The sequence below is a fragment of the Paragemmobacter kunshanensis genome, from assembly GCF_011059185.1.
Classification (GTDB): Bacteria; Pseudomonadota; Alphaproteobacteria; order Rhodobacterales; family Rhodobacteraceae; genus Paragemmobacter; species Paragemmobacter kunshanensis.
The window spans coordinates 53,588-109,847 of record NZ_JAALFE010000004.1 but is presented as its reverse complement, the minus strand read 5'-3'; the positions used below and the strand labels follow the sequence as shown (position 1 = coordinate 109,847).

Below are 56,260 nucleotides of genomic sequence, written 5' to 3'. Positions count from 1 at the left end.
TGAGGCCGGTCACAGGGATGCCGCCACCATGCGGGTGATGTCGGCCAGTCGGCAGGCATAGCCCCATTCATTGTCATACCAGGCGTAGACCTTCACCTGGGTGCCGTTCACCACCATCGTCGATTGCGCGTCGATGATGGCGGAGCGGGGATCGTTGGTGAAATCGGAGGACACCAAGGCGCGCGTCTCATGGCCGAGGATGCCCCTGAGCGGGCCTTCGGCGGCGGTTTGGAACAGGGCGTTCACCTCTTCGGCGGTGGTGGGACGCTCTACCTCGAACACGCAATCGGTGAGGGAGGCGTTCAGAAGCGGCACGCGGATGGCGTGGCCGTTCAGGCGGCCCTTGAGTTCGGGGTAGATGAGCGTGATGGCGGTGGCCGATCCGGTGGTGGTGGGGATCAGGTTCATCAGGGCCGAGCGCGCGCGGCGCATGTCCTTGGCCGGGCGGTCGACGATGGTCTGGGTGTTGGTGACATCGTGGATCGTGGTGATGGAGCCGTGGCGGATGCCGAGGGATTCGTGGATGACCTTGACCACGGGGGCAAGGCAGTTGGTGGTGCAGGAGGCGGCGGTGATGAGGGACTGGCTGCCGTCGTAGAGGTGGTGGTTGACGCCATAGACGAGGTTGAGCGCGCCGTCCTCCTTGACCGGGGCGGAAATGACGAGTTTTTTCACCCCGGCGGCGAAATAGGGCGCGATCCTGGCGGCGGTCTTGAAGACGCCTGTCGCATCCACCACCAGATCCACGCCCATGGTGGCGAGGGGGAGGGCGTCGAGGGTTCTTTCCTGCGTCAGGCGGATGGGGTGGCCGTCGAGGACCAGCGTGCCGGGGGCATGGGTGACGGGGGTTTGCCAGCGGCCATGGACGCTGTCGAATTCCATCAGGAGCGCGTGCTGTTCGGCATCGCCTGCGGGATCGTTGAGCAGAACGATCTCGCCGCCTGCGCCCTGGTCGATCAGGTTGCGCAGGACGAGCTTGCCGATCCGGCCAAGGCCGTTGAGGGCGATGCGGGGCATGGGGATCAGCCTTTCGCTTCGGTGTTGGGGGTGGCGCTGATGTCATCCACGCGGGATTGCAGCGACAGGCGGCTGAGCGTGCCGAAGGGGAGGGCCACGAAGGCCGCGACGCGGCGGCGCAGGGCGGCATAGGTCTGGGCGAAGACGAGGGCGCGTTCGGCATCGGTTCCGGTGGCGCGGACGGGGTCAGGCAGGCCCCAATGGCCGGTGATGGGCTGGCCGGGCCAGGGCGGGCATTCCTCGGCTGCCGCCGTGTCGCAGACGGTGAAGACGAAATCCATCGTGGGCGAGGCGGGCTGCTGGAATTCCGAGATGTGCTTGGAGCGCAGACCGGAGATGTCATGCCCGTTGCGGGCAAGGACATCGAGCGCGAAGGGGTTCAGCGCGCTGTTCGGGCGGGTGCCGGCGGAGAAGGCGCGAAAGCGCCCTTCGCCCAGATCGCGCAAGAGCGCCTCGGCAAAGATGGAGCGGGCGGAATTGCCCGAGCAGATGAACAGCACGTCGAAACCGGTGTCGCGCATGGAGGGTTCCTTGGGCGGGGCGAGAAGGGGCGAAAGCAGGTCTGGCCGCGCGCGGCCGATGTCGAGCGCGAGGTAGCCGATCAGGGCTTCGGTCACGTCGAGGTTGACGGCGTAGTAGAGCGAGCGGCCGTCGCGGGTGACGGTGACAAGGCGCGAGGCGGTCAGGTCGGCCAGATGGTGCGACAGGGTGTTGGGCTTCAGGTTCAGTGCGGCGGCGATTTCCGTGGGCCGCGCGCCGCGCGGGGCAAAACGGTTGAGCAGGCGGAACACGGCGAGGCGGTCCGGGTGGCCGAGGGTGGCGAAGGCGTGGGTGGCGTGATTCATTTCCATAATTCGAGAATAATGGAAATGTCAGCCCGTGCCAGTGAAGGTTTTGTAACGGTGCGGCAACTGGACATGGGCGCAGCTTCGGTGCAGCACTGGCGGGCCGGGTCTTGTGGTGGGATCAGGCCGGGCGGAAGTGGCTGGGGCGGGGTTCGGGATGATCGTCAGGGACAGGCCGGATATCTGGGATCTGCTGACCGCGCTGCGCGGGTCCATCGTGCCGCGGATCGCGCTGCCGGTGCTGTTGCTGGCGGGATTTGCTGCAGGGGTGGTCGGGCTGGACCGCGTGGTTGGCGGCGTGCCGCGACTGGACGGGTCGGCATTCGCCGTGTTCGGGATCGGGCTGTCGCTGTTTCTGGGGTTTCGCAACAACGCCGCCTATGACCGCTGGTGGGAGGCGCGGAGGCTTTGGGGTGGGTTGCTGGCCGATCTGCGATCGCTGGCGCGCGAGGTGGAGGTTTTCGTGGCCGATCCCGCGCTGCGGCGGGCGATGCTGGAGGCGGGCCTCGATTTCATCCATGCCCATCGGATCCATTTGCGCGGCCTGCCGGTGGACAAGGCGGAACGGGGGAGCGTGCGCGATCTGGCCGGGGCGCCGCATGCGCCCTGCGCGGCGCTGGACGGGCTGGCGGGGATGGTGGCCGGGGCCTATCGGGATGGCGGGATCGACGGGTTCGGCGCGCGCAGCCTGACGGCGCGGGTGGGGGCGATTGCCCAGCAACAGGCCGGGTGCGAGCGGATCGCCAACAGCCCGCTGCCCTTTGTCTATTCGCTGCTGATCTATCGGACGAGTTACCTCTATTGCCTGCTTCTGCCTTTTGCCCTGACGGGGGCGACGGGATGGGCCACGCCTTTGTTCGTGGCGGTGGTGGGATACATGTTCCTTGGGCTGGCGGAAGTGACCGAGGAGTTGAGCCATCCCTTTGCCCCCAGCCCGAACGGGATTGCCATGGATGCGATCTGCCGCGCGGCGGAGATCAGCCTTGCGCCGCATCTGGGGCGCGAGGCCCCGCCGCCCTTGGCGCCGGTGAACCACTATCTGAGCTGAGGGGGCGCGATGCAGCCTGACATTCTGATCATCGGGTCCGGCATGGGCGGGGCCACGCTGGCGGCGGGGCTTGCCCCCAGCGGGCGGCGGATCGTGATCCTGGAGCGGGGCGAGCGCCTGGCCGACAGCGCCGAGGCGCGCGATCCGGTGGCGATCTTCCAGCGCGGGCATTTCAAGCCGAAGGAAACATGGCGCGATGCCGAGGGGCGGGCCTTCAACCCGGGCAACTATGCCTTTGTGGGCGGGAACACCAAGTTCTATGGAGCGGTGCTGCTGCGCTATCGCGCGGCGGATTTCGCGCCGATGCGGCATATGGGGGGTGTGACGCCCGGATGGCCCTTTGGCTATGAGGTGATGGAGCCCTTCTATTCCCGCGCCGAGCAGCTTTATCGGGTACGGGGGGATGCGGCGGGCGATCCGACCGAACCGCCGCGATCCGCGCCCTATCCCTTTCCGCCCGTGCCGGATGAGCCGGATATCGCGGCGCTGCGGGCGGCCTTTGCGGCGCAGGGGCTGCATGTTTCCGCACTGCCTCTGGGCGTGGATATCGACGCCTGGCTGAAGCGCGCGCCGACGACATGGGATGCCTTCCCTGATACGACGGGGGCCAAGTCGGATGCGGAAAGCTGCGGGCTGGCCGAGGCGCTGCGGTATCCGAATGTGGATCTGGTGACGGGCGCGCGGGTGGTGCGGCTGCTGGCCGAGGGGCGGCGGGTGACGGGCGTGGAGGTGGAGCGGGGCGGGCGGCGCGAGGTGATCTCTGCGCCCGTCGTCTGCCTGTGCGCCGGGGCGGTGATGTCGGCGGCGCTGCTGCTGGCGTCAGTGAGTGCGGAGAACCCGCGCGGGCTGGCGAACGGGTCCGATCAGGTGGGCCGGAATTTCATGAACCACAACCTGACGGGGATGGTGGCCTGGAACCCGCTGCGGCGGAACCGGTCGGTCTATGAGAAGACCATCCAGATCAATGACTGGTATCTGACCGGCGGGCCGGGGGGCGAGCCCCTGGGGAATATCCAGATGCTGGGGCGGATCACCGGGCCGATCCTGGCGGGCGAGGCGGGGCTGCCCCTGTGGCTGGCGCGGCATGTGGCGGATCATTCGATCCATATCATGGCGATGTCGGAGGACCTGCCGGACCCGGACTCACGCGTGATGTGGCGCGATGGCGGGGTGGTGCTGGATTGGCGGCGCACCAATACAGAGGCGCATGACCTGCTGGTGGGGCGGTTGAAGCGGGCGATGCGGCGGGCGGGCTGGCCCATCGTGCTGTCGCGGGGGTTTCCGAAATCGAAGCCCAGTCACCAATGCGGGACGGCGCGGATGGGGGAGGATCCGGCGGCTTCGGTGGTGGATACCGATCTGCGGGCGCATGATCTGGACAATCTGTTCATCGTCGATGCCTCGGTCCTGCCGACCTCGGCCGCGGTGAACCCGTCGCTGACGGTGGCGGCGCTGGCCTTGCGGGCGGCAGATCGGATCCTGCGGGCGGAATAGGGAAGGGCGGGCCATTGGCCCGCCCCCCCCATTTGACCCTGCGGCCTGCCGGTCAGACGGCGATCCGGCCCTTGCAGCGGGCGTGGTAGATCACCCCGCCCAGCACCGCACCGATCACCCAGCCATAGCCTTCGAGTTGGCCCAAGGCAGGCACCCAGACGGTGGCGACCGAGAAGACGGCGGCGATGGCGAAGGCGATGAAGGCGTTCTTGTGCCAGCCGTTGCCATAGTGATAGCGCCCGCCGTCCATGTTGTAGAGATCGTCGCGGTTCAGGCTTTGCTTGCGGATCAGGTAGTAGTCCGCGATCAGGATGCCATAGAGCGGGGCCAGCATCGCGCCCAGCGTGTTGACGAAGCCTGCGATGCCGATCTCGCTGATCACCGCCGTCCAGAGGCCGCCGATCACCAGGGCGAAGACCGAGGTGATCAGCCCCGCCTTGCGGAAACCGATCCGTTCGGGCGCGAGGTTGGCGATGCCGTTCACGGCGGGGATGAAGTTGGCGACAAGGTTGATGCCGACGGTGGCCGCGAAGAAGGTGATGGCGGCGATGATGCCCAGAAGGACGCTGTCGGTGCGTTCGACGATTTCCGTCGGGTTGATGATCTGTTCGCCATAGACCGCCGCCGCGCCTGCGGTGGTGAGCAGGGCCAGCGCCGAGAAGAGGATCATGTTGAAGGGCAGGCCTGCGAGGTTGCCCTTGATCATCGCCTCCTTGTTGCGGGCATAGCGGGAGAAATCGCTGAAGTTGATCATCACCGCGGCGAAATAGGCGACCATGGTGCCGATGATGGCGATGAAGCCCGCGATTTCGGTGCCCCAGGTTGCTTGGGGATTGGCGAAGATGGTCTGGGCGTGGTGCAGGAGTTGGCCGTCGGACTTGACCCACAGCACGATCACAAGGCCGATCATTACGGCATAGACGAAGGGACCGGCGAAGTTCAGGAAGCTTTCGACCCAGCCCATGCCGCGCCAGAAGATGGCGATGTGGAAGGCCCAGACGACGAGGAAGGAGATCCAGTCGATGGTGCCCATCCCGAGGAAGCTGCCGCCGCCTTCGGCCCCGGTGACAAGCCGGATCAGCAGCGAGAGCGCGGTGGAGGCGAAGTGGACCTGGACGCCATACCAGAACACGGCCACCACGGCGCGCAGCACGGCGGGCAGTTTCGCCCCGGCGGTGCCCATGCTGGCGCGGGCGAAGACGGGGTAGGGGATGCCGTATTTCTCGCCCGCGGCGCCGGACAGATTCACGAGGAACATGACGAAAAGCCCGGCGGCGATCAGGGCGGCGAAGGCCGTCCAGCCGCTGACGCCGTAGGAGATGAAGAGCGAGGCCACCAGCGTATAGCCGAAGAGCGACTGCACGTCATTGGCCCAGACGTTGAAGATGGCGAACCAGCCCCAGCTTTTCTCGTCAGCCGTGACCGGGCGCAGGGCATCGGTATCGGCGGTGAAGTCTTCTGCATGTGAAACGGATGTCATCTTTTCCCTCCTGCGCGCGGCGCAGCTTCCGGTTGGAGCGCGACATCGGCTGGTCCTTCGCCTGCGGGTCTTGGCCGCTCAGGGGGGTGGACTCTTCTGGTGCATCACGTAATGTCGCAGGTAAAATGTTACGCGCTATGTCACATTGTGGATACCTGCGTGTGGCGAGAAACAGTTTCAGGCAAAGGGCGACAATCCGGTGCCGGGTGAGTGACGGCCGCAGCGGCGGCCGGGGGGGAGAGATGGCGGATGTGATCGGCCCCGGCGGGGGGCTGGCAGGGGCGGCATCGGAGGCGAAGCTGACGGATCAGGCGCATCAGGCGCTGCTGGCGCAGTTGCGCGATGGTCGCCTGCCCGGCGGGATGTTCCTGTCGATGCCGATGCTGGTGGAGCGGCTGGGCTTTCCCATGGCCGCCGTGCGCGAGGCGGTGAAGCGGGCCGAGGGGCCGGGGCTGGTGACGGTGCTGCCCAAGCGCGGGCTGATGGTGATGCAGGCCAGCCCCGGGATGACGCGGGAATGCCTGGAGTTGCGCGCGCTGCTGGATGCCGAAGGCGCGCGGCGGCTGATCGCGCGCGGGGAGGCGATGCCGCTGGCCGATCTGCGGGCGGCGCATCTGCGCCTGCGCGATGCGGCCGAGGCGGCGGTGACGCCCGAAATGCAGCGTCAGGCGATCCTGACGGATCTGTCGCTGCATGACCTGATGGCGCGGGGGCTTGGCCCCGGCGTCATGGGCCGCATCTATGACGAGAACCGCGACCGGATCGCCGTGATCCAGACCCAGCGCCCCTTTCTGCCGGACCGGATCATCTCGGCCATGACGGAGCATCTGGAGATCATCGCCGCGCTGGAGGCCCGCGATGCCGACCGGGCGGGCGAGGCGATTGCCCAGCATCTGCGCCATACGATGCGCTGGTGGGGGGTGGAGCAGGCCGGGCCGGAGCGGGGATGAGGGCCTGTTCGGCGCTTTCGGTCTGGCCCTGCGGGTTGTAAGCTGATCCTTGGTCCGTTGGCGGGGAGGCTGCCGGGTGCTTGAATTCAGCCATGACTGGCGTCTTGTGGTGGCGGCCCTTGCCGTGGCCCTGATGGCGGGGTTCACGGGGCTGTCGCTGACACGGGGCGTATCGCGGCTGTCGGTGACGCAGCGCAAGGTGGCGGTGTCGATGGCGGCGGTGGCGCTGGGCGGGGGCATCTGGTCGATGCATTTCGTGGCGATGCTGGGGCTGCAACTGCCGATCCTTTACAGCTATGACCTGCTGACCACGCTGGTTTCGGCGCTGGTGGCGATCCTGATGACGGGGCTTGCGCTGCTGATCCTGCATTTCCGGGCGCGCACGCCGCGCAGCCTTGCGCTGGCGGGGGCGATCATCGGGCTGGGCATATCGCTGATGCATTACATCGGGATGTCGGGGATGGAACTGTGCCGCCCGGTCTATACGCCGCTTGGCGTGGCGGGGGCGATTGCGGCCTCGGTCGTGTTGCCGGTGCTGGCGGTGCGGGTGGCCTATTCCGAGCGGGGGCGGAAGAACATCATCCTTGGGACGGTGTGCTTTGGGCTGGCGGTGGTGATGGTGCATTTCATCGCCATGGCGGGGACGGATTTCCTGCCGGATGGCGATGCGGGCGACATGGGGCCTGCGCTGAGCAACGAGACGCTGGCCATTCTGGTGACGCTGTCGGCCTTTGTGATTTCGGCGGCCTTCCTGCTGACGGGGATCACTTTCGCGCCTTCGGCGGAAGAGGGGGCGGCTGTGGCGGTTGCCGCCCCGGCGGAGGCACCCAAGGCCGCGCCGCCCTTGCCCTGGGCAGAGCCCGTCGCGCTGCGCATCCCGCATGAGCGCGAGGGGCGGACCTATTTCCTCGATCCCGCGGCGGTATCCGCCCTGCGGGCCGAGGGGCATTACACGATGCTGCAGAAGGGGGCCGAGACGCTGTTCTGCCCCTGGTCGATCTCTGAGGCGGAGGAGCGGTTGGCCCCGCTGGGATTCCTGCGGGTGCATCGCAGTTTCCTTCTGAACCCGGCCCATGTGGTGCGGTTCGAACGGCAGAAGGATTCCGGCCAGTGCAGCGTGGACGGGGCCGAGGGCCTGCGCATCCCGGTCAGCCGGGCGCGGCTGGCAGACCTGCGCGAGGCGTTGGGTCTGTAGCGCTGTCGCAGTTCGTGCGGGCATTTCGCATTTCGTGCAAAACAGCGCCGCATTGGTTCGTCGCCCCTCAACAGGCGGGGCGGCGGCAATAGCTTTTCCCCAACTGCGCGGGACGGATGCAGGGCGGGAGGAACACATGATACCATCGGCCTTTGAATATCACCGGCCGGGCGACCTTGCGTCGGCCATCGGCCTTTTGACGGACCATGGCGACGAGGCGCGGGTCATCGCGGGGGGGCATAGCCTGATCCCGATGATGAAGCTGCGGATGGCGGCGGTTGGCCATCTTGTCGATCTGCAGGCGGTGGCCGAGTTGAAGGGGATCACCGTGGAAGGGGGCCGCGTGACCATCGGGGCGATGGTGACGCAGGCGGAGCTGATCGGGCATGAGGGGCTGGCGAGGGCGGTGCCCCTGCTGCGCGAGGCGGCGTTGCAGATCGCCGATCCGCAGGTGCGCTATGTGGGCACGGTGGGGGGCAATGTCGCCAATGGCGATCCGGGAAATGACATGCCGGGGTTGATGCAATGTCTGGGCGCGAGTTTCACGCTTGTAGGCCCCGGCGGGACGCGCGAGGTGGCGGCGCGGGGCTTCTATCACGGGCTTTATGCGACAGAGCGGGCGGATGACGAGATCCTGACGCGGATCACCCTGCCGGTGGCGGCGGGCGGCTATGCCTATGAAAAGCAGAAGCGCAAGATCGGGGATTATGCCACGGCGGCGGCGGCGGTTCTTCTGACGAAGTCTGGCGGCAAGGTGGCGAGCGCGTCGATTGCGACGACGAACCTTTCGGATGTGCCGGTCTGGTCAGAGGCGGCAGCGGCGGCGCTGGTGGGCAGCGATTGCGGCGCGGCGGCGGTCAAGGCGGCCGTGGCGGCCATGCTGGGCGATATCGACCCGCAGAAGGACAATCGCGGACCGATCGAGTTCAAGCGGCATGTGGCGGGCGTGATCCTTGGCCGGGCGATTGCCCGGGCATGGGCGCGGGCCTGAGGGGGGATGGTCATGGGAAAGAAGATGCAGGTCAGCCTGACGGTGAATGGCGAAGTGCATGAGGTGCTGGCCGAACCGCGCGAATTGCTGATCCATACGCTGCGCGAGAAACTGGGGATCACCGGGCCGCATATCGGCTGCGAGACCAGCCATTGCGGGGCCTGCACGGTGGATATGAACGGGCGGTCGGTGAAGGCCTGCACCGTGTTCGTGGCGCAGGCGGATGGGGCGGAGATCACCACCATCGAGGGTCTGGGCGGGCCGGACGGGCTGCATGTGCTGCAGCGGATGTTCCGCGAGCATCACGGGTTGCAATGCGGCTATTGCACGCCCGGCATGATCACGCGGGCGCATCGTCTGCTGCAGGAGAACCCGCAGCCCACGGAAGAAGAGGTGCGCTTTGGCATGGCGGGGAACCTGTGCCGCTGCACGGGATATCAGAACATCGTCAAGGCGATCATGGCTGCGGCGGCAGAGATGAATGCGAAGGAGGCTGCGGAATGAACGACCTGACGCCGACACGCGAGGAGCGCATCGCCAATCTGAAGGGCATGGGGACCAGCCGGAAGCGGGTGGAGGATGTCCGCTTTACCCAGGGCAAGGGGAACTATGTCGATGACATCAAGCTGCAGGGCATGCTGTTTGGGGATTTCGTTCGAAGCCCCTATGCCCATGCGCGGGTGAAATCCATCAATGCCGATGCGGCGCGGGCGCTGCCCGGCGTGGTGGCGGTGCTGACGGCGGCCGATCTGGCACCGTTGAACCTGCATTGGATGCCCACGCTGGCGGGCGACAAGCAGATGGTGTTGGCGGATGGCAAGGTGCTGTTTCAGGGGCAGGAGGTGGCCTTCGTCGTGGCGACCGACCGCTATATCGCCGCCGATGCCATCGAACTGGTCGAGGTGGACTATGAGGAACTGCCCGTCGTGGTGGACCCCTTCGCCGCGATGGAACCCGATGCGCCGGTTCTGCGCGAGGATCTGAACGGGATCATGTCGGGCGCGCATGGGCCGCGGCGGCATCACAACCACATCTTCCTGTGGGAGACGGGCGACAAGGCGGCGACGGAAGAGGCGCTTGGTGCGGCTGAAGTGGTGGCCGAGGAGATGGTTTACTATCACCGCACCCATCCCTGCCCGCTGGAGACCTGTGGCTGCGTGGCCTCCATGGACAAGGTGAATGGCAAGCTGACGGTCTGGGGCACGTTCCAGGCGCCGCATGTGGTGCGCACCGTGGCCTCGCTTCTGTCGGGGATCGAGGAGCACAATATCCGCGTGGTATCGCCCGATATCGGCGGGGGGTTCGGCAACAAGGTGGGGGTCTATCCCGGCTATGTCTGTTCCATCGTGGCCTCCATCGTCACGGGGAAACCCGTGAAATGGGTCGAGGACCGGATGGATAACCTGATGGCCACGGCCTTTGCGCGTGACTATTGGATGAAGGGGCGGATCAGCGCCACGAAAGAGGGCAAGATCACCGCGCTGCGTTGCCATGTGACGGCGGATCACGGGGCCTTTGACGCCTGCGCGGACCCGACGAAGTTTCCGGCTGGGTTCTTTCACATCTGCACCGGCAGCTATGACATTCCGGTGGCCTATGTGGGTGTGGACGGGGTCTATACCAACAAGGCCCCCGGCGGGGTGGCCTATCGCTGTTCCTTCCGCGTGACGGAGGCCGCCTATTTCATCGAACGGATGATCGAGGTGCTGGCGATCGAGTTGGGGATGGATGCGGCGGAGTTGCGGCGCATCAATTTCATCCGCAAGGAGCAGTTCCCCTATCAGTCGGCACTGGGTTGGGAATATGACTCAGGGGACTATCACACCGCATGGGACAAGGCTCTGGCGGCGGTGGATTACAAGGGGCTGCGGGAGGAGCAGGCGCAGCGGATCGCCGATTTCAAGGCGGGCAGGACGCGCAAGCTGCTGGGCATCGGGCTGACGCATTTCACCGAGATCGTGGGGGCGGGGCCGGTGAAGAATTGCGACATCCTTGGGATGGGGATGTTCGACTCGTGCGAAATCCGTATCCACCCCACCGGATCGGCCATCGCGCGGTTGGGCACCATTTCGCAGGGGCAGGGCCATGCGACGACCTTCGCCCAGATCATCGCAAGCGAGATCGGGCTGAGCGCGGACAGCATCACGGTGGAGGAGGGCGACACGGATACCGCGCCCTATGGCCTTGGCACCTATGGCAGCCGGTCGACGCCCGTTGCAGGGGCGGCGACGGCGCTGTGTGGGCGGAAGATCCGCGCCAAGGCGCAGATGATCGCGGCCTGGCTTCTGGAGGTGCATGAGGGGGATCTGGAATGGGATGTGGACCGGTTCCAGGTGAAGGGCGCGCCGGAGCGGTTCAAGACCATGAAGGAGATCGCCTATGCGGCCTACAATCAGGCCATTCCGGGGATCGAGCCGGGACTGGAGGCGGTGAGCTATTACGATCCGCCCAACATGACCTATCCTTTCGGGGCCTATATCGCGGTGATGGAGATCGACGTCGATACGGGCGAGCATGAGGTGCGGCAGTTCTACGCGCTGGACGATTGCGGCACGCGGATCAATCCGATGGTGATCGAGGGGCAGGTGCATGGCGGGGCGACCGAGGGCTATGCCATCGCGATGGGGCAGGAGATCGCCTATGACGAGATCGGCAACGTCAAGACCGGGACGTTGATGGATTTCTTCCTGCCCACCGCATGGGAGACGCCGCATTACACGACCGATCATACCGAGACGCCCAGCCCGCACCATCCCATCGGGGCGAAGGGGGTGGGGGAGAGCCCCAACGTCGGGTCGGTTCCGGCCTTTTCCAACGCGGTGCATGATGCCTTCCGGGCCTTCGGCCTGCGGCAGAGCCACATGCCGCATGACCATTGGCGCATCTGGAAGATCGCGCGGGATCTGGGCCTGCATGGCTGAGCGAGGCCGGGGGGGCAACGGCCCCCCCGGACCCCCCTTTTCCTTTGAAACTGCAGGAGTTTCGCGATGGCATCCGCCAGCACGGTGCAGGACGGGCTTGCAGGGCAGGGCTATGTTGCCTCTGCCGACCTTGCGATGGCGCTGCATCTGTCGCTGGCGCTGGGGCGGCCCTTGCTTCTGGAAGGGGCGGCGGGGGTGGGCAAGACGGAAGTCGCCCGCGCCCTGGCGGCGTGGAAGCGCTGCGAATTGATCCGGCTGCAATGCTATGAGGGGCTGGACGCGGCGCAGGCGATTTATGAGTGGAACTATCAGCGCCAGTTGCTGGCGATCCGCGCGCTGGCCGAAGCGGGCGAGACGGGCAGCGCGGTGGAGGCGCGGCTGTTCTCAGAGGCCTATCTGCTGGAGCGACCCCTCTTGCGGGCCATCCGGCAGCCGGTGGCGCCGGTCCTGCTGATCGACGAGATCGACCGGGCGGATGAGGAATTCGAGGCCTATCTTCTGGAGGTGCTGGCCGATTTCCAGATCACCATTCCCGAGATGGGAACGCTGCGCGCCGTGACGCGGCCCATGGTGATCCTGACGGCGAATGGCACGCGCGACCTGTCGGACGCGCTGCGGCGGCGCTGCCTTTATGCGCATGTGGATTATCCCGACCGGGCGACGGAACTGGCGATCCTTCAGGCGCGCTGTTCGCAGGTGGCGGCGGATTTGGGGGCGCAGATCGTGGGTTTCGTGCAGGACCTGCGGAAGGAGGCGCTGGAAAAGAAACCCGGCGTGGCGGAGATGCTGGATTTTGCCGCCGCCTTGGCGGGGCTGGGCGTGGCAGACCTGACGGAGGATGCCGGGGTGCTGCAGGCGGCGCTGGCGACCTTGCTCAAGACGCAGGCCGACAGGGCGGCAATCAGCACGGAAGTGGCGCAGCGTCTGGCGGGGCGGGCGGCATGAGGGGGCGCGTCACCCGCTTTGCCGCGCGGGATGCGGGGCCTGCGGCGCGGGTCGTGGGGTTCATGGCGCATCTGCGGGAAAACGGGTTTCGGCTGGGGATCGGCGAGACGGAGTTGGCCTTGGCGGCCTTGGCCGCGGCCGGGGTGGGGGAGGCCGCGGTGCGGCGGGCGCTGAAGGCGGTGGCCTGTGGCTGTGCCGAGGACTGGGCGCGGTTCGATGCGGTGTTCGATGCCTATTGGCGAAATGGGGGCCGGGTGCGGAGCCGGGCGGTGCCTGCGGGCACACCCCCTGCGGCGCGGTCGGCCATGCTGGGGGAGGGTGCCTCTGGCAGCGGCGCGGCACCTGAGCCGGGGACGGAGGCCGTGGGCGGTGGCGACGGGGAGGGCGATGGCGAAGGGCGGCTGATCGCGACGGCGGTGCGGAACCTGCGGCGCAAGGACCTGCGCGAGGTGGTGCCGCCCGAGGATATCCGGCAGGCGGAGGCGGTGGCGCGGGCCCTGGGGCAGGCGCTGCGCGACCGCCGGTCACGGCGGCGCAAGGCGGCGCGGCGGGGCGCGGCGCTGGACCTGCGGCGGACGATCCGCGCCTCGGTCGGCACCGGGGGGGAGCCCTTGCGCCTGATGCGGCGCAGGCGGCCGGAGCGGCCGGTGAAGATCGCGCTTCTGGTGGATGTGTCGGGGTCGATGTTGCCCTATGCGCGGGCGTTCCTTGCCTTCATGGCGGGGCTGATGCGAAGGGATGGGGCGGCGGATGCCTATCTGTTCCATACCCGTCTGGTGCGGGTGACCGAGGCGCTGCGCGAGGAGGACCCCTTGCGCATGCTGAACCGGATCACGCTGCTGGCCGACGGGTTCGGCGGCGGCAGCCGGATCGGGGAGGCCCTGGCGCAATTTGCCGCCACCCATGCGCGGCGCTTCGTGGATGGGCGGACGGTGGTGATGATCCTGTCGGATGGCTATGACAGCGGGTCGTCCGATGCGCTGGCCGGGGCGATGGCGCGGCTGGCGCGGCGGGGGTGCCGGATCGTCTGGCTGAACCCGTTGAAGGGCTGGCGCGATTACGCGCCCGTGGCCGCAGGCATGGCGGCGGCGCTGCCCTATCTGGACCTGTTTGCCCCGGCAGGCACGCTGGACGATCTGGCGGGGCTGGAGAAGGAGTTGGAACGGCTATGATCACCGCGCGTTTCGAGGACCGTTTCGAAAGCCGCCTGTCCAGCCTGCGGGCTACGGGAGAGCCCTTTGCCATCGCCACCGTCGTGCGGACGGTGGATGCGACAAGCGCGAAGCCGGGGGCGAAGGCGATCGTCCTTGCGGATGGGACGATTGCCGAGGGCTGGATCGGTGGGGGATGCGCGCGGTCGGCGGTGGGCAAGGCGGGTGCTGCGGCGATCAAGGCAGGGCAGCCGCAGTTCATCTCGTTACGGCCGGAGGAATTGCTGGCGGCCGAGGGGGTGGCGCCTGGAGAGGAGCGGGCGGGGGTGCGCTTTGCCCGGAATGGCTGCCCGTCGAAAGGGTCGATGGATATCTTCGTGGAGCCGGTGCTGCCGAGGCCGCGGCTGGTGGTCTTTGGTGCGGGGCCTGTGGCGATGGCGCTGTGCGATCTGGCGGGGCGGTTCGACCTGCACCGGACGATGGCGGCGCCGGGCCTGACGGAGGGGCCTGCAGAGCGCGTGCAGGACGGTTTTGTGCTGCCGACCGGGGCAGAGGGCGGGGGCGAGGCCGCACCGGGCGCGCGGCGCTTTATCGTGGTGGCGACGCAGGGCAAGGGTGATGAGGCGGGGTTGCGGGCGGCGCTGGCGGCGGGGGCGGAGCACGTGGCCTTTGTCGGATCGCGGCGCAAGTTCGCGACGCTGGCGGAGCGGCTGATCGCCGGGGGGATGGAGGCAGAGGCGCTGGCACGGGTGAAGGCCCCGGCGGGGGTGAACATTCACGCGATCACGCCGGAGGAGATTGCGCTGTCGATCCTGGCCGAGATCGTGATGTTGCGGCGGGACGGGGGAAGGGGGGAAGCGCATGGCGGATGAGGCACAGGTGCAGGCCCCTGCCGTGGTTGCTGCGCGGGGGCCCGGTCTTTGGGCGCGGCTGTTTCCGCCGCTGACGCCGGAACAGGCCGCGATCATGGTGCAGGTGAAGCTTCCCTGCTGCTGATCCCCGGTGCGTCGGGGCGGTAGTCAGGCGACGCGGTCCAGCCAGTCGCGGAAGGCGGCGACGACATCGGCATCGCTGTCCACCAGATGCTAGGGCGCGGGATAGGTGCCGTCATGCACGTCATCGGCGAAGGCGCGCATGGCGGTGACGCGCTTTTCCTGAAGCCGTGCATATTCGCCCGCGAAATCGGCATAGACCTTGGCATGGCGGGGGATGTGGCCCGGGTTCTGGCCCAGCACGTCATCGGTGAAGAGGTATTGGGCATGCCCGCCCGCGCCTGCGCCCATCGAGATGAGGAAGAGGCTGGTCCGCTCCGCGATGGCCTGGGTGATGGCATGCGGGACGACCTCGATTTCCGCCGCGAATGCGCCTGCCTCCTCCAGCGCCTTGACCTGGTTCCAGACGCGTTGCGCGGTTTCCAGCGTCTTGCCCACTGCCTTGAACCCGCCGGTCCATGTGCGTTTGGACGGGATCAGGCCGACATGGCCGCAGACGGGCAGGGCGTGATCGGCCATGGCGCGGATGGTGGTCAGCGAGCCGGAACAGTAAAAGCCGTCTGCCCCGTGCTTGTAGAGGGGGAAGGCCCATTTCAGGAAATCGGCGGTGTCGCCGATTTCGTAGAAATTGTCGCCCGGAAAGGCAAAGGCGGTGGGGGCCGCGTCGCGGAAGCGGCGGTCCATGATCATGGCGGGCGGGATGGAGAGAAGTTCGACCCCCGCTTTCTCGGCGGCTTCGGCCTCTTCCAGCGTTTCGACCCGCAGCATGGCGAATTGGTGCTTGCCGCGCTGATCCAGCAGGTCGCGGACGGTCAGGCGTTTCGCCATCACGGCACCTCGATATAGACGTCGCCGCCTTCGACCTTGACCGGGAAGGTGCGAAGGTTGACGCAGACGGGGGTGCGCCTGGCTTCGCCGGTGCGGTAGTCGAACTGGCCGTTGTGTTTCGGGCATTCGATCAGGTGGCCCATGACGAGCCCGTCGCAGAGATGCACGTTTTCATGGGTGCAGAGGCCCGCGGTGGCGAAGAAGTCGCCTTCGGGGGAGTGGTAGATGGCGTAGGTGGCGCCGGCGTGATCGAAGCGGATCAGGTCCTCTTCGTCGATGTCGTCGGTGGCGCAGGCGCGGATCCATTGGGGCATCGGGCAATCCTCATTCGGCGGGCAGCGCGTCGGGCAGGTCGCCCAGGGCCGCACGGTGGAAATCTTCGCGATAGGGTTTCGCGGTGGGGGGCAGGTCGCGCCGCAGGAAATAATCCTCGTAGGCGAGCTGGCGGCGCAGGGCGGGCCACATCTCGGCAAAGGCCTCGGCTATGGAGCGGTTGGGGGCGGGGAGGTCGTGCTTGATGGTTTCGTGCAGACGCGGCAGGGCGTGATAGGGGACCATCGGGAACATGTGGTGTTCCACATGGTAGTTCATGTTCCAGTAGATGAAGCGGCTGATCGGGTTCATGTAGACGGTGCGCGAGTTCAGCCGGTGGTCGATGACGTTGTCGGCAAGGCCGCCATGCTGCAGGAGGCCCGTCATGATGTGGTGCCATGCGCCATACATGCGGGGCAGGCCGATCACCATGAGGGGCAGGATGGACCCCATCCAGACCGCGGTGGCGAGGGTGGCGGCGTAGATCGCGGTGTAGAGGATCGCCACGCGCTGCACCTTGGCCCATTCGGATTGGGGGACGAAGGTGCGCTCTTCGGCCGTGGGGCCGGAGAGGGCGTTCTGGATCATCCGGGGGAAGAAGGCGATGACATCGGGGATGCCGAAGAAGGCGCCGATCAGCTTGACGAAGGCCGGGGGGCGCATGATGGCGATTTCCGGGTCGCGGCCGACGATGTAGGTGTCGGTGTGGTGGCGGGCATGGCTCCACCGCCAGGTGGCGGAGTTGCGCATGATCATGAAGGAGGCGATTTCGTAGACGGCGTTGTTCATCCACGGCGTCTTGAAGGCCGTGCCGTGGCCGCATTCATGCCAGCGCGAATCCGAGGCGGAGCCGTAGAGGACGCCATAGGCGGCCCAGAATGGCACGCACCACCATGAACCCCAGAGCGCGATGCCCCCGGCGGCGAAGGCGATCATGCAGCCGTAGAGGATGATGGTGTCGCGGATCGCCGGTTGATCCGACCGCTGCATCAACTCTTTCATCACCTTGCGGGGGACATCTGTGTGATACCACTCCGCCGCGGCAAGCCCGGTTTCGACGGCGCGGGCGCCATCGGAGCCGAGCAGGCTGTAGTCTCTTTTCGCCATGCGATCCTCCCTCTCGGCGCGGGGCGCGCGCCGGTCTTTTGGGGCAGCTTAGAACAATCGTTCCGCTTTTCGGTAGGGCAAATGCTGGATCTTTCGCCGCTTTTCGTCATAGTGATGCAGAAGAATGACGAAAAATCATCAGGTGATGCGATGGCAAGACGGCCGGGCATGGCGGCGCTGGCGGCGGCGGCGGGGGTTTCGGTGGCGACGGTGGATCGGCTGCTGAACGGGCGCGAGGCGGTGGCGGCTGCGACCCGCGCGGCGGTGCTGGAGGCGGCGCTGCGGATCGGGCATCCGGCGGCGGCGCGGCTGACGGAGGGCGCGGGCAGGGCGGTGCCTTCGGTGCGCTTTGGCGTGCTGCTGCACAAGCAGGGGCAGGAGTTCTATCAGAACATGGCGCGCGAGTTCCGGTCGGCCGTCGCGCTGCTGCCGGGGGTGAAGGGGCAGCTGGTCATGGAATTCTCGGCCAGTCAGGCGCCGAGCGAGGTGGCGGGGCTCCTGCGGGGCATGGCGGGGCGCTGCGATGTGATCGCGGCGACGGCGGTGAACCATCCCGAGATCACGGCGGCGGTGGAGGCGTTGAAGGCGCAGGGCGTGCCGGTCTTTTCGCTGCTGTCTGATTTCGCGCAAGGCGTGCGGGCGGGTTATGTGGGGTTGAACAACCTGAAGGTGGGGCGGACGGCGGCCTGGATGATCTCGCTTTCCGTTCGGGGCGGCGGGAAGGTGGCGATCTTCGTCGGCGGGGCGCGCTGGCATGGGCATGACCTGCGCGAGACGGGGTTTCGGGCCTTTCTGCGCGAGGAAAGGCCGGATCTTGAAGTGCTGGAGAGCATCGTGAACCTCGAGACCCGGCAGCTGACCTATGAGACGACGCTGAACCTGCTGACCCGCCATCCCGACCTGCGCGGGATCTTCGTTGCCGGGGGCGGGATGGAGGGGGCCATTGCCGCGCTTCAGCAGGCGCGCAGGCCGGGCGAGGTGGCGGTGGTGGTGAATGAAGTGACCGCCGACTCGCGGGCGGGTCTGGCCCAGGGCTGGGTGACGATGGTCGATGCGACGCCGCTGCCGGATCTGTGCCAGACGGTGCTGGGGCTGATGGTGCGGGCCGTGCGTGAGCGCGGGAATGGCGGGGCGGGGCAGGTGTTTCTGCCGGTCCAGTTGCATGTGGCGGAATCGATCTGACGGCAGGGCGCTGTCGGCGAGAACCACTCCGAGCCTGGGGGTGAGGACGGTCCCCTCGGGCGAACCCGGGCCGGGAAACGGGCTTTTCCATTGAAATCACCTGTTCAGCGGCGCAGTGCCGCGCGCGGTGCAGCAGGGTGTATGCACGCGGAGGCGTTTTCTCCTTCGGCCCTGCCTTCCGGACAGGAGGCCAGAAATGACGAAAAATCGTCAATTCTGACGATCTGCGCGATGAATCTGCGCCCTGGGTCCGATGCACAAAAGAAACCGCTTCTTTGGAATGAATATTCCATTACTGCGAAACTATGGCATGATGCGGGCAACGGGCCTGCGACGCCGTGATCGAGGATGACCGTAGAGATGCTGCCCTTTGCCCTGAACCACATGACCGCCCCGCGACTGGGATGGGAGGCCTTTGCCGATCTCGCGGCGGGCCTGGGCTGCGTGGGGGTGGAGTATCGCAACGATCTGGCGGGGCCGCTGTTCGGCGGGGCCGATCCGGCGGCGGTGGGGGCGGCGGTCCGGGCGCGCGGTCTGCGCTTCCTTGCGCTGGCCGAGGTCAAGATGTTCAACGACTGGTCCGATGCCAAGGCGGCGGAGGCTGAGGCGCTGATGCGGATCGCGGTGGCGGCAGGGGCCGAGGCGGTGAGCCTGATCCCGCGCAATGACGGCGTGGCGACGGAGCGGGGCGAGAGCCGCAAGGTGACGGAGGCGGCGCTGCGGGAAATCCTGCCGATGCTGCGCGCGCATGGGTTGAAGGCGACGGTGGAGCCGCTGGGCTTTGCAGTCTGTTCGCTGCGCTACAAGGACGTGCTGGCCGAGGCAATTGATGCGGTGGGCGGGGTCGGCACCTGTTTCATGGTGCATGACACCTTCCACCATGCGCTGGCGGGGTTCGGGCCGATCTTCCCGGAGTTGACGGGGATCGTCCATGTGTCGGGCGTCAAGGACATGATCCCGCTGGACGACATGCGCGATCCGCATCGGGTGCTGGTCGATGGTGATGACGTGCTGGGCAATGTGGCCCAGATCCGGGCGCTGCGGCGCGCGGGCTATGCGGGGCCGATCAGTTACGAGCCCTTTGCGCCGTCGGTCCATGACTTGACCGATCCGAAACCCGCGCTGGCGGCTTCGATGGAATTCATCCGCGCGGGCGTGGAGGCCTGAGCGGAGGGAATGCCGCCCGGAAGCGGGCGGTCCGGCAGGGAGAACGGTGTGCCGGACACCGACAGTGGAGGAGAGAACCAATGAAAAAGACCCTGATCGCTGCGGGCTTCGTCTCGCTGATGGGGACCACCGCGATGGCCGACGGGATCGGCGTGTCGATGGCGCTGTTCGATGACAACTTCCTGACCGTGCTGCGCAACGGGATTCAGGCGCAGGCCGATGCGGCGGGCCTGTCGGTGCAGATCGAGGACGCGCAGAACGACGTGGCCAAGCAGCTGGACCAGATCAACAACTTCATCGCGTCGGGTGTGGATGCGATCATCGTGAACCCGGTCGATACGTCCGCCACGCAGGCGATGACGGATGCCGCTGCCGCCGCGGGCGTGCCGCTGGTCTATGTGAACCGCCAGCCGATCAACGTGGACAGCCTGCCCGACAATCAGGCCTTTGTCGCGTCGAACGAAAGCGAATCCTCGCGTCAGGGCTTCATCGAGCAGTGCAACCAGTGGAAGGCCGCAGGCAAGGACGAGGTGAGCGTCTATGTCATGCAGGGCGAGCTTTCCAATCAGGCCGCCGTGCAGCGCACGCAGAATTATTACGACGTGATGGAAGCGGGCGAATGCGCGGTGAAGGTCAATGTCATCGACCAGCAGACCGCCAACTGGTCGCGGGATCAGGCGCAGAACCTGATGACGAACTGGCTGTCCACGGGCGCGGCCTTCGACGGCGTGCTGGCCAACAATGACGAAATGGCGCTGGGCGCGATCCAGGCGATGAAGGCGGCGGGCATCGACATGGCTTCGGTCATCGTGTCGGGCGTGGATGCGACGCAGGACGCGCTGGCCTCCATGCAGGCGGGCGAGCTGGACATCACGGTGTTCCAGAACGCGGCGGCGCAGGGTGGCGGCGCGCTGGATGCGGCGGTGAAGCTGGCCGCGGGCGAGGCGGTGGAGCAGAAGGTCTATGTCCCCTTCGAACTGGTGACGCCTGCGAATATCGACGGCTACCTGTCCAAGAACTGATCCCCCCGCGGGATGACAAGGGGGCGGCGGAGCAAGCGCCGCCCCGCTTCATTCCTGCGCCTGTTGTGGCAGGATGGATGAAAACGGCAAGCGGGAGGAGGACGCCATGGCAGAGGCGACGCATGGGCTGGGTGGCCTGAAATACGATCCGGCGAAGAGGACGCGCGCTCCGGAATGGAACGTGTTCGGGGCGCTTGTCCTGATCCTTGTGATCTTCGAGGTTCTGAACCGCATGCAGGGGGGATCCTTCCTGTTCAACATGCGCGACAATGTGGACGCGATCTTCAACCAGCAGCGGCTGGACATCATGATCCTGCAGGTGGCGATCATCGGGATCATCGCGCTGGGGGTGACGCAGGTCATCATCATCGGGGGGATCGACTTGTCGTCGGGCTCTGTCGTGGGGGCGACGGCGATGATCGTGATGAGTTTCGCGCAGACGGCGATGGTGAACGGGAACCCGAACCCGAAGGCGATCTTCGGGGACTGGGCGATGGACCTGCCGGTGATCGTGCCGATTGCCGCGGGGCTGGCCTGCGGGTTGCTGGCAGGGTTGGTGAACGGGCTTCTGGTGGCCTATACGAAGATCCCGCCCTTCATCGCGACCTTGGGGATGATGGTATCGGCGCGCGGCGTGGCGCGGTGGTGGTCGAACGGGCAGCCTGTCAGCTTTCCGACCGAGGGGTACGGGAGCCTTGCGAATGGCGATCTGCTGGGGGGGATGACCTTCGGCCTGCTGTCCTGGCAGGGGCAGAACCCGGCGGTGGTCTTCGTGCTGCTGGCGGTGCTGTTCCATCTGGTGATGAAATACACGCTGTACGGCAAGCGCAGCTATGCCATCGGGTCGAACGAGGCGGCGGCGCGGATGTCGGGGATCAATGTCGATCGGCACAAGGTGCTGGTCTATACGATGGCCGGTCTGCTGGCCGCCGTGGCCGCGATCCTGCTGACGTCGAAGAACCTGACGGCGCAGGCGGGCATGGGGGTGATGTACGAACTGGACGCGATTGCCATGGCGGTGATCGGGGGTGTGTCGCTGGCCGGGGGGCGCGGGTCGATCATCGGCACCGTGCTGGGGGCTGCGATCTTTTCGGTGATCATCTCGGGTTTCACCTCGATCCGGCTGGACGCCTATTACCAGGAGATGGTGAAGGGCGCGATCATCGTCGGGGCGGTCGTTCTGGACCAGTGGCGGCAACGCACGCGGACGCGGGGGTGAGGGACATGGCAAGGATCATTCTGGAAACCCGGGGCCTGACGAAGCGCTATGGCGGCGTGCATGCGCTGGAGGACGCGGATTTCGTGCTGCACGAGGGTGAGCATGTGGCGGTCGTGGGCGACAACGGGGCGGGGAAATCCACCTTCGTCCGGCAGGTCACGGCGGTGGAGCAGCGGACGGCGGGGGAGATTTTCTTCGACGGCCAGCCGGTGAGTTTTGCAGGGCCGCTGGAGGCGCGCGAGGCCGGGATCGAGACGGTGTTCCAGACGCTGGCGCTGGCCGATGATCTGGACGTGCCGTCGAACCTGTTCCTTGGGCGGGAATTGTTCAGGTTCCGGCTGGGGCCGTTCTCCATCCTCGACCGCAAGGCGATGCGCGAGCGGACGCTGGAGGCGCTGAAGACGACGGCGGTGAAGATCCCGAACGTGGACAACCCGATCCGCAACATGTCGGGCGGGCAGCGGCAATGCGTGGCCATCGCGCGGACGGCGGCATTTGCCAGCAAGCTGGTGATCATGGATGAGCCGACGGCGGCGCTGGGCGTGCAGGAGACGGCGCAGGTGGAGAACATCATCCGGGGCTTGAAGGACCGGGGGGTGCCGCTGATCCTGATCAGCCACAACCTGCGGCAGGTCTTCGATCTGGTGGACCGGATCGTGGTGTTCCGGCGCGGGCGGATCGTGGCCAGCCTGCGCAAGGACGAGACGGACGGGAATGACATCGTGTCCTACATCACTGGGGTGAAGGGCGGGACAGAGGCGGCCTGACGCGGCGCGCGGGCAGGGCCTTGGACCTTTGGGCCGTGACCGGGTAAGCAGGGGGGTGAACTGCCGCCCTGCCGCGCCCCCGGCGCGGCGCCTTTTGGAAATGCCGATGACCCATCAGATCGAGTTGCGCGTCTATTACGAAGATACCGACCTTGCCGGCATCGTCTATTACGCGAATTACCTGAAATTCATCGAACGCGGGCGGACGGAATGGGTCCGGTCGCTGGGGGTGGATCAGGCGGCGCTGAAGCGCGAGGAGGGGATTGTCTTCGCCGTGCGCCGGGTCGAGGCGGATTACCTGCGTCCGGCGCGGTTCGATGATCTGCTGGTGGTGAAGACACGGCTGCTTGCGCTGGGCGGCGCGCGGATCGAGGTGGAGCAGACGGTGGAGCGGGACGGGGCGATCCTGTTCACCGCGCGGGTGGTGCTGGTCTGCCTTTCGGAGGCGGGCGTGGCGGCACGCATCCCGGCCGGGCTGCGATCCAGGCTGGCGCCGCTGCATCACTGACGGCGGCGCGGCGCGCTTTTTCTGCGCTGCAGCGGCAGCTTGCTGCCGGTTGCGGCAATGTCGCGCAGATGTGTTGGCATTCTGCATGGAAAACGGATAGAATCACCGCTAAAGGGCCGCGCCAAGGATGGCCCCGCAACAAGAGCAGGCGTAATGGAAACGGAAACCCTCGCGGCGGCGCAGGAGATTGATTTCTCCGTGCTTGCGCTTTTCATGAAAGCGACACTCACCAACAAGCTGGTTCTGATGACCCTGCTGCTGATGAGTTTCTGGTCGTGGTCGATCATCATCCAGCGCGTGCTGACCTTCCGGCGCGCGCGGGCAGAGGCCGAGGAATTCGACCGTGCCTTCTGGTCGGGCGAGCCGCTGGACGAGCTTTACGAGACCATCGGGCCGCAGCCGCAGGGTGCGAGCGAGCGGATCTTTGTGGCAGGCATGACGGAATGGCGGCGCAGCCACCGGCAGGATGGCAAGCTGATCGCGGGGGCGCAGGCGCGCATCGACCGGGCGATGGACGTGGCCATCGCGCGCGAGAACGAGGTGCTGAACAAGGGGCTGGGCTTTCTGGCAACGACCGGTTCCACCGCGCCCTTCATCGGGCTTTTCGGGACGGTCTGGGGGATCAAGCATTCCTTCGAGCAGATCGCCATCAGCCAGAACACCAACCTGGCCGTCGTGGCCCCCGGCATTGCCGAGGCGCTGCTGGCAACCGCCATCGGCCTTGTGGCGGCGATCCCGGCGGTGGTGGCCTATAACAAGCTCAACAGCGACAGCGAGCGTATCCTGAACGGGTATGAATCCTTCGCCGACGAGTTTTCCACCATCCTGTCGCGCCAGCTGGACGCCTGAGCCATGGGGGCCGGGATAGCCAAGGGGGCAGGCGGGGGCGGACGGCGCGGGCGCAAGCGGCGGCGCGCGGGGCCGATGGCGGATATCAACGTCACGCCCTTCATCGACGTGATGCTGGTGCTGCTGATCATCTTCATGGTGGCGGCGCCGATGCTGACGGTGGGGGTGCCCATCGAATTGCCGGAAACGGCGGCGAATGCCCTTCCGGCCGAGCAGGAAGAGCCGCTGGCGATCACCATGACGGCGGATGGCAAGCTGCTGATCCAGACGACGGAGACGGCGCCGGAAGAGCTGATCTCGCGCCTGAGCGCGATTGCGGCGGAGCGGACGTCGGACAAGATCTTCCTGCGGGCGGACGGATCCATCCCCTATGCAAGGGTGGCCGAGGTGATGGGCGCGCTGAACGCGGGCGGGTTCAACAATATCGGGCTGGTCACGGATGCGGGCGGCCCGACGCTTGACGGTAACGGCGGCTGACGGCCGGGCGGAGCATGGAAAAGGGCCAGATCATTTCGGGTGTCGCGCATGCGGGCGTGATCCTCTGGGTTATCCTGGGGGATTGGCTGTTCCGTGCGCCGACCTTGCCCGAGATTCAGGTGGCCGAGGTGTCGCTGATGACGGGGGCGGAGTTCGACGCGATGATGGCGTCAGCCCCGCCGCCCGCGACGCCGCTGACCCCGGAGCCCCCGGCGGAGGAGCCCGCGCCGCAGGAGCCCGAGATCACGCCGCCCGAGGAGATCGCGCCGCCCGAGCCGGTGGTGCCGGACGAGCCGCCGCCGCCCGCCGAGGAGCCGCCGCCGGTGGCCCCGCCGGAAGAGCCCTTGCCCGAGGATCTGCCCGTCGAGGCGGTGCCGCAGCCCATCGAGACGCCCGATCCCGTGGCCCCCATCGCCGAGGTGGAGCAGCCCATTCCCGTGGCCCCGTCGGATGTTCGCCCGCGTCCGCGGCCCGTGGACCGGGTGGCCGCGGTGCCGGTGGAAAGCGTGGATGCGCCCGAGGTGGCCGAGCAGGTGATCGAAGAGGTGACCGACCAGCCCAGCGAAGAGGCGCAGATCGTCGAGGAGCAGCAGGAAGCCGCCGCGCCGGAAGAGGCCACGACGCAGATCGTGACCGAGGCGGTGGAGACCGAAGAGGATGCGCCCCAGCTTGAGATGACCGCCTCGTTGCGGCCGCGGTCGCGGCCCGAACGGGTGGCCACGCCCGAGGAGCCTGTCGAGGAGGTGCCCGCGCCTGCGGAGACGCCGGCGGAGGACAGCGCGACCGAGGATGCGGTGGCCGCCGCCCTGGCCGAGGCATTGGCCGACAATCAGGCCGCCGCGGAAGAGGCCGCCGCCGCCGAAGCCGCCGCGCAGGACAGCAATCTGCCCGCGGGCCCGCCGATGACGGCGGGCGAGCAGGATGCGCTGCGGGTGGCGGTGCAGGCCTGCTGGAATGTCGGCGCGCTGTCGATGGAGGCGCTGCGGACAACGGTGACGGTGGCGGTCAGCGTCGGGCAGGACGGCGTGCCGGATGCCGGGTCGATCACGATGATCGCCTCGAACGGCGAGTCGGACACGGCCACGCGGCAGGCCTTCGAGGCGGCGCGGCGGGCGATCATCCGCTGCGGCGCGCGCGGTTTTCCGCTTCCGCCCGAGAAATACGACCAGTGGCGCAACATGGAACTGGTATTCGACCCGAACGGGATGCGGATGCGATGACCGCGCGCCCCGACAGATGCCGGCATGGCGGCGCCGCTCGCGCCATTGTGTCCCCGAAGAAGCGCCGTTCGCGGCATGTTGTAATCGACTGACCGAGGAGATTGGGGCCAAGATGATGTTTGTCAGAACCCTCACCCCCATGCTTGCGCTTGCGCTTGGCCTGTTCGTGGGGGCGCTTGCGCCCGCCGCCGCCCAGGGCCAGGGGCCGCTGCGCATCACCATCACCGATGGCGTGATCGAACCCCTGCCCTTTGCCGTGCCGGGCTTCGTGGCCGAGAATGGCGCGGCCGCCGAATATGCCGCGAACATCACGCGGGTGATTGCGTCGGATCTGGCCGGAACCGGGCTGTTCCGCGAGATCCCGGCCGAGGCGCATATCGCGCGGGTGTCGAGCTTTGACAGCCCGGTGTCCTTTCCCGACTGGCAGGCGATCAATGCGCAGGCGCTGATCGTGGGGGCGGTGAGCGCGTCGGGCGATCAGATCGTGGTGAAGTTCCGCCTGTTCGACGTGTTCAGCGGCCAGCAGATGGGCGAAGGGCTGCAATTCGCGGGCACGCCCGGCACCTGGCGGCGGATGGCGCACAAGGTGGCGGATGCGGTCTATAGCCGGATCACGGGGGAAGGCCCCTATTTCGACAGCCGCGTGGTCTTTGTGGCCGAGAGCGGGCCGAAGAACCAGCGGGTGAAGCGGCTGGCGGTGATGGATTACGACGGCGCGAACATCGCCTATCTGACGGATGGCGGGTCCATCGTGCTGGCGCCGCGGTTTTCGCCGACGGGCAACCAGATCGTCTTTACCAGCTATGAATCGGGTTTTCCGCGCATCTATCTGATGGATGTCGGATCGCTGCAGGTGCAGGCCCTGGCCCAGACGGATGGCAACATGACCTTTGCCCCGCGCTTTGCGCCCGACGGGCGGACGGTGGTGTTCAGCCTGGAGCGGGGCGGAAACTCCGACATCTATGCGCTGGATGTGGGCAGCGGGCAGATCCGGCAGCTGACCAATGCGCCGTCGATCGAGACCGCGCCCAGCTTTTCGCCCGATGGCAGCATGATCGTCTTTGAAAGCGACAGGTCGGGCACCCAGCAGCTTTACGTGATGCCCGCCAGCGGGGGCGAGGGGACACGGATCTCCTCGGGGCCGGGGCGTTATGGCACGCCGGTCTGGTCGCCGCAGGGGGATTACATCGCCTTCACGAAGCAGAATGCGGGCCGGTTCCATATCGGCGTGATGCGGACGGATGGCAGCGAGGAGCGGTTGCTGACGGCGTCCTTCCTGGATGAAGGCCCGACCTGGGCACCGAATGGCCGGGTGATCATGTTCACGCGCGAAAGCGCGGGGGCGGGCGGGCAGGCGGCGCTGTTCAGCGTCGACATTTCCGGGCGCAACCTGCGGCAGATCCCGACCGAGGGCCCGGCTTCCGATCCGGCTTGGTCGCCGCTTCTGCCCTGAGACATGGCGCGCGCCCGATTCACAGGCGCGCGCGAACCTGATATGCTGGCCCGCAATCGAGCCAAGAACACCAAAAGGAACCCCTCCATGACGCTTTTCCCCAAGGCCCTTATGATTGTCGCCGTGCTTGGCCTGGCGGCCTGCAACAACCCTGACCGCTTTGGCGCGGGCGGGGCCGGTGCCGATGGTGCCGGCGGTTTCGGTGCCGGCGGCATCGGGACATCCGGTCTGGGCGATCCGAACGATCCCCGCTCCATCGCCTATTTCAACCAGGCCGTGGGCGACCGCGTGCTGTTCGCGGTGGACCAGTCGACCCTGTCGCCCGAGGCGCGGATGGTGCTGCAGGGGCAGGCGCAGTGGCTGAACTCCAACCCAGATTATGCCATCATCATCGAAGGCCATGCCGATGAGCAGGGCACGCGGGAATACAACATCGCGCTGAGCGCGCGGCGCGCGGCTTCGGTGCAGGATTTCCTGATTTCGCAGGGCGTGGCCGCCGCGCGGATGAAGACGATCCCCTATGGCAAGGAGCGCCCGATCGAGGTTTGCTCGAGCGAGGAATGCTATGCCAAGAACCGCCGGGCCGTGACCGTGCTGTCGATGGGTGCGGGGGCCTGATCCGATGCGGATGTTCCGCCTTGTGGCCCTTGCGGCCTTCCTGCCGGTGGCGTCCTTTGCGCAGGACGCGCAGACGCTGGCCGACATCCGGGCCGAGATCGGGCAGCTTCAGGCCGAATTCAACAGCCTGAAATCCGAGCTTGTCACCTCGGGCGCTGCGGCGACCGGGGTTGCGGGGGGTGATGCCCTGCAGCGGATGGATGCCATCGAGGCGGCGCTTGCGCGGCTGACGGCAAAGACGGAAGAGGTGGAACTGAAGGTCAATCGTGTCGTCTCGGACGGCACGAACCGGATCGGCGATCTGGAATTCCGGCTGTGCGAACTGGAAGAGGGCTGCGATATCGCGGCGCTTGGCGATACGGCCCCGCTGGGCGGGGCGGCAGGTGGGGGCGGCGCGGTTGCCCCCACGCCCGGCGTGACCCCGGATCCGGCCGCCGCCGGAACGACGGCCGCGCCGGAACTGGCAGTTGGCGAACAGGCGGATTTCGACCGGGCCAAGGAGGTGCTCGGTCAGGGTGACTTTCGCGCCGCTGCAGACCTCTTTGCGGCCTTTACCCAATCCTACCCGGGTGGCCCCCTGACGCAGGAGGCCCATTTCCTGCGCGGCGAGGCGCTGGGCCAGTCGGGCGATACGGCGGGAGCGGCGCGCAGCTATCTCGAGGCCTTCTCGGGCCAGCCTTCGGGGCCGCAGGCGGCGCCCGCGCTGTTGAAGCTGGGGCAGGCGCTGGGGGCCTTGGGCCAGACGCCCGAAGCCTGTGTCACGCTGCAGGAAGTGGGAACGCGGTTCCCCGGATCGGCCGAGGCGGCGAATGCCGCGCAGGCGATGCAGGGGCTTGGCTGTCTCTGACCCGGGACGTTGCCGATATCTTCCGCCGGGGCCTTGGCCCGGCCGCGAAGGAGGCGCTGGGTCTGGCTGTATCCGGTGGCGGGGATTCGCTGGCGCTGCTCTATCTGGCGGTAGAGGCGGGGCTGCGGCCGCGCGTGGCCACGGTGGACCATGGCCTGCGCCCGGAGGCGGCGGCAGAGGCCGCCATGGTGGCGGGCATCTGTGCCGATCTGGGGGTGGCGCATGACACGCTGACCTGGTCCTGGGGCGGAACAGGCAATCTGCAGGATGCGGCGCGGCGGGCGCGGACGGGCCTGCTGTCGGATTGGGCGAAGGGCCATGGGATCGGCTGTGTCGCGCTGGGTCATACAAGGGATGATGTCGCGGAAACCTTCCTGATGCGCCTGGCGCGCGATGCGGGGGTGGACGGCTTGGCCGCCATGGCCGCCCGGCGCGAGATCGCGGGGGTGGTCTTTCTGCGGCCGCTGCTGGGGGTGGCGCGGGCGGAACTGCGCCGCTGGCTGCTGGATCGCGGGCTGCCCTGGGTGGAGGATCCGTCGAACGAGGATGCGCGCTTTGATCGCGTCCGGGCACGGCGGGCGGTGCAGGCGATGGCCGAGGTCGGTGCGGGGGCGGATCAGATCGCGGCCCTGGCCGGGCGGATGGCCGATGTGCGCGCGGCGCTGGAGGCGGTGACAGCCGATGCCGCGGCGCGGATGGCGCGGATCGACGGGGGCGATGTCATCCTTGAGACGGCAGGCCTTGCCGCGCTGCCTGCGGAGATCCGAAGGCGGCTCTTGCGGGCGGCGGTGATGTGGATCGCATCCGCGGAATATGGCCCGCGCGGCGCCGAGATGGAGCGCTTCATTGCCGCAGCCCTTGCCGGGCGTCCGGCCACGCTGGCCGGGTGCCGCAGCAGCCATGCGCGGGGGCGGATGCGGCTGACCCGGGAATTGCGCGCGGTGGCCGCGCTGGAGGTGCCGGCAGGCGAGGCATGGGATGGCAGGTGGCGGATTTCCGGCCCGGACTCCAAGGGCTTGACCCTGCGCGCCTTGGGGGAGGCGGGGCTTGGCCTGTGCCCCGACTGGCGCTCTGCCGCCGTGCCGCGGGCAAGCCTTCTGGCCAGCCCGGCGCTGTGGCAGGGGGAGCGGCTGGTCGCGGCACCGCTGGCCGGATTCGGGGGCGGATGGGTGCTGAGTTGCGCGGGGCCCACGGGGCCGCTTTCTGCGGCACCTTTATCGCATTGAACAGCCGGGGTTTATGTCTATCTTAAGAACAAAGGGTCGCGGGCCGTTATTGGCCTTGCGGCGGTATGAGGAGAGACTTCGTGGGTAATGCACGAAACATCGCATTCTGGGTCGTTCTGTTTCTGCTGATCCTGGCCCTGTTCAACCTGTTCAGCGGCAACCAGTCGACCAGTTCGTCGCGGACATTGTCCTATTCGGAATTCATCAGCCGCGTCGATGGCGGCGAGGTGCAGAGCGTGACGCTGGATGGCGAGCGGGTTCTGGTGCGGGCGCGGGACGGATCGCAATATGTGACGATCAAGCCCGATGGCGAAACCCTGACCGACCGCCTGATCGCCAAGGGCGTGGACGTGAAGGCCGAGGCGCAGGAGCAATCGGGCTTCATGTCCGTGCTGGGCATCTGGCTGCCCTTCCTTGTGCTGATCGGGGTCTGGATCTTCTTCATGAACCGGATGCAGGGCGGCGGGCGCGGGGGCGCGATGGGCTTTGGCAAATCCCGGGCGAAGCTTTTGACGGAAAAGCATGGCCGCGTGACGTTTGACGACGTGGCGGGGATCGACGAGGCCAAGGAAGAGCTGGAAGAGATCGTGGAATTCCTGCGCAACCCGCAGAAGTTCAGCCGTCTTGGCGGCAAGATCCCGAAGGGGGCGCTGCTGGTGGGGCCTCCGGGGACAGGTAAGACCTTGCTCGCGCGGGCGATTGCGGGCGAGGCGGGGGTGCCGTTCTTCACCATCTCGGGTTCCGACTTTGTCGAGATGTTCGTGGGGGTGGGTGCATCCCGCGTGCGTGACATGTTCGAACAGGCGAAGAAGAACGCGCCCTGTATCGTGTTTATCGACGAGATCGACGCCGTGGGCCGTGCGCGTGGCGTGGGCATCGGTGGCGGGAATGACGAGCGCGAGCAGACGCTGAACCAGCTGCTGGTCGAGATGGACGGGTTCGAGGCGAATGAGGGTGTGATCATCGTTGCAGCCACCAACCGCAAGGACGTGCTGGACCCCGCGCTGCTGCGTCCCGGTCGTTTCGACCGTCAGATCCATGTGCCGAACCCGGATATCAAGGGGCGCGAGAAGATTCTTGGCGTGCATGCGCGCAAGGTGCCGCTGGGGCCGGATGTGGACCTGCGGACGATCGCGCGGGGCACGCCGGGCTTTTCGGGGGCCGATCTGATGAACCTTGTGAACGAGGCGGCGCTGATGGCGGCGCGCGTCGGGCGGCGGTTCGTCACGATGGAGGACTTCGAGAACGCGAAGGACAAGGTGATGATGGGGGCCGAGCGTCGCAGCATGGTGCTGACGCCCGACCAGAAGGAAAAGACCGCCTATCACGAGGCCGGTCACGCCATCGTGGGCATGAACATGCCGAAGTGTGATCCGGTCTATAAGGCCACGATCATCCCGCGTGGCGGTGCCTTGGGGATGGTTGTCAGCCTGCCCGAGATGGATCGGCTGAACATGCACAAGGATGAGGGCAAGCAGAAGATCGCCATGACGATGGCGGGCAAGGCGGCCGAGATCATCAAATATGGCGAAGAGGGCGTGTCCTCTGGCCCTGCGGGGGATATCCAGCAGGCGTCGTCGCTGGCCCGCGCGATGGTGATGCGCTGGGGCATGTCGGACAAGGTCGGCAATATCGACTATGCCGAGGCGCATGAGGGGTATCAGGGGAATACGGCGGGCTTCTCGGTTTCGGCCCATACCAAGGAGCTGATCGAGGACGAGGTGAAGACCCTGATCGACGAGGGCTATGAAACCGCCCGTCGCATCCTGATCGAGAAGGCCGATGATTTCGAACGTCTGGCGAAGGGCCTGCTGGAATACGAGACGCTGACCGGCGACGAGATCCGCAAGGTGATCGCCGGTGAGCCCCTGGGTGGCGATGACGATGCGGACAAGCCGGCCTCGGGCGGCGGGACCACGTCTATCGCGGCGATCCCGAAGACCAAGCCCAAGACACCGAAGGCCGGGCCGGAGCCCGAGCCGGTGGTCTGACCTTGGCCCTGGGCGGAACAGATTGGGACCCCGGAACCTATGGACGGTTCCGGGGTCTTCGTTTGCGGCCTGCGCTGGACCTGCTGGCGCAGGTGCCGGACCTGCCGGAGGGCGCGGTGGTGGATCTGGGCTGCGGCGACGGGGCGGCGGCGCGGGCCTTGCGCGCGCGCTTCCCCGAGCGGCGGCTGGTGGGGGTGGATGCCTCGCCCGCGATGCTGGAACAGGCGCGGGGCTATGATGCGCTGCAGGGGGCCGATATCGCGACCTGGCAGCCCGAGGCGCCTGTGGCGCTGATCTTTTCCAATGCCGTGCTGCAATGGCTGGGGGATCATGCCGGGCTGATGCCGCGGCTGGCGGGGTGTCTGGTTCCCGGGGGGGTGCTGGCGATCCAGATGCCGCGGCAGTTCAACGCGCCGTCCCACCGCTTTCTGCGCGATATTGCGCAGGGGATGTTTCCCGACCGCTTCGATTTCAGCCAGTGGCGCCCGCCGGTTGACCGGGCGCAGGCCTATTGGGCGATGCTGGCGCCCCTGGGGCAGGTGACGGCCTGGGAGACGGACTATGTGCAGCGGCTGGATCCGGCGGAGCAGGGCCATCCGGTGCGGCGGTTCACGGAAAGCACGGTGATGCGCCCCTTCGCGGCGCGGCTGGATGCGGCAGAGTTGGCGCGCTTTGTGGCGGCCTATGACGAGGCGCTTGCTGCGGCCTATCCGTTGCAGCAGGATGGATCGGTGCTGTTTCCCTTCCGCCGCGTCTTTCTGATCCTGGGTGTCTGATGACTGTCCTGAAGCCGACTGCATTCACTGGCCGCATCACCTGGCTGGGTCTTGTCCGCGACCGTGATGCCGCGCTGGAGGCCGAGCCGGTCGAGCGCATGGCGGCCAGCTTTGCCGGACCCGAGGGCGAGGCGCATGGCGGGCTGACGCGCCCCTCTTGCAGCCGGGTGGTGGCGCAATATCCCAAGGGAACGACGATCCGGAACACGCGGCAGTTCTCGGTGCTGGCGGCCGAGGATCTGGTGGCCATCGCGGCGAAGATGGGGCTGGAGCGGCTGGATCCGGCGCTGGTCGGGGCCAGCATGGTGATCGAGGGCATCCCCGATTTCAGCCATCTGCCGCCGGGCAGCCGGTTGCAGGCCGAAGGCGGCGCGACGCTGGTGGTGGATATCGAGAACCGGCCCTGCCACCTGCCCGCCCGCCCCATCGAGGCGCGCCATCCCGGTTTCGGCGGCAAGTTCAAGGCCGCGGCGGCGGGGCGGCGCGGGATCACCGCCTGGGTAGAGCGCGAAGGCAGCTTTGCCCTGGGCGAATCCATCCGCCTGCATATCCCCGATCAGCCGGTCTGGGCGCATCTGGAGACAGCCCGGCGGGCGTGATCGCGTGTCGGAAAAAGGCGACTGTCAGAGGCAAGTTTCCCAGCAGTGTTCGATTATTTCCGATAGGAAACGCAGGCTGGCGAATCTGGGGCCGAAAAGGTCGGAAAAGCCACTCTCAACGGGCTTGCATGTCGGTATCAGGTCATGAACGGGGAAGAACCCCGCAACGGGAGCTGGGACATGGCCTTCAAAACCGACATCGAAATTGCACGCGAAGCCAAGAAGAAGCCGATCATGGAGATCGGTTCGAAACTTGGCATCCCGTCGGAGCATCTGCTGCCCTACGGCCATGACAAGGCGAAGGTGAGCCAGGAGTTCATCAAATCGCTTTCCGGCAAGAAGGACGGCAAGCTGATCCTTGTGACCGCGATCAACCCGACACCGGCGGGCGAAGGCAAGACGACCACCACGGTCGGTCTGGGCGACGGGCTGAACCGCATCGGCAAGAAGGCGGTGATCTGCATCCGTGAGGCCAGCCTCGGCCCGAATTTCGGGATGAAGGGGGGTGCTGCGGGCGGCGGTTACGCGCAGGTCGTGCCGATGGAGGAGATGAACCTTCACTTCACCGGCGACTTCCACGCGATCACCTCTGCGCACAACCTGCTGTCGGCGATGATCGACAACCACATCTACTGGGGCAACAGCCTGGACATCGACGAGCGCCGCGTGGCCTGGCGCCGCGTGATGGACATGAACGACCGCGCGCTGCGCGATATCGTGGTGAGCCTTGGCGGCGTGGCCAACGGCTTCCCGCGCCAGACCGGGTTCGACATCACCGTGGCGTCGGAAGTCATGGCGATCCTGTGCCTGTCCAATGACCTTGAAGACCTGCAGAAGCGGCTTGGCGATATCGTGGTCGCCTATACCCGCGACAAGAAGCCGGTCTATTGCCGCGACATCAAGGCCGATGGCGCGATGACCGTCCTGCTGAAGGATGCGATGCAGCCGAACCTCGTGCAGACGCTGGAGAACAACCCGGCCTTCGTGCATGGCGGCCCGTTCGCGAATATCGCGCATGGCTGCAACTCGGTCATCGCGACCAAGACGGCGCTGAAGCTGGGTGAATATGTCGTGACCGAAGCCGGTTTCGGGGCGGACCTTGGCGCCGAGAAGTTCTTCGACATCAAGTGCCGCAAGGCCGGGCTGAAGCCGTCGGCGGCGGTGATCGTGGCCACGGTCCGCGCGATGAAGATGAACGGGGGCGTGGCGAAGGCCGATCTGGGGACCGAGAATGTCGATGCGGTCAAGAAGGGCTGCCCGAACCTTGGCCGCCATATCGCCAACGTGAAGAGCTTTGGCGTGCCGGTGGTCGTGGCGATAAACCACTTCTACAGCGACACCGATGCCGAAGTGGCCGCCGTGAAGGCCTATGTGGCCGAACAGGGCGCAGAGGCGATCCTGTGCAAGCACTGGGCGAATGGCTCGGCGGGGATCGAGGATCTGGCGCATAAGGTGGTGCAGCTGGCGGAATCGGGGGCTGCGAATTTTGCGCCGCTCTATCCCGATGACATGCCGCTGTTCCAGAAGCTGGAGACCATCGCCAAGCGCATCTATCACGCGGATGAGGTGATCGCCGACAAGTCGATCCGTGATCAGCTGAAGGCCTGGGAAGCGGCGGGTTACGGCAACCTGCCGATCTGCGTGGCCAAGACCCAGTATTCCTTCACCACCGATCCGTCGGTGCGCGGTGCGCCCACGGGCCATTCGGTGCCGGTGCGGGAAGTGCGGCTGTCGGCGGGTGCGGGCTTCATCGTCGCGATCTGCGGCGAGATCATGACGATGCCGGGCCTGCCCAAGGTGCCGTCGGCGGAAGTGATCCGGCTGAACGACGCGGGCCATGTCGAGGGCCTGTTCTAAAGCGATCTGTCGCGTTGCCCTTTCGGGCTGGCCCCCTTACATGGGGGCCATCCTGAAAGGGGGCGAGGCATGAAGAGGCCGGAAGACTGCATGACGATGGCCGATATCCGGGCCGAGATTGATCGGCTGGACGAGGCGCTGGTGGCGATGTTCGCAGAGCGGACCGCCTATATCGACCGTGCCGCCGCGATCAAGGAACAGGTGGGCCTGCCCGCGCGGATCGACGATCGGGTGGAGCAGGTCGTGGCCAATGTGCGGCGTCATGCAGAGGCGCAGGGCTTGCCGCCAGACAAGCTGGAAAAGCTGTGGCGCAAGCTGATCGACTGGTCGATCGAGCGCGAGGAAGACCATTTGCGGAAGGGCTGACGCAGGGCCTGACCGATGCGGAAGGGCGAAGGCGGATGACGGCCACGGTGATCGACGGCAAGGGCATAGCGGCGCGGATGATGGCCGAGATCCGGGCCGAGGCGGGCGAGCTTGAGGCTGCGGGCTGGGCGCCGCGGCTGGTGTCGATCTCGGTGGGCGATGTGGCGGCGGCGGAGCTTTACGTGCGCAACCAGCAGCGCCAGGCCGAAGCGGCGGGCGTGGCCTTCGAGGCGCGGAACTATCCCGAGACGATTTCTCTGGAGCAGTTGACGGGCGTGCTGGCGGGGCTGAATGCCGATCCGCGGGTGAACGGGATCATCATCCAGCGGCCCCTGCCCGCGCATATCCCCGTGAAGGCGCTGCAGAAGGCGGTGCATCCGATCAAGGATGTGGAGGGGATGCATCCCTCCTCCATCGGGAACATCGTCTATAACGACCTGACGCTGGGCCCCTGCACGGCGGTCGCGGCGGTGGAGATATTGAAGAGCCTGCCGTTGAAGATGGAAGGGCTGGATGTCTGCGTGATCGGTCATTCCGAGATCGTGGGAAAGCCCATCGCCTTTCTGATGATGGGGCTGGGGGCGACCGTCACGGTCTGCCACCACATGACGCGGCAGGTGGCGGTGCATAGCCGCGCGGCGGATGCGGTCTTCGTGGCCGTGGGCAAGCCGGGGCTGGTGACGGGGAACATGCTGAAGCCGGGCGCGGCGCTGATCGACATCGGGATCAACCGGGTCGAGGGGCGCACGGTCGGCGACGCGGATTATGCAAGCTGTGCCGAGGTGGCGGGGTGGATCACCCCGGTGCCCGGTGGCGTCGGGCCGGTGACGGTAGCGGTTCTGATGAAGAACGCGGTGCTGGCGACACGGATGCAGAAGGATCATTACCGCGCGGCCTTTGCCGCGGCGGTCTGAGATAACAGAGGGGAACGGGACATGGTTGCCAAGGTGATCGACGGGAAGGCATTCGCCGCCAATGTGCGCGCGCAGGTGGCGGCGCATGTGGCGCGGCTGAAGGAGCAGAACGGCATCACGCCGGGGCTGGCCGTGGTGCTGGTGGGGGAAGACCCCGCGTCGAAGGTCTATGTGCGCAACAAGCATGCCTCGACCATCGAGGTGGGGATGGAGAGTTTCGAACATCGCCTGCCAGCGGAGACGGGCGAGGCGGAGTTGCTGGCGCTGATCGACAGGCTGAATGCCGATCCGGCGGTGCATGGCATTCTGGTGCAATTGCCGCTGCCCGGGCATCTGAATTCCGAGCTGGTGATCAACCGGATTTCGCCTGCCAAGGATGTGGACGGGTTCCATATCTCGAACGTTGGCCTGCTAGGGACGGGGCAGAAGTCGATGGTGCCCTGCACGCCGCTTGGGTGCCTGATGATGCTGCGGGATCATCACGGGAAGCTCGCGGGGTTGAACGCCGTGGTCGTGGGGCGGTCGAACATCGTGGGCAAGCCGATGGCGCAGCTCTTGCTGGGCGATAGCTGCACGGTGACGATTGCGCACAGCCGGACCAAGGATCTGGCGGAGGTGTGCAAGCGGGCGGATATCCTGGTCGCTGCCGTGGGGCGGCCCGAGATGATCACGGGCGATATGGTGAAGCCGGGGGCGACGGTGATCGACGTGGGGATCAACCGGATCGAGCGGGACGGCAAGGCGAAGCTGGTGGGTGATGTGCATTACGACAGCGCGGCAGCGGTGGCAGGGGCGATCACGCCGGTTCCGGGCGGCGTGGGGCCGATGACGATTGCGTGCCTGCTGGCCAATACGCTGACGGCCTGCTGCCGGGCGAACGGACTGGCCGAGCCGGAGGGGTTGACGGCGTAGGGCGGGGTTCACCCCGCCTTTCGCGACGGATGGCGGGGTGAACCCCGCCCTACGGCGCATGGTGACGACGCGCCCCGGGCTTGACCCGGGGCCTCTCTTTTCAGGCGGGCGGCGCGGGTGTTGGGGGAGGTCCCGGGTCAAGCCCGGGACGGGGTTTCAGAAGGGAATGGGAAGGGCGCGCGGGCCGGTGAGGATGGCCAGCGCGCCCTTTTGCATGAGGGATTGCAGGGCGCTGTCGTGGGTGGGCAGGCCGCCCGTATAGGTGCCGTAGGCGGGCAGGATCAGGCGTTGCGCGTCCAGCAGGAAGCAGGGGCGGGCGGTGCCTTTCAGGCGGGCCTTGGGGTGGTAATGGCCTGATATCTCGGCGCTTTGCGAGGGGTCCGCGATGTGGCGGAAGGTCAGGGGGCGAAGCGTCACGGTGGCGCGGTGGGTGCCGCCGATCTCCACCGGGCCTGCGTCGTGGTTGCCTTCGATCCATGTCCAGTCGCGCCCCGCCATCAGGCGGGCGAGGCGCAAACGCGCCGCTTCCTCCAGCCCGTCGGCGGCGGCGAGGTCGTCGAAGCTGTCGCCGAGGCAGATCACGCGGGCGGGCGAGGTGCGGTCGATATCGGCCTCGAGTTTTTCCAGCGTGGCGCGGGTTTCATAGGGCGGCAGGAGCGATCCGCCGCGGCGGGCGAGGCGTTCGGATTTGCCGAAATGCAGGTCCGAGACGCAGAGGAGCGATTGGGCGGGCCAGAAAAGCGCGCCGGAGGGGAGGGCGTGGAGCATTTCTCCGGCAAGGGTGAAGGCGTGGTGCATGGGGCGTGGTTAGCCCTTGTCAGGCAGGGGGTGCAAGGGTCAGGCGAGGCCTGCTTCCTCCATCAGCCGACGGGCGGCGTCTTCGACCATGCGTTCGCGGCCTGTGCCATGGATGGGGATCTTGTTCGGTTCGAGGAAGAGGGGCGCGGCGAGGGGGGTGACGCGGGGCAGGCGGATCAGGTCGATGCGGTTGCCGACGCGGGCGAGCATGTCTTCGATGCGGGAGAAGTCGACAAGGCCGCGTTCGGCCTCTTCGCGGGTGACTTGCAGCAGCAGGTGGTCGGGGTCGTATTTTCGCAGCGTGTCGTAGAGGATGTCGGAGGAGAAGGTGGCTTGGCGGCCTGTTTTCCGTCGGCCTTGGTGGGATCGTTCGATCAGGCCTGCGATGATGGCGGTGGCGCGGAAGGTGCGTTTCATCACGGCATTGCCGCCGAGCCATGTTTCGAGGCCTTCGCGGAGGCGGTCGAGGTCGAAGAGGGGGGCGGCGTCGGTGACGGGGTCGAGGCACCAGATGAGCGTCGCGTAGTCGGTGGCGGTGAAGCCCAAGGGGGCAAGGCCTTGATCTTCCATCACTTTGGTGACGAGGAGGGCGAGGGTCTGCATCGCGTTGCGACCCGCGAAGCCGTAGATGCAGAGATGTTCGCGGCCGTCATGGGGGAAGCTTTCCACCAGCAGGCGGTCGGGTTGCGGCAGGCGCGAGACGTCGCGTTGGAGCGCCAGCCATTGGGCGGTGTGGGCGGGGAGGTCGGGCCAGCTATCTGCTTGGAAGATTTCGAGGATTCGCTGGGTGAGCAGCGTGGAGGTGGCGAATTTGGTGCCGTTGAAGGTGGCGACTTTGGGGTCGCGGCCCGGTTGGCGGGTGACTTCGACGGTCATTTCCCGCAGGCCTTCGTAGCGGACGATTTCGCCGCCGATGAGGAAGGTGTCGCCGGGGGTGAGGGTGGAGGCGAAGCCTTCCTCGACTTCGCCGAGGGGCGTGCCGCCGAGGCGGTTTCTTAACCTTACTTTGAGCGTCTCGGTGTCGATGATGGTGCCGAGGTTCTGGCGGATGACGGCGGCGTTGCGGGGGTCGCGCAGTTGCCATCTGCCGTTTTTTTCCAGCAATCTCTGCCACTTGTCATAGGCGCGGAGGGCGTAGCCACCCGTGGCGCAGAAGTCGAGGCAGGCGTCGAATTCGGGGCGGGTGAGGGTCGTGTAGGGGCCGGTTCTCTTAACTTCGGTAAACAGATCGTTAGCGTCGAAGGGGCCGGAGGCGGCGGTCATCAGGATGTGCTGGCAGAGCACGTCGCGCGGGCCGGGGCCGCGGGGTTCGCCGTCGAGCGTATGGTCGCGGACGGCGTCGAGGGCGGCGCGGCATTCGACCACTTCGAAGCGGTTTGCGGGCAATATCAAGGCCTTGGAGGGGGCGTTGTAGCGGTGGTTGGCGCGGCCGATCCTTTGCACGAGGCGTTTGACGTTCTTGGGCGCGCCGACCTGGATGACGAGGTCCACGTCGCCCCAGTCGATGCCGAGGTCGAGTGAGCCTGTGCAGACTACGGCGCGGAGTTGTCCGGCGGCCATCGCGGCCTCTACCCGTTCACGCTGTTCGCGGGCGAGGGAGCCGTGGTGGATGCCGATGGGCAGCCCTTCGTCGTTCTGTAGCCAGAGGTCGTGAAAGAAGAGTTCCGCCTGCGCGCGGGTGTTGTGGAAGATGAGGGTCGTGCGGTGGCGGCGGACTTCGTCGAGGATCGCGCGCATGGCGTAGCGGCCGCCGCCCCCGGACCACGGTGGGGGGGCTTCGGTTTCCAGCATGGCGATGTCGGGGTCGGGGCCGGGGTCGGCTTGCAGGATGTCGCAGGCGGTTGGCGAGAGGTAGCGGGCCAGCGCGGGCGGGTCTTCGACGGTGGCGGAGAGGCCGACGCGGCGGAGGTTTGGGCTTAGGGATTCGAGGCGGGAGAGGAGCAGCATGAGCTGGTCGCCGCGTTTGGATTCGGCGAGTGCGTGGAGTTCGTCGATCACAACCCGTTGGAGGGATTGGAAGATTTTTGGCGCGTCTTCGTAGGAGAGGAGGAGGGCGAGGGATTCCGGTGTGGTGAGCAGGATATGCGGCGGGTCGGCGCGTTGGCGGCGACGCTGGGTATAGGAGGTGTCGCCCGTGCGGTCTTCGATGCGGATGGGGAGGGAGGCGCCTTCGACGGGGGTGCGGAGGTTGCGGCGGATGTCGGCGGTGAGGGCCTTGAGGGGGGAGATGTAGAGGGTGTGAAGGCCAGGGGGCGGGGTGGTGCCCAGTTCGGCGAGGGTGGGGAGGAAGCCTGCCAGCGTCTTGCCGCCGCCTGTGGGGGCGATGAGGAGGGTGGCGGGGGTGGCGGCGCGGTCCAGCATTTGCTGCTGGTGGGGGTGGAGGGTCCAGCCTTTTTTCGCGAGCCAGTCGGTGAGGGGGGCGGGGAGGTGCATGGGGGGAAGGTAGAGTGTGGGGTGGGGTGGGGGAAGGGGTCTGATTTCAGGAGGTTGGGCGAAAATGCCCGTTCAGCCCTGCAGTGCAGCGCCTGGTGCAGACAGCGGTGCATACAAGAAGCGATAGGCTGGAGCGGCGTTTTCGCGGTCAGGGTGCGCCATTGCACAGGGCGTGCCTGTGGGGAAACGCCCCCCCCCCCGGCCCCTCCCCCGCAGGCGGGGGAGGGGAGGGCGCCGGAAGGCGACCGGGGTGGGGGTGGCTGGCGTGGGAATTCGGGTATTTGGGCCAGGGTGAAGGGGCGAGGGCGGGTTTTATGCTGCGGTGGGGTTTTGCGACGGCACGGGTCGGGAACGGGATTGCCGCCATGCCCGGCGTGACGTAGGGCGGGGACATGCGGATCCTTTTTCTTGGCGATGTCATGGGGCGGGCGGGACGGGCGGCGATCACCGCGCGGCTGCCCGCTTTGCGGACGGACTGGGCGCTCGATTTCGTGGTGGTGAATGGCGAGAACGCCTCGAGCGGGGCGGGGCTGACGCCGGATCATGCCCGGGCCATTCTGGCGGCGGGGGCGGATTGCATCACGCTGGGCGATCATGCCTTTGACCAGAAGGACATGCTGTCCTTCATCGAGACGGAGCCGCGGATCATCCGGCCGCTGAATTTTTCCAAGGTGGCGCCGGGCAAGGGGTTTCGCGTCTTCACCGCGACGCAGGGGCGCAAGGTTCTGGTGGCGCAGGTTCTGGGGCAGGTCTTCATGAAACGGCCCTTTGACGATCCCTTCTCGGCCATCGAGGCGGTGTTGAAGACCCATGCCCTGGGGGCGGCGGTACAGGCGGCAGTGGTCGATATGCATTGCGAGGCGACCTCCGAGAAGATGGGCATGGGGCATTGGTGCGACGGGCAGGCGTCGCTGGTGGTGGGCACGCATACCCATGTGCCGACGGCGGATGCGATGATCCTGAAGGGGGGCACGGCCTATCTTTCGGATGCGGGCATGTGCGGCGACTATGACAGCGTCATCGGGATGGAGAAGCTGGAGCCCTTGCGCCGTTTCGTCACCGGCATGGCCAAGGGGCGGTTCGAGCCGGCGGCGGGCGAGGCCACGCTGTCGGGTGTCTTTGTCGAGACCGATGACCGGACAGGCAAGGCGCTGAGGGTGGTGCCGGTGCGGCAGGGCGGGCGGTTGCAGGAGAGCGCGCCGTGACAGCCCTTTCCGCGGGCGGTCAGCGCTGGTTTCTGGTGGGGGTTCTGCTGCTGCTGGGCCTTGGCTGGGGGCTGACCCAGCCGCTGGGCAAGATCGCGACATCGACGGGGCATGGGCCTTTCGGGCTGATCTTCTGGCAGTTGGTGGTCTGCACCGGGGTGCTGGGGGCGATCTGCCTGCCGCGGGGGCGGGGGCTGGTCTTCACCCGCCCGGCGCTGCGGTTCTATGTCGTCGTGGCGGCGCTGGGCACGCTGATCCCGAATGCGACCTTCTATCTCTCGATCGCACGGCTGCCATCGGGGATCATGTCGATCCTGATTTCGGCGGTGCCGATGATCGCCTTTCCCATCGCGCTGCTGCTGGGGATGGAGCGGTTCAGCTGGGCGCGGCTGGCGGGGCTGTGCCTGGGGCTGATGGCGGTGGGGTTGCTGGCGGCCCCCGGGGCGGCGCTGCCCGATCCGGCAATGGCGGCCTTCCTGCCCGTCGCCCTGGTCGGGCCGCTTTGCTATGCGCTGGAGGGGCTTTACGTGGCGCGCAATGGCACGGCGGGGATGGACCCGGTGCAGGCGATGTTCGGGGCATCGGTCACGGGCATGGTGCTGTGCCTGCCCGTGGCGCTGCTGACGGGGCAGTTCTTCGATCCCTTCGCCGGATTCGGCCGGGCGGAGGTGGCGCTGGCGGCATCATCAGCGCTGCATGCGCTGGTCTATGCGGCCTATGTGTGGCTTGCGTTCCGGGCGGGGGCGGTGTTCGCCTCACAATGTTCCTATATCGTGACGGGGGCGGGAATTTTCTGGGCAATGGTGATCCTGGGAGAGAGATTTCCTCCTTCTCTCTGGCTTTCGCTTGTTTTGCTTCTGTCCGGTGTGGCATTGGTCAGCCCGCGCGCACGCTCGGCGCGGGGGGATGTGCCCGCCGCCTGACGGACCGCGCGTTTGGTGCGAGGGGGCGGTATGTTCGGACTGGAACTGGCGGCGGAATGGCAACCCTGGGTGGCGATCGCGATCCTGCTGGGGATGTTCGCGCTGTTCGTGCGCGAGGTCTATCCGGTGGAGGTGACGGCGCTGGGCGGGGCCGCGCTGATGCTGGTGCTGGGGATCCTGCCGGTGCGCGAGGGCGTGGCGGTGCTGTCGAATGCCGCGCCCTGGACCATCGTGCTGATGTTCCTGGTGATGGGGGGGCTGGTCCGGACGGGCGCGGTGGAGATGGTGATCCGCGCGGCCGAGCGGCAGGTGGGGGACAGGCCGAAGCGGACGATCGTCGTGCTGTTCGGGTTCATCGCGGTGGCGTCGGGGTTCATGAACAACACGCCGCTGGTGGCGGTGATGATCCCCGTGGTGATGCAGATGGCGGTGAAGATGGGGACCGCGCCCTCGAAGCTGTTGATCCCCTTGTCCTATGTCACGGTGATGGGGGGGATGATCACGCTGATCGGCACCTCGACCAACCTGCTGGTGGATGGGGTGGCGGCGGAGAGCGGGCTTGCGCATTTCACCATCTTTGAAATCGCGCCTTTGGGGATTGCGATCACGGTGATCGGCGGGGCCTTTCTGGCGCTGACGGCGGACAAGCTGCTGCCGGTGCGGCAGAGCATGGGCGTGCTGCTGAGCGACCGGCGCAAGATGAAGTATTTCACGGAAGTTGCCGTGCCCGAGGACAGCCCGCTGATCGGGCAGGCGGTGCTGGAGATCGACCTGTTCAAGCGCGACGGGGTGCGGCTGATCGACGTGTTGCGCGGCGATGCCTCGCTGCGGCGGGACCTGGCGCCGGTGAAGCTTGAGGCCGGGGACCGGGTGGTGCTGCGGACGGAGATGACGGAACTTCTGGGCCTGCAGAACCGCAAGGACCTGCATCTGGTGGACAAGCTTTCTTCGACCCGGACCGAGACGGTGGAGGTGCTGATTTCGCCCGGCTGCCGGATGGAGGGGCGGCGGCTGGGCGAGTTGCGGCTGCGGCGGCGATACGGCGTCTATGTGCTGGCGGCGCATCGGCGCAACCAGAATATCGGGCGGCAGCTGGATGACCTGACGGTGCGGGTGGGGGATACGCTGCTCTTGGAAGGCGCGGTGGAGGATATCCAGCGGCTGGCGGCGGATATGGATCTGGTGGATATCAGCCGCCCGTCGATCAAGCCGTTCCGGCGTGGCAAGGCCCCCATCGCGATTGCCGCGCTGGCGGGGATCGTGCTGCTGTCGGCGCTGGATGTGGCGCCGATCCTGGCGCTGGGGCTGGTCGCGGTGGCGGTGATCCTGATCACGCGCTGCGTGGATGCCGAGGAGGCCTTCAGCTTTGTCGATGGCCGCCTGATCGCGATGATCTTTGCGATGCTGGCGGTGGGGCAGGGGCTGGAACATGCGGGGGCGGTGGAACTGATCGTGGAGGCGGTGGCGCCCTTGATGCTGGGGATGTCGCCCTTCCTGATGATCCTGTGCGTCTATTTCCTGGGGCTGGCGCTGACGGAGTTCCTGTCGAACAATGCGGTGGCGGTGATCTATACGCCCATCGTGATCGAGTTGGCGCAGACGCTGGGCGTGGATGCGCGGCCCTTTGTCGTGGCGGTGATGTTCTCGGCCTCGGTCGCCTTTGCGACGCCGGTGGGGTATCAGACGAACATGATGGTCTATGGTCCGGGGGGCTATCGCTTTTCGGATTACATGCGGGTGGGGATACCGTTGAATATCCTGACGGGATTGGTGGCTTCGGCGCTGATCCCGGTGATCTGGCCCTTGTAGGAGTGGTGGAGATGCGGGTTCTGGGACTTGTGGCGGTGCTGGGTCTGGCCGGTTGCGCGGCGGCGATGCAGCCTGTGGAGCCGCAGGCGGCGCGGCTGTCGCAATCGGTGCTGACGGTAAGCCTGAGCGATGGCACGGTCTGCCGCGCGGATTGGGCGGCGGCGGGCGGGGCCGGGCGGCTGGAGCCCTGCGGGCCGGGCTATGATTATCGCGTGACGGTGGTGGAGAAGCCCAACCTGCTGCGCCAGTTCTGGAGCGAGTTGACCCGCGCGCTGGGGGCCGAGGGCGTGGTGCCGCCGATGGCATCGGTGGAGATTTCGGACGGGGGGGAGAGTTGGACCTTTGCCTCGCCCCCGCCGGTGAAGTGATTTCCGTGCCGGAGGGGCGGGAATGCCCGTCCGGCGCAACGGAAGGCATGGGGCTGCACTTCGCGGGGCTGGGCGCGGTCTTTGCCGCTGAAGCGGAATAGGCCGGAGTTGCGCGGGGGCGGGGTTGCCGTTCCCCGCCTGCCTTGTGTATAGGACGCCATCACCCCCCAAGGGATATCGGAGCGCGGGTCATGGCAGGCCATTCAAAATGGGCGAACATCCAGCATCGGAAGGGCAAGCAGGACAAGCTGCGCTCGAAGATGTTTTCCAAGCTGGCGAAGGAGATCACCGTCGCCGCCAAGATGGGCGATCCTGACCCCGAGAAGAACCCGCGCCTGCGTCTGGCGGTGAAGGCGGCGAAGGCCGTGTCGATGCCGAAGGACGTGATCGAGCGCGCGATCAAGAAATCGCAGGGCGGCGATGCGGAGGATTACACCGAGATCCGCTATGAAGGCTATGGCGTGAACGGGATCGCGATCATCGTCGAGGCGATGACCGACAACCTGAACCGCACGGCTTCGAACGTGCGGTCCTATTTCACCAAATGCGGCGGGAACCTTGGGCAGACCGGATCGGTCAGCCATTCCTTTGACCGGGTGGGCGAGATTTCCTATGCCGCCAGCGCCGGATCGGCGGATGACGTGATGATGGCCGCGCTGGAGGCCGGGGCGGATGACGTGGAATCCGACGACGAGGGCCACTGGATCTATTGCAGCGTCGAGTCGCTTTCGGATGTGTCAGACGCGCTGGAGAAGGCGCTGGGGGAATCGCTGGAATCCAAGCTGGTCTGGCGGCCGCAGTCGCGGACCGAGGTCGATCTGGACACGGCGACCAAGCTGATGCGGCTGATCGACATGCTGGAAGAGGATGACGATGTGCAGACCGTGACGCATAATTTCGACATCCCCGAGGATGTGGCGGCGCAACTGGCCTGATCCGGGCGGAACGCCGAGGAATGCGGGAAGGGCGGCCCAACGGGCCGCCCTTTCTCGTTTCGGCAAAAGAAATGGCGGCCCGGGGGGGCCGCCAGTCGCACGGGTATCGCCATTCTGGCGATCAGACCGAGGGGGGGTGTGCCTCGGCGATCAGGGGACGACCCTGATGACGGATTTCGGTCCAGTGGGCATGGTTTTCCAGCGCCGCGGAAAGCGCCTCGAGCAGGTCGCCGCGGGTGATGGGCATGCGCAGCGTGACATCGCAGATGGCCATGCGTTCGGTCGAGAAATCCGAGGCGGTGACGCGCTTTGTCGCCATGATCACCGGCATGCCCGGGCTGAAGCGGCGCAGGCGCATCCCGAAATCTATCATCGCCCCTTCATCGCCCAGGAAATCGGCATCGACGAGGGCGACGTCATGGCGATGGGCATTGGCATCGAACCAGTCGAGCGGCAGGCGGCGCAGCGGCACATGCACGATCTGCGCGCCCTTTTCGGCGAGCCAGTCAAGCAGCGGGTCCAGCGGACCGGGACGTTCGCAGACGGCGACGATTTGCGCGGGGCGGGGCATCTGCGCCACTCCGGGCGGGCAGCAGGCGGGGGACGCGTCCTTGGCAGGGGCCATGCTGATGCTGTCGGGAAGGATGTTCATCTTGGGGCGGGACAATCTTTGCGAACGGCGGGGGGTCCGAAGAGCTGGTCACTGGCAAGGCACAGGAAACCGGATAACCAATAGGTCGTGAATCAATTTCTTAATACACGTAAAAGTTGTTGCTGCAAGAGGGGCTGTCAAGGGCTTTGCTGCTGGGCATGAAAGTTTTCTCTGCGAGTGGCCGATGCGGTTGCGCAATCCTTGCAGCAAACTTCATGCCAATCTTCGCCCCGCCTTGCGAGGAGCGTTGCCTGACGGGGGTATCTACGCTTTAATAATGGTTAACAGGACGTGGCTGCCTTGCCCGTCCGGGGGCCGGCTCGGGGATGATCCGATTGAATATAAAGAGCGTTGCACAGCTTCGGTCGTTGTTGTTCGAGATGGAAAGCTCGCTTGGGCTGGTGGAGCTTTCCCCCAATGAGCGCGATGTGCTTTATGCCATCAACGAGGTGTGCAACGGATCGCAGCGGGCGGCGCGGTCGGAGGCGATCCGCAATCATCCCCTGGCCGCGGCGATCCCGCAGGCGACCTATCATCGGGCGCTGAAGAGCCTGGTGCAGCGGGGGCTGGTGGCCCATGCGCCCGATACCCGGGCGGGGCAGTATGTCCTGTCGGCAAATGGCCGGCTGTGACGGGCGGCGCCGGGCGGAACCTGCCCGGGGGGAGAGCGGAGGATGCTGAGGGATCTGCGCCAGGTGGCGCTGCATTTCTGCATCGCGTCGGGGCTGATGGTCCTGGCCTTTCTGCTGTGTCAGGGGCTACATGATCTGAGCCGGATCTTCGGGAACGGGGCGATGCAATCGCGGATGCATGCGGTGTTCCTGCCCTTTGGCGTGACGGTGCTGATGGTCTGGGTCTATGGCTGGGTGGCGATGCTGATGGTGTTGCCGGCGGCGATCCTGTCGACGGGGATGATCGTCGGGCTGGAGGGGATGACGGCGCTGCTGTTGGTGGTGCTGGTGGCCAAGGTTCTGGCGGTGCCGGTGGCCTTTGCGCTGTTCCGGGTGCTGGGCATGGATGCGCGGGGCGAGGGGCAGGATGCGAACTGGAAGGCGATCCTGCTGGTGGGGTTGGCCGGATCGCTGATCGGGAATGTGCCGCGCGTGCTGATCGGGCCCTGCTGCGGCGAGATGCCGATGCTGGCGCGCGCGGAGCCGTTCCTGAAGGCTGCGGCGGCCGACATGGCCGGGCTGGTGCTGGTGCTGCTGGCGGCGATGACCTTTTTCCGCGTGCTGCGTCACGGCTGAAGGAGGGCGGCGCGGGCTGCCGTCTGGATCGCGCGGGTGAGCGGGGCGATGGCCGGGGCGGTGAGGCGGGCGAACTGCCAGTGCAGCGCGGTATCGAGCGGCTGGTCGGGGGCGAGGTCGATCAGGCGGCCCGTGGCGAGGTGGGATGCGACCAGTGGTTCGGGGTTCAGACCCCAGCCGAGGCCCGCGAGGCAGGCATCGACAAAGCCCTGCGACGAGGCGAGGCGGTGGCCGGGAAAGCCCGCGCGGCTGGCCTGCCCATCGGTCAGGCGATCCACCCAGATATGCTGCAGCCTGTCCTTGTCGGAGAAGGTGAGCGCCGGGGCGCGGGACAGGGCGGCGGGCGTCGGGCCATGGGGCATCCAGCGGGCGAGGTAGGCGGGCGAGGCGGTGGCGCGATAGCGCAGCCGCCCGAGCGGCAGGGTATCGCAGCCCTGCAGCGGGCCGGGATGGGCGGTGACGGCGGCCGACACCTCGCCCCGGCGGAGCCAGTCCTGCGAGACGTCCTGATCGTCGATGACGATGTCGAAGAGGAAGTCGGTGCAGGTGGCGAGCGCCGGGATGATCCAGGTGGCGAGGCTGTCGGCATTGACCGCGATGCGCAGGGTGACGGGGCCGGGGGAAATGCCCGGCAGTTCGGTGGCGAGGGCCTGTTCGAGAAGCACCACCTCGTCATGGTGACGGATCAGGCGCAGGCCGGTTTCGGTGGCACTGCAGGGCGTGCCGCGCCGGATGAGAAGGGTGCCGATGCGTTCCTCCAGCGCCTTGAGGCGTTGGGAGATGGCCGAGGGCGTGACATGCAGTTCCGCCGCGGCAAGATCGAAGGAGCCGCGGCGATGCACGGCGGCGAGGGCGGCGAGCTGGGCGGGGTCGAGCATAAGTTTCTCTAATCTTGGCGCAGGAAGATTAACTGGATTGTTGCAGGGGCTGGCCATAGGTCAAGCGGAAAGTCACGTCCGGCGGAAAGCCGGGGCGCGTGGTCTCTGTGGGCGTGTGGGGGACGGAATGACGGCAGGTTTCGCGGCTGGTTCGGGATTTCTGGTGGCGATCAGCCTGATCGCGGCCATCGGGGCGCAGAATGCCTTTGTGCTGCGGCAGGGCATCCGGCGCGAGCATGTGCTGGCGGTGGTTGCCACCTGCGCGCTGTCGGATGCGGTGCTGATCGCAGCGGGGGTGGGCGGGTTCGGCCTTGTCTCGGGCGCGGTGCCGTGGCTGGCGGATGTGATGCTGTGGGGGGGCGTGGCCTTTCTGGTCGTCTATGGCGCGATGCGGTTCCGTGCCGCCTGGGCGGGGGGCGAGGCCTTGATGCCCGCGCCGGGGGGGGCGGCCCCTTTGGGCAAGGTGCTGGCGACCTGTCTCGTGCTGACATGGGCCAACCCGCATGTCTATCTGGATACGGTTGTGCTGCTGGGGTCGATCAGCGCGCAATATGCGCCGCATGGGCTGTCCTTTGGCATCGGGGCGGCGATGGGGTCGCTGGTGTTCTTTTCGGCGCTGGGCTTCGGGGCGCGGCTGCTGGGGCCGGTCTTTGCGCGGCCGCGGGCCTGGGTCGTGCTGGAGGTGGTGGTGGGCTGCACGATGTGGGCGATTGCGGCGAAGCTTGCGCTGACGGCCTGAGAAATCGGCCCCACGGCCCTTGCGGGGGGCGCGGGGTTCGGCTTTGGTCGCGGGCATGAGCGGCGCGGATCAGAGCGATTTGGGGCGGCCCGTCGAGGGCGCATTGTGGATGCTGGCGACGGGGCTGTGCTTTGTCGGCGTGACGGGCATCGTGCGCTATCTGGGCACCGACCTGCCCGCCGCGCAATCGGCCTTTGTGCGCTTTGGCTGGGGCGTGCTGTTCCTGCTGCCGAGCCTGTGGGCGCTGGCACGGCAGGGCCTGCCTGCGGGGACGTGGCGCCTGTTCGGCTGGCGGGGCGTGGTGCATACCGTCGCCGTGATCCTGTGGTTTCACGCCATGGCGCGGATCCCGGTCGCCGAGGTGACGGCGATCGGCTATCTGAACCCGGTTCTGGTGACGCTGGGGGCGGCGCTGTTCTTTGGCGAGGTGCTGGCGATGCGGCGCATCCTTGCGGTAGGGGTGGCGCTGATCGGGGCGCTGATCGTGATCCGGCCGGGGCTGCGGGAGGTGACGGACGGGCATCTGGCGCAACTGGGCGCGGCCTGTTTCTTTGCCGCGTCCTATCTTTTCGCGAAACGGCTGAGCCAGCTGGCCCCGGCGGGGACGGTGGTGGCGATGATGTCGGCCACGGTGACGGTCGGCCTCTTGCCACTTGCGATCTGGGTCTGGGTGCCGATGAGCCTGTCGCAATGGCTCTGGCTGGGGTTGGTGGCGGGGTTCGCGACGGCGGGGCATTACTGCATGACGCGGGCCTTCGGCGCCGCGCCTTTGGCCGTGACGCAGCCGGTGACCTTCCTGCAGCTGGTCTGGGCGACGGCGCTGGGCGCGCTGGTCTTTGGCGAGGGGGTGGATCTTTTCGTGCTGCTGGGCGGCGCGGTGATCATCGGGGCGATCAGCTACATCACCTGGCGCGAGGCGATGATCAAGCGGCGGCGCGTGACCCCGGCCGAGGCGGAGACGACGCTGTGAGGGCTGGGTAAAATCCCGGCCGAATGCCATGAAACTGCCCGCATTCCCTAAGGCATCGCTAACCGCGAAACCCGCAACCTGACCCCGGGGCCTTCGGGCAAATGTGGGTGTGGCATGTTCGGTTTCCTGAGGGTTGGGGTGACCCTTGGCGCGCGTTTCGCGCAGCCTCTGGCACAGGGGGAGATGGTGGTCGTGCCCGGCGGCACGCCGCTGATCCGGCTTTTCAATCCGGTGCTGAACGAGACGGTGCTGCTGGGTCTGGGCGCGCAGGGCGCGGTGGTGCAGTCCTTTGCGGTGCAGGGCAATGCGCGGGTGCCGGTGACGGTGGGGGGCATGGCGGGAAGTCTGGCCACGGACATGATCGCCGCGGCGCAACTGGCCGGGGCGGGGGGGATCACGGCCTATCTGCAGGCGACGACGGCCCTGCAGGCGCAGGCGGTGGAGATCGCGGCGGTTGAGATCGGCGGAGAGCGCTATCTGCTGGCGGCGCGCCATGCGGGCAGCGGGGTAGAATCCTTCCGCATCGGGCCGGGGCAGGCCCTGACGCCGGTATCTGTGGCGGTGGATTCGGTGGCATTCGCCCTGATGGGGGTGGTGGCGCTGGCCACGGCCGAGGTGGGCGGGCGGATGCTGGTTCTGGCCGGATCCTCGGCGGAGGATGCGATCACGGTCCTGTCCGTGGGGGCAAGCGGGGCGCTGACGCGGCTGTCGGTGGCGGGGCCGGCGCAGGGGCTTTACGTGCAGGGGATCACGGCGATCGAGACGGTCACCGCCTTTGGCGAGACATGGGCCATCGTCGCGGCGGCGGGATCGTCGAGCCTGACGGTGCTGCGGGTCGATGCCACGGGTGTGGTGGTGCCGGTCGATCATGTGCTGGACGAACTGGGCACGCGCTTTGCCGGGGCGGTGGTGCTGGAGGTGGTGACGCATCAGGACTGGGTCTTTGTGCTGGCGGCGGGGGCGGATGACGGCGTGACGCTGTTCGCGATGCTGCCCGGGGGGCGGCTGGTGCATCTGGCCACGCTGGCGGATGCGGTGGATCTGGGGCTGGCCAATGTGAGCGGGCTGCGGGCGGTGGTGGCCGAAGGGCAGTTGCAGGTGGCGGTGCTGTCGGCGGCAGAGGCGGGGGTGACGCTGCTGGCGGTGCCGCTGGCGGGGCTGGGCGGGGTGCTGCGGGCGCAGGGCGGCGTGGCGGCGGGCGGTGCAGGGCGGGACGTGATCCTGGATGGCGCGGCGGCGGATGTGCTGAGCGGGGGGGCGGGGGCGGATCTCTTCGTGCTGCGGGCGGATGGGCAGCGCGACGTGATCGCGGATTTCGACCCGGCGCAGGACCGGATCGACCTGACGGGTTGGCCCTTCTTCCGCGGCACGGGGGCGCTGACGGTGACGCCCACGGCCACGGGGGCGATCCTGACCTATCTGGATGAGGTGCTGGAGATCCGCACCGCGGCGGGGCGGCCACTGACGGTGGCCGAGGTGATGGCGATGCCGCTGGCGCCGAATGGCCGGCTGCTTTTGGATGCGGGACAGGCGGAGGATGATGGCGGCGGCGAAGACCCGCCGCCGCCGACCGGCCCGACCGAGGGCGATGACAGCCTGACCGGGGGCGCCGGGAATGACAGCCTGGCGGGCCTCGGCGGGGCGGATGTGCTGCGGGGCGAGGCAGGCAATGACACGCTGGAAGGGGGCGCGGGGGCGGACAGTCTTTACGGCGGGGCGGGGGATGACCGGCTGGCGGGCGGGGATGGGGATGACTTGCTGGAGGGCGGTGAGGGGGCGGATGTCCTCTCGGACGGGCTGGGCAATGACCGGCTGATTGGCGGGGCGGGGAACGATCTGCTGCAGGCCGCGGACGGGAATGACCGGCTGGATGGGGATGACGGAAATGACACGCTGGAGGGTGGGGCGGGGGCGGACAGTCTCTACGGCGGGGCGGGCGATGACCGGCTGGCCGGGGGCGATGGGGATGACTGGCTGATCGGCGGGGCGGGGAACGATCTGCTGCAGGCCGCGGACCGGAATGACCGGCTGGATGGGGATGACGGCAATGACACGCTGGAAGGGGGCGCGGGGGCGGACAGTCTTTATGGCGGCGCAGGGGATGACCGGCTGGCGGGCGGGGATGGGGATGACCTGCTTGAGGGCGGCGAGGGGGCGGATGTCCTGTCGGACGGGTTGGGCAATGACCGGCTGATCGGCGGGGCGGGGAACGATCTGCTGCAGGCCTCGGACGGGAATGACCGGCTGGATGGGGAAGACGGCAATGACACGCTGGAGGGTGGGGCGGGGGCGGACAGTCTCAACGGCGGGGCGGGAAATGACCGGCTGACGGGCGGGGATGGGGATGACTGGCTGGAGGGCGGCGAGGGGGCGGATGCCCTGTCGGATGGGCTGGGCAATGACCGGCTGATCGGTGGGGTGGGGAACGACATCCTGCAGGCCTCGGACGGGAATGACCGGCTGGATGGGGATGACGGCAATGACACGCTGGAGGGTGGGGCGGGTGCGGACAGTCTTTATGGCGGCGCGGGGGATGACCGGCTGGCGGGCGGGGACGGCGATGACCTGCTTGAGGGCGGCGAGGGGGCGGATGCCCTGTCGGATGGGCTGGGCAATGACCGGCTGATCGGTGGGGTGGGGAACGATCTGCTGCAGGCCTCGGACGGGAATGACCGGCTGGATGGGGAAGACGGCAATGACACGCTGGAGGGGGGCGCGGGGGCGGACAGTCTTTACGGCGGGGCGGGAAATGACCGGCTGACGGGCGGGGACGGGGATGACCTTCTCGATGGCGGCGATGGGGTGGACCTTTTCTTTGACGGGGCCGGGAATGACACGATCCGCGCCGGGGCGGGTGATGAGCGGATCCTGGCGACGCTGGGGGATGATTCCGTTCTGGGCGAGGCGGGGAATGACACGCTGGAGGGCGGCGTGGGCAATGACCGGCTGTTCGGGGGCGAGGGCGATGACCGGCTGGCCGGGGGGGATGGCGATGACTGGCTGGAGGGCGGCGAGGGGGCGGATGTCCTGTCGGATGGGCTGGGCAATGACCGGCTGATCGGCGGGGCGGGGAACGACATCCTGCAGGCCTCGGACGGGAATGACCGGCTGCTGGGCGAGGCGGGCAATGACACGCTGGAAGGGGGCGCGGGGGCGGATGCGCTGTTCGGCGGGGACGGGAATGACCGGCTGTCGGGCGGCGATGGGGATGACCTGATCGACGGGGGAGAGGGGGCCGACCTGATCTATGACGGAGCGGGCAACGATTCCCTCTTCGGGGCGCTGGGGGATGATCGCCTGCTGGCGAGCCTTGGCAATGACCTGCTGGAGGGGAATGCGGGCAATGACTCGCTCGAGGGCGGGGTGGGCAATGACCGGCTGTTCGGCGGGGCGGGCACTGACCGGCTGATCGGGGGGGATGGCGATGACTGGCTCGAGGGTGGCGACGGGGAGGATGCCATCTCGGACGGGGCGGGGAATGACACGCTGTCGGGCGGGGTGGGAAATGACAGTCTGGCCGCGACGGATGGCAATGATCTGCTGCGCGGCGGGGACGGGGATGACTCGCTGGAAGGCGGGTTGGGCGCGGATCTGCTGGAGGGCGGCGCAGGCCGGGATCTGCTGACCGGGGGCGAGGGGAATGACACGCTCGACGGTGGGGATGGGGATGACCGTCTGCTTGACGGGGCGGGGAACGATCTGCTGATCGGGGGCGAGGGGGCGGATGTGATCCTGGCCGCGCTGGGGCGGGACAGGCTGTTCGGCGGGTTGGGGAATGATGTGCTGGATGGGGGGGGGGAGAATGACCTGCTGTCGGGGGATGCGGGCGATGACCGGCTGATCGGCGGGCTGGGCGATGATCGGCTGTATGGCGGGGATGGCCATGACCTACTGGAAGGCGGTGATGGGCTGGACCTGTTCCGCGACGGGGCGGGGAATGACACGATCCTGGCCGGGGCGGGGAATGAGGTGATCTGGGCGGGGATCGGGGACGACTCGATCCTTGGCGAGGCGGGGAATGACGGGATCGGCGGCGGCGCGGGGAATGATGCGCTGTTCGGTGGGGATGGGGAGGATCGGCTGTGGGGGCAGGAGGGGAATGACCGGCTCTTCGGAGGGGCGGGGAATGACGTGCTGAACGGCGGCGCGGGGCATGACCTGATGGAAGGCGGCGACGGGCTGGACCTGTTCCGGGATGGGGCGGGGAATGACACGATCCTGGCCGGGGCCGGGAATGAAGTGATCTGGGCGGGGCTGGGGGACGACTCGATCCTTGGCGAGGCGGGCAATGACGTGATCGGGGGCGGCGCGGGGAATGACGCGCTGTTCGGCGGGGATGGTGAGGATCGGCTGTGGGGGCAGGAGGGGAATGACCGGCTCTTCGGGGGGGCGGGGAATGACATGCTGAATGGCGGCGCGGGGCATGACCTGCTGGAAGGCGGGGATGGGCTGGACCAGTTCCGGGATGGGGCGGGGAATGACACGATCCTTTCCGGGGCGGGGAATGAGGTGATCTGGGCGGGGCTGGGGGATGACTCGATCCTCGGCGAGGCGGGGAATGACGGGATCGGGGGCGGCGTGGGGAATGACGCGCTGTTCGGCGGGGATGGGGAGGACCGGCTTTCGGGGCAGGAGGGGAATGACCGGCTCTTCGGGGGGGCGGGGAATGACGTGCTTTATGGCGGCGCGGGGCGCGACACGCTGGCGGGCGGCGAAGGGGCGGATGCCTTTGTCTTTGCCGCCTATCGCGCCGGGGAGCGCGACCTGATCACCGATTTCACCCCCGGTCTTGACCGGCTGGAATTCCATGCGCTGTCGGGAATGGGCGCGCTGGTGCAGCGCGAGGCCGTGGTGGATGGCCAGCGGGCGGCGGAGATCGTGGTGAGGGGGCATGTGATCCGGCTGGAAGGGGTGCTGCTGGCGGATCTGGGGGCGGAGGATTTCCTGTTTCTCTAGGCGGCCGCTCGTCCCCTTGCGGTGGGGGTGCTATGCGGGGGCATGCCGATTCTGGTTCCCCTTCTGCTGATCGCGGTCTTTCTGGTGCTGTGGCTTTCGCGGCGCGGGTCGACGCTGGGGCGGGCCTGCCGGTGGCGGCTGGACCGGGCCGCCGGGCCGGAGGTCTGGAGCTGTGCCGTCTGCGGGGCGGTGACGGAAGGCGCGAAGACGCCGCGCCATTGCCTGCGGGAGCGGGGCTGATAGGGTCAGGGCAGAGAGGTGCCTTGCCATGAAACTTGCCCATGACCATCCCGCGCCTGCCGATGCTGCGGCGCGCAAGGGGCTTGCCCCCGTGATCTGCTATCCGGTGGAGGGCTTGGCGCGGCCCGACCTTGCCCCCTATCGCGCGGCGCGGGAGGGGTGGCGGAAGCTGTCGGAGGTGGTGGTGCCGGCGCGCGAGGCGCGGTGTTTCGCCGTGGCGGCGGGGCAGTTCTTCCGCATCACCTCTATCGAGGGGCCGCAGGTGGGCGATCTGAACCTGTGGGCGGCGGGCGATCTGCGGGAGCGGTTCTATTCTGGCAAGACGCGGGCGCTGCATGGCACGCATCTGTCGGCGGGGGATGGGATGTGGTCGTCCTTTCCCACCCTGCGGCGGATGGCGCTGATCACGGAGGATACGCTGGACTGGTACGGGTTCGACGATTTCGGCGGCGCAGTGCATGACGTGATCGGGACGCGCTGTGACCCTTACACGCATAACCTGCTGTCGGGTGGGGGGCAGTATCATCATTGCTGCCATTCCAACCTGACGCGTGCCCTGGCCGATTGGACGGGGCTGCCGCTGCGCGAGGCGGAGGGGCATGTGCATGACGTGCTGAACGTCTTCATGTGCACGGGGTTCACGCGGGATACGGGGCAGTATTTCATGAAGGCATCCCCCGTCAGGCCGGGGGATTACATCGAGTTCTTTGCAGAGATCGATCTGCTGGGGGGCCTGTCGGCCTGTCCGGGCGGGGATTGTTCGGCGGAGCATTCGTCGGATGCGGCGGCCTGTCATCCGCTGCTGGTGGAGGTGTTCGCGCCTGTGGCCCCGCCTGTGGGGTGGGTGTCGCCGGGGGTCAA

Annotated in this window: 53 protein-coding genes (1 of these 53 only partly in view); 43 read left to right on the top strand and 10 right to left on the bottom strand. The window is 67.3% G+C overall.

Features of this window, described 5'->3' with window-relative positions; all coding sequences use genetic code 11:
• Positions 1-9: 9 nt before the first annotated feature.
• Entirely contained in the window at positions 10-1,017 is a 1,008-nt protein-coding gene (locus G5V65_RS05750) for an ArsJ-associated glyceraldehyde-3-phosphate dehydrogenase (RefSeq protein WP_165047794.1), read from the bottom strand.
• 5 nt (positions 1,018-1,022) lie between these two features.
• Entirely contained in the window at positions 1,023-1,868 is an 846-nt protein-coding gene (locus G5V65_RS05745; RefSeq protein ID WP_165047792.1) for an arsenate reductase/protein-tyrosine-phosphatase family protein, read from the bottom strand.
• Between the two features lie 151 nt (positions 1,869-2,019).
• Between G5V65_RS05745 and G5V65_RS05740 the strand changes: the two genes are divergently transcribed.
• Both G5V65_RS05740 and G5V65_RS05735 read left to right on the top strand, forming a co-directional pair.
• The gene (locus tag G5V65_RS05740; protein WP_165047790.1) at positions 2,020-2,910 is read left to right on the top strand and encodes a bestrophin family protein; all 891 of its coding nucleotides are present in this window, start codon (positions 2,020-2,022) and stop codon (positions 2,908-2,910) included.
• 9 nt (positions 2,911-2,919) lie between these two features.
• Entirely contained in the window at positions 2,920-4,404 is a 1,485-nt protein-coding gene (locus G5V65_RS05735; protein ID WP_165047787.1) for an FAD-dependent oxidoreductase, read from the top strand.
• Between the two features lie 52 nt (positions 4,405-4,456).
• Here G5V65_RS05735 and G5V65_RS05730 read toward each other — a convergent pair whose 3' ends face one another.
• The gene (locus G5V65_RS05730; RefSeq protein ID WP_165047785.1) at positions 4,457-5,884 is read right to left on the bottom strand and encodes an NCS1 family nucleobase:cation symporter-1; all 1,428 of its coding nucleotides are present in this window, start codon (positions 5,882-5,884) and stop codon (positions 4,457-4,459) included.
• A 242-nt stretch (positions 5,885-6,126) separates the two neighbouring features.
• Here G5V65_RS05730 and G5V65_RS05725 point away from each other — a divergent pair, with 242 nt between their 5' ends.
• The 9 genes from G5V65_RS05725 (at position 6,127) to G5V65_RS22635 (ending at position 15,033) form a co-directional block, all read left to right on the top strand.
• Entirely contained in the window at positions 6,127-6,834 is a 708-nt protein-coding gene (locus tag G5V65_RS05725) for a GntR family transcriptional regulator (RefSeq protein ID WP_165047782.1), read from the top strand.
• 76 nt (positions 6,835-6,910) lie between these two features.
• Positions 6,911-8,029, top strand: a complete 1,119-nt coding sequence (locus G5V65_RS05720) for an MHYT domain-containing protein (protein ID WP_343162823.1) — start codon at positions 6,911-6,913, stop codon at positions 8,027-8,029.
• Between the two features lie 136 nt (positions 8,030-8,165).
• The gene (locus G5V65_RS05715) at positions 8,166-9,020 is read left to right on the top strand and encodes an FAD binding domain-containing protein (protein WP_165047780.1); all 855 of its coding nucleotides are present in this window, start codon (positions 8,166-8,168) and stop codon (positions 9,018-9,020) included.
• 12 nt (positions 9,021-9,032) lie between these two features.
• A complete protein-coding gene (locus tag G5V65_RS05710) occupies positions 9,033-9,524 on the top strand; it encodes a (2Fe-2S)-binding protein (protein WP_165047778.1) in 492 nt (163 codons plus the stop codon).
• Positions 9,521-11,941: an aerobic carbon-monoxide dehydrogenase large subunit gene (locus tag G5V65_RS05705; RefSeq protein ID WP_165047776.1), complete on the top strand. Its 2,421-nt coding sequence runs from the start codon at positions 9,521-9,523 to the stop codon at positions 11,939-11,941. The genes G5V65_RS05710 and G5V65_RS05705 overlap by 4 nt, the downstream gene beginning before the upstream one ends.
• Positions 11,942-12,007: 66 nt before the next feature.
• Entirely contained in the window at positions 12,008-12,886 is an 879-nt protein-coding gene (locus G5V65_RS05700; RefSeq protein WP_165047774.1) for an AAA family ATPase, read from the top strand.
• Positions 12,883-14,058 carry a vWA domain-containing protein gene (locus G5V65_RS05695; protein ID WP_165047772.1) on the top strand — a complete coding sequence of 392 codons (1,176 nt, stop codon included), beginning with the start codon at positions 12,883-12,885 and terminating at the stop codon, positions 14,056-14,058. Before G5V65_RS05700 ends, G5V65_RS05695 begins: the two co-directional genes overlap by 4 nt.
• On the top strand, positions 14,055-14,909 hold the full coding sequence (locus tag G5V65_RS05690; RefSeq protein WP_165047770.1) for an XdhC family protein: 855 nt from the start codon (positions 14,055-14,057) through the stop codon (positions 14,907-14,909). Before G5V65_RS05695 ends, G5V65_RS05690 begins: the two co-directional genes overlap by 4 nt.
• On the top strand, positions 14,899-15,033 hold the full coding sequence (locus G5V65_RS22635) for a hypothetical protein (protein ID WP_277602911.1): 135 nt from the start codon (positions 14,899-14,901) through the stop codon (positions 15,031-15,033). Before G5V65_RS05690 ends, G5V65_RS22635 begins: the two co-directional genes overlap by 11 nt.
• Before the next feature lie 89 nt (positions 15,034-15,122).
• On the opposite strand, the gene G5V65_RS05685 is transcribed toward G5V65_RS22635, so the two are convergent.
• Genes G5V65_RS05685 through G5V65_RS05675 form a run of 3 tightly spaced genes read right to left on the bottom strand, consistent with a single transcriptional unit; the run spans position 15,123 to position 17,276 of the window.
• Complete coding sequence (locus G5V65_RS05685) at positions 15,123-15,857, bottom strand: 3-methyl-2-oxobutanoate hydroxymethyltransferase (RefSeq protein ID WP_206526689.1); 735 nt, start codon at positions 15,855-15,857, stop codon at positions 15,123-15,125.
• Entirely contained in the window at positions 15,857-16,171 is a 315-nt protein-coding gene (locus G5V65_RS05680) for a MocE family 2Fe-2S type ferredoxin (protein ID WP_165047766.1), read from the bottom strand. The genes G5V65_RS05685 and G5V65_RS05680 overlap by 1 nt, the downstream gene beginning before the upstream one ends.
• A gap of 10 nt (positions 16,172-16,181) precedes the next feature.
• Positions 16,182-17,276, bottom strand: coding sequence for a fatty acid desaturase family protein (locus tag G5V65_RS05675; protein WP_165047764.1), 1,095 nt, complete (start codon positions 17,274-17,276; stop codon positions 16,182-16,184).
• Between the two features lie 150 nt (positions 17,277-17,426).
• Between G5V65_RS05675 and G5V65_RS05670 the strand changes: the two genes are divergently transcribed.
• The 20 genes from G5V65_RS05670 (at position 17,427) to folD (ending at position 37,246) form a co-directional block, all read left to right on the top strand.
• A complete protein-coding gene (locus tag G5V65_RS05670; RefSeq protein ID WP_165047762.1) occupies positions 17,427-18,458 on the top strand; it encodes a substrate-binding domain-containing protein in 1,032 nt (343 codons plus the stop codon).
• A gap of 348 nt (positions 18,459-18,806) precedes the next feature.
• Complete coding sequence (locus tag G5V65_RS05665) at positions 18,807-19,625, top strand: TIM barrel protein (RefSeq protein WP_241250460.1); 819 nt, start codon at positions 18,807-18,809, stop codon at positions 19,623-19,625.
• 80 nt (positions 19,626-19,705) lie between these two features.
• Entirely contained in the window at positions 19,706-20,647 is a 942-nt protein-coding gene (locus G5V65_RS05660) for a substrate-binding domain-containing protein (RefSeq protein WP_165047760.1), read from the top strand.
• 106 nt (positions 20,648-20,753) lie between these two features.
• On the top strand, positions 20,754-21,866 hold the full coding sequence (locus tag G5V65_RS05655) for an ABC transporter permease (protein ID WP_165047759.1): 1,113 nt from the start codon (positions 20,754-20,756) through the stop codon (positions 21,864-21,866).
• Between the two features lie 5 nt (positions 21,867-21,871).
• The gene (locus G5V65_RS05650) at positions 21,872-22,633 is read left to right on the top strand and encodes an ATP-binding cassette domain-containing protein (protein WP_165047756.1); all 762 of its coding nucleotides are present in this window, start codon (positions 21,872-21,874) and stop codon (positions 22,631-22,633) included.
• Between the two features lie 106 nt (positions 22,634-22,739).
• Entirely contained in the window at positions 22,740-23,141 is a 402-nt protein-coding gene (ybgC, locus tag G5V65_RS05645) for a tol-pal system-associated acyl-CoA thioesterase (protein ID WP_165047754.1), read from the top strand.
• Positions 23,142-23,294: 153 nt separating this feature from the next.
• Positions 23,295-23,990 (top strand): protein TolQ, encoded by a 696-nt coding sequence (tolQ, locus tag G5V65_RS05640; protein WP_165047752.1) that lies wholly within the window; start codon positions 23,295-23,297, stop codon positions 23,988-23,990.
• 3 nt (positions 23,991-23,993) lie between these two features.
• Positions 23,994-24,467, top strand: a complete 474-nt coding sequence (tolR, locus tag G5V65_RS05635; protein WP_165047750.1) for a protein TolR — start codon at positions 23,994-23,996, stop codon at positions 24,465-24,467.
• A gap of 14 nt (positions 24,468-24,481) precedes the next feature.
• Positions 24,482-25,687: a cell envelope biogenesis protein TolA gene (locus G5V65_RS05630; protein ID WP_165047747.1), complete on the top strand. Its 1,206-nt coding sequence runs from the start codon at positions 24,482-24,484 to the stop codon at positions 25,685-25,687.
• A gap of 112 nt (positions 25,688-25,799) precedes the next feature.
• The gene (gene tolB, locus G5V65_RS05625) at positions 25,800-27,140 is read left to right on the top strand and encodes a Tol-Pal system beta propeller repeat protein TolB (protein ID WP_206526688.1); all 1,341 of its coding nucleotides are present in this window, start codon (positions 25,800-25,802) and stop codon (positions 27,138-27,140) included.
• 87 nt (positions 27,141-27,227) lie between these two features.
• Entirely contained in the window at positions 27,228-27,758 is a 531-nt protein-coding gene (gene pal / locus G5V65_RS05620; protein WP_165047745.1) for a peptidoglycan-associated lipoprotein Pal, read from the top strand.
• A gap of 4 nt (positions 27,759-27,762) precedes the next feature.
• Positions 27,763-28,605: a tol-pal system protein YbgF gene (gene ybgF / locus G5V65_RS05615; protein ID WP_165047743.1), complete on the top strand. Its 843-nt coding sequence runs from the start codon at positions 27,763-27,765 to the stop codon at positions 28,603-28,605.
• Positions 28,551-29,831, top strand: a complete 1,281-nt coding sequence (gene tilS, locus G5V65_RS05610) for a tRNA lysidine(34) synthetase TilS (RefSeq protein WP_394352230.1) — start codon at positions 28,551-28,553, stop codon at positions 29,829-29,831. Before ybgF ends, tilS begins: the two co-directional genes overlap by 55 nt.
• Positions 29,832-29,911: 80 nt before the next feature.
• On the top strand, positions 29,912-31,822 hold the full coding sequence (ftsH, locus tag G5V65_RS05605; RefSeq protein WP_165047741.1) for an ATP-dependent zinc metalloprotease FtsH: 1,911 nt from the start codon (positions 29,912-29,914) through the stop codon (positions 31,820-31,822).
• 62 nt (positions 31,823-31,884) lie between these two features.
• Positions 31,885-32,598: a methyltransferase domain-containing protein gene (locus tag G5V65_RS05600; RefSeq protein ID WP_241250459.1), complete on the top strand. Its 714-nt coding sequence runs from the start codon at positions 31,885-31,887 to the stop codon at positions 32,596-32,598.
• Positions 32,598-33,197: an MOSC domain-containing protein gene (locus G5V65_RS05595; protein WP_165047738.1), complete on the top strand. Its 600-nt coding sequence runs from the start codon at positions 32,598-32,600 to the stop codon at positions 33,195-33,197. Before G5V65_RS05600 ends, G5V65_RS05595 begins: the two co-directional genes overlap by 1 nt.
• Positions 33,198-33,377: 180 nt before the next feature.
• The gene (locus G5V65_RS05590) at positions 33,378-35,054 is read left to right on the top strand and encodes a formate--tetrahydrofolate ligase (protein ID WP_165047736.1); all 1,677 of its coding nucleotides are present in this window, start codon (positions 33,378-33,380) and stop codon (positions 35,052-35,054) included.
• 69 nt (positions 35,055-35,123) lie between these two features.
• Positions 35,124-35,420 carry a chorismate mutase gene (locus G5V65_RS05585; protein ID WP_165047734.1) on the top strand — a complete coding sequence of 99 codons (297 nt, stop codon included), beginning with the start codon at positions 35,124-35,126 and terminating at the stop codon, positions 35,418-35,420.
• Positions 35,421-35,455: 35 nt separating this feature from the next.
• Positions 35,456-36,334 carry a bifunctional 5,10-methylenetetrahydrofolate dehydrogenase/5,10-methenyltetrahydrofolate cyclohydrolase gene (locus G5V65_RS05580; protein WP_165047732.1) on the top strand — a complete coding sequence of 293 codons (879 nt, stop codon included), beginning with the start codon at positions 35,456-35,458 and terminating at the stop codon, positions 36,332-36,334.
• Positions 36,335-36,355: 21 nt separating this feature from the next.
• Positions 36,356-37,246 (top strand): bifunctional methylenetetrahydrofolate dehydrogenase/methenyltetrahydrofolate cyclohydrolase FolD, encoded by an 891-nt coding sequence (gene folD, locus G5V65_RS05575; RefSeq protein ID WP_165047730.1) that lies wholly within the window; start codon positions 36,356-36,358, stop codon positions 37,244-37,246.
• A gap of 156 nt (positions 37,247-37,402) precedes the next feature.
• On the opposite strand, the gene pdeM is transcribed toward folD, so the two are convergent.
• Entirely contained in the window at positions 37,403-38,044 is a 642-nt protein-coding gene (gene pdeM, locus G5V65_RS05570) for a ligase-associated DNA damage response endonuclease PdeM (RefSeq protein WP_165047727.1), read from the bottom strand.
• 39 nt (positions 38,045-38,083) lie between these two features.
• The gene (locus tag G5V65_RS05565) at positions 38,084-40,477 is read right to left on the bottom strand and encodes a ligase-associated DNA damage response DEXH box helicase (RefSeq protein WP_165047725.1); all 2,394 of its coding nucleotides are present in this window, start codon (positions 40,475-40,477) and stop codon (positions 38,084-38,086) included.
• Between the two features lie 392 nt (positions 40,478-40,869).
• Here G5V65_RS05565 and G5V65_RS05560 point away from each other — a divergent pair, with 392 nt between their 5' ends.
• The 5 genes from G5V65_RS05560 to G5V65_RS05540 all read left to right on the top strand — a co-directional run bounded on the left by G5V65_RS05560 (position 40,870) and on the right by G5V65_RS05540 (position 45,717).
• Entirely contained in the window at positions 40,870-41,682 is an 813-nt protein-coding gene (locus tag G5V65_RS05560; protein ID WP_165047723.1) for a TIGR00282 family metallophosphoesterase, read from the top strand.
• On the top strand, positions 41,679-42,605 hold the full coding sequence (locus tag G5V65_RS05555) for an EamA family transporter (RefSeq protein ID WP_165047721.1): 927 nt from the start codon (positions 41,679-41,681) through the stop codon (positions 42,603-42,605). Before G5V65_RS05560 ends, G5V65_RS05555 begins: the two co-directional genes overlap by 4 nt.
• 30 nt (positions 42,606-42,635) lie before the next feature.
• Positions 42,636-44,414, top strand: coding sequence for an SLC13 family permease (locus G5V65_RS05550; RefSeq protein WP_165047719.1), 1,779 nt, complete (start codon positions 42,636-42,638; stop codon positions 44,412-44,414).
• 11 nt (positions 44,415-44,425) lie between these two features.
• Entirely contained in the window at positions 44,426-44,782 is a 357-nt protein-coding gene (locus tag G5V65_RS22630; protein WP_165047717.1) for a hypothetical protein, read from the top strand.
• 191 nt (positions 44,783-44,973) lie between these two features.
• A complete protein-coding gene (locus G5V65_RS05540) occupies positions 44,974-45,717 on the top strand; it encodes a YebC/PmpR family DNA-binding transcriptional regulator (protein ID WP_165047715.1) in 744 nt (247 codons plus the stop codon).
• A gap of 121 nt (positions 45,718-45,838) precedes the next feature.
• Here the strand turns inward: G5V65_RS05540 and G5V65_RS05535 are convergent, their stop codons facing one another.
• Positions 45,839-46,369, bottom strand: a complete 531-nt coding sequence (locus G5V65_RS05535) for a hypothetical protein (RefSeq protein WP_165047713.1) — start codon at positions 46,367-46,369, stop codon at positions 45,839-45,841.
• Between the two features lie 380 nt (positions 46,370-46,749).
• Here G5V65_RS05535 and G5V65_RS05530 point away from each other — a divergent pair, with 380 nt between their 5' ends.
• Together G5V65_RS05530 and G5V65_RS05525 are read left to right on the top strand one after the other, a co-directional pair.
• Positions 46,750-47,001, top strand: a complete 252-nt coding sequence (locus tag G5V65_RS05530) for a hypothetical protein (RefSeq protein WP_241250458.1) — start codon at positions 46,750-46,752, stop codon at positions 46,999-47,001.
• Between the two features lie 42 nt (positions 47,002-47,043).
• Complete coding sequence (locus G5V65_RS05525) at positions 47,044-47,616, top strand: hypothetical protein (protein ID WP_165047708.1); 573 nt, start codon at positions 47,044-47,046, stop codon at positions 47,614-47,616.
• On the opposite strand, the gene G5V65_RS05520 is transcribed toward G5V65_RS05525, so the two are convergent.
• On the bottom strand, positions 47,607-48,494 hold the full coding sequence (locus G5V65_RS05520; protein ID WP_165047706.1) for a LysR family transcriptional regulator ArgP: 888 nt from the start codon (positions 48,492-48,494) through the stop codon (positions 47,607-47,609). The genes G5V65_RS05525 and G5V65_RS05520 overlap by 10 nt on opposite strands.
• Positions 48,495-48,621: 127 nt before the next feature.
• Here G5V65_RS05520 and G5V65_RS05515 point away from each other — a divergent pair, with 127 nt between their 5' ends.
• The 5 genes from G5V65_RS05515 to G5V65_RS05495 all read left to right on the top strand — a co-directional run.
• A complete protein-coding gene (locus G5V65_RS05515; RefSeq protein ID WP_165047703.1) occupies positions 48,622-49,233 on the top strand; it encodes a LysE/ArgO family amino acid transporter in 612 nt (203 codons plus the stop codon).
• A 55-nt stretch (positions 49,234-49,288) separates the two neighbouring features.
• Entirely contained in the window at positions 49,289-50,203 is a 915-nt protein-coding gene (locus tag G5V65_RS05510; RefSeq protein ID WP_394352229.1) for a DMT family transporter, read from the top strand.
• A 114-nt stretch (positions 50,204-50,317) separates the two neighbouring features.
• Positions 50,318-55,159, top strand: coding sequence for a calcium-binding protein (locus G5V65_RS05505; protein ID WP_165047702.1), 4,842 nt, complete (start codon positions 50,318-50,320; stop codon positions 55,157-55,159).
• Between the two features lie 42 nt (positions 55,160-55,201).
• A complete protein-coding gene (locus G5V65_RS05500; protein WP_165047700.1) occupies positions 55,202-55,399 on the top strand; it encodes a hypothetical protein in 198 nt (65 codons plus the stop codon).
• Between the two features lie 28 nt (positions 55,400-55,427).
• A protein-coding gene (locus G5V65_RS05495) for an urea carboxylase-associated family protein (protein ID WP_165047698.1) crosses the window boundary here: on the top strand, positions 55,428-56,260 show its 5' portion. It continues 31 nt past the right edge of the window; only the first 833 of its 864 coding nucleotides appear in the window; the start codon lies at positions 55,428-55,430; its stop codon lies off the right edge, out of view.

Excerpts from the sequence above, each read along its gene's own strand:
- G5V65_RS05705 (WP_165047776.1), top strand. The coding sequence starts at position 9,521 with ATGAACGACCTGACGCCGACACGCGAGGAGCGCATCGCCAATCTGAAG.
- G5V65_RS05510 (WP_394352229.1), top strand. The coding sequence starts at position 49,289 with ATGAGCGGCGCGGATCAGAGCGATTTGGGGCGGCCCGTCGAGGGCGCA.
- G5V65_RS05520 (WP_165047706.1), bottom strand. The coding sequence starts at position 48,494 with ATGCTCGACCCCGCCCAGCTCGCCGCCCTCGCCGCCGTGCATCGCCGC.
- G5V65_RS05650 (WP_165047756.1), top strand. The coding sequence starts at position 21,872 with ATGGCAAGGATCATTCTGGAAACCCGGGGCCTGACGAAGCGCTATGGC.
- G5V65_RS05585 (WP_165047734.1), top strand. The coding sequence starts at position 35,124 with ATGAAGAGGCCGGAAGACTGCATGACGATGGCCGATATCCGGGCCGAG.
- G5V65_RS05715 (WP_165047780.1), top strand. The coding sequence starts at position 8,166 with ATGATACCATCGGCCTTTGAATATCACCGGCCGGGCGACCTTGCGTCG.
- folD (WP_165047730.1), top strand. The coding sequence starts at position 36,356 with ATGGTTGCCAAGGTGATCGACGGGAAGGCATTCGCCGCCAATGTGCGC.
- G5V65_RS05745 (WP_165047792.1), bottom strand. The coding sequence starts at position 1,868 with ATGGAAATGAATCACGCCACCCACGCCTTCGCCACCCTCGGCCACCCG.
- G5V65_RS05695 (WP_165047772.1), top strand. The coding sequence starts at position 12,883 with ATGAGGGGGCGCGTCACCCGCTTTGCCGCGCGGGATGCGGGGCCTGCG.
- G5V65_RS05670 (WP_165047762.1), top strand. The coding sequence starts at position 17,427 with ATGGCAAGACGGCCGGGCATGGCGGCGCTGGCGGCGGCGGCGGGGGTT.
- G5V65_RS05540 (WP_165047715.1), top strand. The coding sequence starts at position 44,974 with ATGGCAGGCCATTCAAAATGGGCGAACATCCAGCATCGGAAGGGCAAG.
- ybgF (WP_165047743.1), top strand. The coding sequence starts at position 27,763 with ATGCGGATGTTCCGCCTTGTGGCCCTTGCGGCCTTCCTGCCGGTGGCG.
- G5V65_RS05525 (WP_165047708.1), top strand. The coding sequence starts at position 47,044 with ATGCTGAGGGATCTGCGCCAGGTGGCGCTGCATTTCTGCATCGCGTCG.
- G5V65_RS05660 (WP_165047760.1), top strand. The coding sequence starts at position 19,706 with ATGAAAAAGACCCTGATCGCTGCGGGCTTCGTCTCGCTGATGGGGACC.
- G5V65_RS05580 (WP_165047732.1), top strand. The coding sequence starts at position 35,456 with ATGACGGCCACGGTGATCGACGGCAAGGGCATAGCGGCGCGGATGATG.
- G5V65_RS05590 (WP_165047736.1), top strand. The coding sequence starts at position 33,378 with ATGGCCTTCAAAACCGACATCGAAATTGCACGCGAAGCCAAGAAGAAG.
- G5V65_RS05500 (WP_165047700.1), top strand. The coding sequence starts at position 55,202 with ATGCCGATTCTGGTTCCCCTTCTGCTGATCGCGGTCTTTCTGGTGCTG.
- G5V65_RS05655 (WP_165047759.1), top strand. The coding sequence starts at position 20,754 with ATGGCAGAGGCGACGCATGGGCTGGGTGGCCTGAAATACGATCCGGCG.
- G5V65_RS22635 (WP_277602911.1), top strand. The coding sequence starts at position 14,899 with ATGGCGGATGAGGCACAGGTGCAGGCCCCTGCCGTGGTTGCTGCGCGG.
- G5V65_RS05630 (WP_165047747.1), top strand. The coding sequence starts at position 24,482 with ATGGAAAAGGGCCAGATCATTTCGGGTGTCGCGCATGCGGGCGTGATC.
- tolR (WP_165047750.1), top strand. The coding sequence starts at position 23,994 with ATGGGGGCCGGGATAGCCAAGGGGGCAGGCGGGGGCGGACGGCGCGGG.
- G5V65_RS05740 (WP_165047790.1), top strand. The coding sequence starts at position 2,020 with ATGATCGTCAGGGACAGGCCGGATATCTGGGATCTGCTGACCGCGCTG.
- G5V65_RS05505 (WP_165047702.1), top strand. The coding sequence starts at position 50,318 with ATGTTCGGTTTCCTGAGGGTTGGGGTGACCCTTGGCGCGCGTTTCGCG.
- G5V65_RS22630 (WP_165047717.1), top strand. The coding sequence starts at position 44,426 with ATGCGGGTTCTGGGACTTGTGGCGGTGCTGGGTCTGGCCGGTTGCGCG.
- tolQ (WP_165047752.1), top strand. The coding sequence starts at position 23,295 with ATGGAAACGGAAACCCTCGCGGCGGCGCAGGAGATTGATTTCTCCGTG.
- G5V65_RS05665 (WP_241250460.1), top strand. The coding sequence starts at position 18,807 with ATGACCGTAGAGATGCTGCCCTTTGCCCTGAACCACATGACCGCCCCG.
- G5V65_RS05560 (WP_165047723.1), top strand. The coding sequence starts at position 40,870 with ATGCGGATCCTTTTTCTTGGCGATGTCATGGGGCGGGCGGGACGGGCG.
- G5V65_RS05535 (WP_165047713.1), bottom strand. The coding sequence starts at position 46,369 with ATGAACATCCTTCCCGACAGCATCAGCATGGCCCCTGCCAAGGACGCG.
- G5V65_RS05595 (WP_165047738.1), top strand. The coding sequence starts at position 32,598 with ATGACTGTCCTGAAGCCGACTGCATTCACTGGCCGCATCACCTGGCTG.
- G5V65_RS05710 (WP_165047778.1), top strand. The coding sequence starts at position 9,033 with ATGGGAAAGAAGATGCAGGTCAGCCTGACGGTGAATGGCGAAGTGCAT.
- G5V65_RS05680 (WP_165047766.1), bottom strand. The coding sequence starts at position 16,171 with ATGCCCCAATGGATCCGCGCCTGCGCCACCGACGACATCGACGAAGAG.
- ybgC (WP_165047754.1), top strand. The coding sequence starts at position 22,740 with ATGACCCATCAGATCGAGTTGCGCGTCTATTACGAAGATACCGACCTT.
- pal (WP_165047745.1), top strand. The coding sequence starts at position 27,228 with ATGACGCTTTTCCCCAAGGCCCTTATGATTGTCGCCGTGCTTGGCCTG.
- G5V65_RS05700 (WP_165047774.1), top strand. The coding sequence starts at position 12,008 with ATGGCATCCGCCAGCACGGTGCAGGACGGGCTTGCAGGGCAGGGCTAT.
- G5V65_RS05690 (WP_165047770.1), top strand. The coding sequence starts at position 14,055 with ATGATCACCGCGCGTTTCGAGGACCGTTTCGAAAGCCGCCTGTCCAGC.
- tolB (WP_206526688.1), top strand. The coding sequence starts at position 25,800 with ATGATGTTTGTCAGAACCCTCACCCCCATGCTTGCGCTTGCGCTTGGC.
- G5V65_RS05675 (WP_165047764.1), bottom strand. The coding sequence starts at position 17,276 with ATGGCGAAAAGAGACTACAGCCTGCTCGGCTCCGATGGCGCCCGCGCC.
- G5V65_RS05730 (WP_165047785.1), bottom strand. The coding sequence starts at position 5,884 with ATGACATCCGTTTCACATGCAGAAGACTTCACCGCCGATACCGATGCC.
- G5V65_RS05565 (WP_165047725.1), bottom strand. The coding sequence starts at position 40,477 with ATGCACCTCCCCGCCCCCCTCACCGACTGGCTCGCGAAAAAAGGCTGG.
- G5V65_RS05685 (WP_206526689.1), bottom strand. The coding sequence starts at position 15,857 with ATGGCGAAACGCCTGACCGTCCGCGACCTGCTGGATCAGCGCGGCAAG.
- G5V65_RS05515 (WP_165047703.1), top strand. The coding sequence starts at position 48,622 with ATGACGGCAGGTTTCGCGGCTGGTTCGGGATTTCTGGTGGCGATCAGC.
- pdeM (WP_165047727.1), bottom strand. The coding sequence starts at position 38,044 with ATGCACCACGCCTTCACCCTTGCCGGAGAAATGCTCCACGCCCTCCCC.
- G5V65_RS05530 (WP_241250458.1), top strand. The coding sequence starts at position 46,750 with ATGGAAAGCTCGCTTGGGCTGGTGGAGCTTTCCCCCAATGAGCGCGAT.
- G5V65_RS05735 (WP_165047787.1), top strand. The coding sequence starts at position 2,920 with ATGCAGCCTGACATTCTGATCATCGGGTCCGGCATGGGCGGGGCCACG.
- G5V65_RS05725 (WP_165047782.1), top strand. The coding sequence starts at position 6,127 with ATGGCGGATGTGATCGGCCCCGGCGGGGGGCTGGCAGGGGCGGCATCG.
- G5V65_RS05550 (WP_165047719.1), top strand. The coding sequence starts at position 42,636 with ATGTTCGGACTGGAACTGGCGGCGGAATGGCAACCCTGGGTGGCGATC.
- G5V65_RS05750 (WP_165047794.1), bottom strand. The coding sequence starts at position 1,017 with ATGCCCCGCATCGCCCTCAACGGCCTTGGCCGGATCGGCAAGCTCGTC.